Below are 55,900 nucleotides of genomic sequence, written 5' to 3'. Positions count from 1 at the left end.
CTGTGTTGGTGGGTGTAATTCGGGTGCTGGAAGGTGTAGTCGCGTTGGGTCTGGCGGGCGGTGCGCACGTTTTCGCTGTAGGCGAAGCGGCGCAGCGCCGGCTGCGGTTGATCGCCGCCGGGCGCCGGATTGTAAAGCACGGGTTCGTCGTCGAGACGACCGTGGATAAACAAGCGGTCGCTGTGGGTCAGCTGATGGCCCTCGGCGCTGTGGCGGAAGGAATAGAAGAAGCCTTCCTCGCGCAGGATCCGTTCGATGAAGTCGTAGTCCGTGTCGCCAGCCTGCACGCAGTACTCACGGGGTTTGCGTTCGAGAGTGACGCGTTGCTCGTAGTCCAGCGTGAGGCCGTGGGGCTTGAGCACGGCGTGGGCGATTTGCGGGGCAGTGAGGGTCTGGAAGATGCGCCAGTCGGACGACAGCTTGAGCCGGGCCAGGCGCGGCTCGACCATGGCTTGGTAGCGGGTGCGCCGCAAGCCGGTGTCGCCCTGCACGAAGGACGACACTGCGCCATGAACAAAGCGCACCGGCGTCTGGCCATGCCAGAGGGTCAGCAACCCGGGGCGATCGAGGACCTGGCCGAAGTCGATGGCGGGGTTGGGGCTGGACAGCTCCAAAGCAAGCAGAAAGGTTTCGGACAAACCTTCCGTAAGAGTGAATTCGACGACATCGAAGGCGTCGGGGGCTTCGCCACCGAGGACGTCAAAGGTGAAGCGCAGATGGGATTGGCTGGGCATGACGAGCTTCCTGCTATTGTTTCCCACCGACCGCGAATCGGTGGACAGTTCAAAGGGGGAGCGTCAGCGCTCAATGGGTTCAGAATTTCAAAGCAAACTGAGCACTGCGATGGCTGTCCTGAAGAGACGCCCGAATCCTGCCGCCATCCCCACGCTCAGGAAATAGGAAATATCCCAAGTCACGGATTGAAATCTCCGGAGCTACTTGGGTATACGCACCGGTCAGTTGAGTGTCAGGGCCGATGCTGCTCATCCCTGTGCCGATTTGGTGTCAGACGCGTGCCTTTTTTTGCGCGACTGCGTCGAATGTCGGCAAATGATCTTTACTCATCGGGCACTCTATCCGGAAACCCCCATGGCCTTTGTCCAAAACAATCTGATCCACCTTATCGCTGCGCTCTGGTTCGCCATCTGTTGGGGCGGCTACACCCGCTACGCCACCTGGAAGGGCAGGGACACCGCGTGCCTGGCCAGTGTGTTGCACCTGTACCGTGAAGACTGGATGCGCCGGATGTTGTTGCGTGACAACCGCATCGCCGACGCCAGCGTGATCGGCAATCTGGAGCGCAACGCGTCATTCTTTGCCTCCAGCACGCTGATTATCCTGGCCGGTATTCTCACGGTGCTCGGCGCCTCCGACCGGGCGTTGTCGCTTCTGGCTGATATTCCGATGGTTCAGCAGGCGTCCCAAGGCATGTCGGAAATCAAGCTGCTGTGCCTGGCAACCGTGTTTGTGTATGCGTTTTTTACTTTCAGTTGGTGCATGCGCCAATACAACTTCGCTGCGGTGCTGGTGGGTTCTGCGCCGATGATCGGTGAGCGGCATGTCAGTGAGATGGAGCGCAAGGCCTTTGCCTCGCGTGCCGCGCGAGTCATTTCGATGGCGGCCAACCAGTTCAACTTTGGCCTGCGTTCTTATTACTTCGGCATGGCGATGCTGGCCTGGTTTATCAGCCCCTGGCTATTCATGTTGGTCAGCAGTGGTGTGGTGCTGGTGTTGTACCGTCGTGAATTTCATTCCGACGTTCTCGATGTCATGGTCTATACCCCTACAGAAGCGCCCCTGCCGGAGGCGAACAAAGAGGCGGCCTGATGAGTACTCCATTCTGGTGTGTGTTCATCAGTGCAGTATTGATTTTTATCGCCCGCGTGCCGGTGACATCGGCAATGAAAGCACAGGGTTACGATAATCATTTGCCACGGCGCCAACAGTTGCAACTTGACGGTTTGGGCGCTCGCGCGGTGGCGGCACATCAGAATAGTTTCGAAGCCTTTATTGTTTTTTCGGTGGGCGTGCTCATGGCCCATGCCACACAAACCCAAGGCTACCTGATCGATACGCTGGCGATCATCTTCGTTATTTGCCGGGTGATTTACTTGCTGCTCTATTGGGCCGATCTGGCCTGGCAACGAAGCCTGGTGTGGTTTATCGGCTTGCTCTGTTCTTTATTGCTGATGCTCAGCCCGACCTTCCGCCAGCTGCTGGCCTGAAACTAAAAAGCCCGAACGCAAGTTCGGGCTTTTCAGGGATGTACCGTGCGGTACAGAACAGCTTATGGCTTTGGCTGTTCGGTCGGCGCGGTCGCAGGGGCAACCGGCACTGCTTCCTTGGCGCTCTCTTGCGCGCGCTTTTGTTCCGCTTCAGCGCTATCTTTGGCAGCTTCGGCGTTTTCTTTCGCAGCTTCGTTCATCTTATCCTGAGCTTCGCCCATTTTTTCCTGGGCTTGCTCGGCATGTTTTTGTGCGTCCTGGGCTTTGTCCTCGCTGGCTTTATCGCAAGCGGCGAGACCCAGGGCGGCGGCCAGCATCAGAGTATAAGCTAAGGTTTTACGCATGAGGTGTTTCTCCTTGTTGAAGATCTAGTGACCTTAAGATCGTCCCTTCACAGATTAAGTTCCTTGTCTGTGAAAGATATATAAGCCTCGGATCCATATCGACTTTTTCTGGCGTTTATGCTGTTGCTCGGCGCCTTTGACCGGAGCTGTTGCGGATGAGTGAAACTCCACTAATGGCCATGGCCAAACGATTTCTTTCAGCCCTTTGCCATTGTCAGCTTCTAAACATGCGCGTGCACCACGCCGATGCCGAGGGCATGACGTTGGTATTGCCTTATTCACCGCGCATTATTGGCAATCCACTGTCCGGCGTTATACACGGTGGCGCGATCACCACCTTGATGGACACCACCTGTGGCATGGCGACCCTCTGTGCATTGCCGGCCTTTGAAGTCTGCCCGACACTGGACCTGCGCATCGACTATATGCAGCCCGGCCAGCCAGACAAGGACGTGTTCGGCTACGCGCAGTGCTACCGGGTCACCCGCGACGTGATCTTCACTCGCGGCTTCGCCTACCAGGATGACCCGCAGCAACCGATTGCGCAGGTGGTGGGTACTTTCATGCGCCTGGGTAAAGGCATCAAGGGCAGCCACGGCTTTGCCGGCAGTATCAGGGGGGAAGGGCAATGATCGACGATGGCCTTCGCGAACAACTGCGCCTGGCGCATCAGAACGGCGACTACGCGCCTTTGCTGGCGCTGATCCCTTATGCCGGGTTGATCGGCATCGAGTGCACCCGTGAGGGCGATGGGCTGTTGTTTCGCCTGCCAGCCAGTCAGGACAACATTGGCAACCCTTTGTTGCCAGCGATTCATGGTGGCGTCATCGCCGGCTTCATGGAGTTGGCCGCAGCACTTCACCTGATGATTTTTACCGGCAGTGGCACGGTGCCGAAGATCATCGATTTTTCCATTGATTACCTCAGGGCCGGGCTGCACCGCGACACCTTTGCCCAATGCCAGCTGTGGCGCCAGGGTCGGCGGGTGACCAACCTTGCGATCACGGCCTGGCAAAGCAGCCCGCAAGAGCCGATTGCCACCGCCCGTGCGCATTTCAAGATCGAAGAAACACCTGCCCCTTGAAATCATCTGCCAAGCCCCCATCTCAAGGTCATCCCGTCGCACGCTAACCAAGCGACCACTGCCATCTGATTGGAGTTTGATGAACATGAGTGCGGAGACTCAAAAAGAAACCCTGGGCTTCCAGACCGAGGTGAAGCAGCTGCTGCACCTGATGATCCATTCGCTGTATTCGAACAAGGAAATTTTCCTTCGCGAGTTGATCTCCAACGCCTCCGATGCCGTTGACAAGCTGCGCTTCGAGGCCCTGGCCAAGCCTGAACTGCTCGAGGGCGGCGCCGAGCTGAAAATTCTCGTCAGCTTCGACAAGGCCGCCAATACCGTCTCCCTCGAGGACAACGGTATCGGCATGAGCCGCGAAGACGTCATTACCCACCTGGGCACCATCGCCAAGTCCGGCACCGCCGACTTCATGAAGAACCTCACCGGTGACCAGAAGAAAGACTCGAACCTGATCGGCCAGTTCGGTGTCGGCTTCTACTCGGCCTTTATCGTTGCCGACAAGGTTGATGTGTTCAGCCGCCGCGCCGGCCAATCTGCTGCTGAAGGCGTACACTGGTCGTCGAAGGGCGAGGGCAATTTTGAAGTCGCCACCCTCGACAAGCCCGAACGCGGTACCCGTATCGTCCTGCACCTGAAAAAGGGCGACGAAGAGTTCGCCGATGGCTGGCGCCTGCGCAACATCATCAAGAAGTACTCCGACCACATTGCCCTGCCGATCGAGTTGCCCAAAGAGCAAGCCGCCGCCGAAGGCGAAGAAGCACCGGCTCTGGAGTGGGAAACCGTCAACCGTGCCAGCGCGCTGTGGACCCGTCCGCGTACCGAGATCAAGGACGAGGAATACCAGGAGTTCTACAAGCATATCGCCCATGACTTCGAGAACCCGCTGAGCTGGAGCCACAACAAGGTCGAAGGCAAGCTGGAGTACAGTTCGATGCTGTACGTTCCGGGTCGTGCACCGTTCGACCTGTACCACCGTGAAGCCCCGCGCGGCCTGAAGCTTTATGTGCAGCGCGTGTTCGTGATGGACCAGGCAGAATCCTTCCTGCCGTTGTACCTGCGCTTCATCAAGGGTGTGGTTGACTCCAACGACCTGTCCCTGAACGTTTCGCGTGAAATCCTGCAGAAAGACCCGATCATCGACTCAATGAAGTCGGCGCTGACCAAGCGCGTATTGGACATGCTGGAAAAGCTGGCGAAGAACGAGCCTGAGCAATACAAGGGCTTCTGGAAGAACTTTGGCCAGGTCATGAAAGAAGGCCCGGCTGAAGATTTCGCCAACAAAGAGAAAATCGCCGGCCTGCTGCGTTTCGCTTCCACCAGCGACGAGAGTGGCGAGCAAAGCGTTGCCCTGGCTGACTACCTGGCTCGCGCCAAGGAAGGCCAGGACAAGATCTACTTCCTCACCGGTGAGTCGTACGCGCAGGTCAAGAACAGCCCGCACCTGGAAGTCTTCCGCAAGAAAGGCATCGAAGTGTTGCTGCTGACCGACCGTATCGACGAGTGGCTGATGAGCTACCTGAGCGATTTCGACGGCAAGGGCTTTGTCGATGTGGCACGAGGTGACCTGGACCTGGGCAAGCTGGACTCCGAAGAGGACAAGAAGGCCCAGGAAGAAGTCGCCAAAGACAAGGAAGGCCTGGTCGAGCGCCTGAAAGCCGCGCTGGGCGACGCTGTCAGCGAAGTGCGCGTATCGCACCGCCTGACCGATTCGCCGGCGATCCTGGCGATCGGCGAGCAGGACCTGGGGCTGCAAATGCGCCAGATTCTCGAAGCCAGCGGGCAGAAGGTGCCGGACTCCAAGCCGATCTTCGAATTCAACCCGAGCCACCCGCTGATCGAGAAACTCGATCACGAGCAGAGCGAAGACCGTTTCGCCGACTTCTCGCATATTCTCTTCGATCAAGCGGCACTGGCCGCCGGTGACAGTTTGAAGGATCCGGCCGCCTACGTGCGCCGCCTGAACAAGTTGCTGGTTGAGTTGTCCGTTTAACTTGTCGCAGAAAAAGCCCGCTTCGGCGGGTTTTTTCATTCTCGCAGGAGCGTGTAATGAGCAATATCACGATCGAGTCGCTGGCCTACCAGATCGATGGCAAGCCTTACGAGAGCCGCCTGGTGTTCGACGCCGATGTTAAGTCGGCCCAGCCCGGGCTGTTGATGGCCCCGAACTGGATGGGCATCAGCGCGGGTGCCGAGCGTATTGCCAAGGCGGTCGCGGCCGAAGGGTATGTGGTCCTGATCGCGGACCTGTACGGTCAGGCGGTTCGTCCCGGCAATGGCGATGAGGCGGGTGCGGCGATGATGCCGTTGAAGAACGACCGGGCTGAGCTGCGCAAGCGCATGCAAGCAGCACTTGAGCAGTTGCAGGGGCAGGGCAAGGCCGCGGTGGATACTGCTCGCCTGGCCAGCTTCGGTTTCTGCTTTGGCGGCTGCTGCTCGCTGGAGCTGGCTCGCACCGGCGCGCCGTTGAAGGCCGCGGTTTCGTTCCATGGCACGCTGGACACCCCGAATCCGGCCGATGCGCACAACATTCAGGGAGCGGTGCTGGTGCTGCATGGCGCTGATGACCCATTGGTGCCCAAGGAGCAACTGCCAGCCTTCGAGGCCGAGATGAACGCCGCGAAGATTGACTGGCAGCTGCTCAGCTATGGCGGCGCGGTGCATTCGTTCACCGACCCGGAGGCCAATATGCCTGGCAAGATGATGTACAACGCCAAGGTGTCTGCGCGGGCGTTCCGCTCGATGCATAACCTGTTGGCGGAAGTGTTCAAGCCTGGGGCCTGACTTCAGACGGCGGCGATCCCATTCGCGGATAAATCCGCTTCCACATAAAGTCACTCAACATCTGAGAAGCGTGCATATGTGGGAGCGGATTTATCCGCGAATGGGGCCGCCACCGCTATCGAGGCAACTCGATCCGCTCCACTTCCCCGGCCACCACCGGCCAATCCCCCGCCGCCCAGCGCTCCCGCGCCCGCTCGATCAACGCCGGGTCGCTGGCCACAAAATTCCAGTTCATCCGCCTCGGCCCATCCAGCGGCGCCCCGCCAAAGATAACCAGATGCGCATCACTGTCCGCTTCAAGGGTCGGCGTCTCGCCTTCGGCCAGCACCACCAGGCTTTGCGAAGGCAGCGCTTCTCCATCCAGCGTCACTTCCCCCTCAAGCACATAGATCGCCCGCTCAGCATGCTCCGCAGGCACCAGTAGGCGGGTTGCCATTTGCATCTTCACCTCGGCATACAGAGTGGGTGACAACACCGGCACCGGGGATTCAAGGCAAAAGCCTGAACCGGCGATCATGCGCAGGCTGACGCCCATCGCCTCGCTGACGGGTAGGCTGCTCGCGGGGTGATGGCTGTAGTGACCAGCGCCCTGTTCATGCTCCTTGGGCGACGCCAGCCACACTTGCAGCCCATGCAAGGTCGAGCCCGATGCCTTGAGCGCTTCAGGCGTGCGCTCGATATGCGCTACCCCCGCGCCGGCAGTCATCCAGCTGACATCACCTGGCAACACCTGCTGATCCGAGCCGAGGCTGTCCTTGTGCTGAATTTGCCCGGCGAACAGGTACGTGAGGGTGGATAGCCCGATATGCGGGTGTTGGCGGATTTCCATGCCGGTGCCGGCGGCATAGGTGGTCTCAAGCATATGGTCGAAAAACACGAATGGCCCGACGCTGCGGCATCTGGCCGAAGGCAGGGGGCGCAGGATGGGCTGGCCTTCGACATCCTCGGCACGCGGCTGGATAACCAGGGGTGAACTCATTGGGGGCTCCTCGCCGATAACGATAGTTGTTGAGGATAACCTGAGGCGCCGCGCCAAGCAGGATTGTCATCAACCTGTCATGCCGGTGTCATAGCCTCGCGCGATCTAACCCCAGGAGCGCAACATGTACCGTAACCGTTTGAGTGCGCTGGCCGCCTTGATGATGATCAGTGGCCTGGCCGGCGCCCAAGTACAGGTCCAAGGGCCGATTGAATATGACCTGTTTGACACGTCCTACAAGGATTTCCAGCCGGGTGAGCGGGTGCTGACGCGCTCCAATCAAACGATTCAGAAAACCGACGTGGTGCCGGCCAAACTGGGCAGCAAGTTCGGAATGCGCTACGAGCTGACCGGCAAGGTGGCCGACGATACGCCACTCACCCTGCTCTATCTGACGCCAGGTGTGCAGACGCCGGACGGCGCGCGTCATGACAAGTTCGTTGTCACTCAGAAGCTGGTGCCGGGTGCGCCACAAGACGTGATGGCCTATGAGTTCACCGAGCCCCATGAGGTGGTGAAAGGGGAGTGGGACTTCATGGTGTTCCAGGGCGACCGGTTACTGGCGCGCCAGCGGTTCACCGTGCAATAGAACAACACGCCACAAACAAAAACGCCCCGAACCAGTCGGGGCGTTTTCATGAGGCGGGGTTAAGTCTTACTTGCCCTGCCAGCGCTTCAGAACCAGGGTGGCATTGGTGCCGCCGAAGCCGAAGCTGTTGCTCATGACGGTGTCGATCTTCGCGTTCTCTTGCGTCTTGAGCAGGATCGGCATGTCGGCAACCGCTGGATCGACTTCGTCGATGTTGGCGGAGCCCGCGATGAAGTTGCCTTCCATCATCAGCATGCAGTAGATCGCTTCGTGAACGCCGGCGGCGCCCAGGGAGTGACCCGACAGGCTCTTGGTGGAGCTGATGGCCGGAGCCTTGTCGCCGAAGACTTCGCGAACGCCCTTGATTTCAGCCACGTCGCCGACCGGAGTCGAAGTGCCGTGGGTGTTCAGGTAGTCGATCGGGGTGTCGACGGTGGACATAGCCATCTGCATGCAGCGGATCGCGCCTTCGCCGCTTGGGGCGACCATGTCATAGCCGTCGGAGGTCGCGCCGTAGCCGACGATCTCCGCGTAGATTTTTGCGCCACGGGCCAGAGCGTGTTCCAGCTCTTCGACCACGACCATGCCGCCACCGCCGGCGATGACGAAACCGTCACGCTTGGCGTCGTAGGCGCGGGAGGCCTTTTCCGGCGTGTCGTTGTACTGGCTTGACAGCGCGCCCATGGCGTCGAACAGGAACGATTGGCTCCAGTGCTCTTCTTCACCGCCACCGGCGAAGACGATGTCTTGCTTGCCCATCTGGATCTGCTCCATCGCGGAGCCGATGCAGTGAGCGCTGGTGGCGCAGGCCGAGGCGATGGAGTAGTTCAGGCCCTTGATCTTGAACGGGGTTGCCAGGCAGGCCGAAACGGTGCTGCTCATGGTACGGGTCACGCGGTACGGGCCGACGCGCTTGACGCCTTTTTCGCGCAGGATGTCCAGCGCTTCCATCTGGTTGAGCGTCGAGGCGCCGCCGGAGCCTGCGATCAGGCCGGTGCGCGGGTTGGACACCTGCTCTTCGGTGAGGCCCGAATCCTTGATCGCGTCCTGCATCGCCAGGTAGGCGTAGGCAGCGGCGTGGCCAACGAAGCGGAAGACCTTGCGGTCGATCAGTTCTTCAAGGTTGAGGTCAATGGAGCCGGAAACCTGGCTGCGCAGACCCATTTCGGCATATTCCGGGTTGAAGCGGATGCCAGGGCGGTTTGCACGCAGGTTAGCGGAGACGGTCTCTTTGTCATTGCCCAGGCACGAAACAATGCCCAGACCAGTGATAACGACGCGGCGCATGCGGATAACCCTTAGAAGTTGTCAGTGGAGGTGAAAACGCCGACACGAAGGCCATCGGCGGTGTAGATCTCGCGACCGTCGACGCTGACCGAGCCATCGGCGATGGCCATGTTCAGCTTGCCCTTGAGGACGCGCTTGATGTGAATGTTATAGGTGACCTTCCTGGCGGTCGGCAGGACCTGGCCGAAGAATTTCACTTCGCCCGAACCCAGCGCCCGGCCACGGCCCGGCAGACCTTGCCAGCCCAGGAAGAAGCCGACCAGCTGCCACATGGCATCGAGGCCCAGGCAGCCTGGCATCACCGGGTCGCCTTCGAAGTGGCAGGCGAAAAACCACAGGTCCGGGGTGATATCCAGCTCGGCGACCAACTCACCCTTGCCGTACTTGCCACCCTCATCGCTGATATGAGTGATCCGATCGACCATCAGCATGTTGGGTGCGGGCAGCTGCGCGTTACCTGGGCCGAACAGCTCACCGCGACTGCAGCGCAGCAGGTCTTCCCGAGTAAAGGCGTTTTGTTTGGTCATGCGAGCTCCTCAATAATCTCGTGCGGCAGGGGGCAAATCTTCCCGACCGACCCTCAAGCCCAAGGCTTGGGGTGGCAGCCTACACATAGACTATTGCGTTGTAGTGAAAGTCACAGCACAGCGAACGAAGATGTACACTTGTGCACTGAAAATTTTATCAAGGCCGTTTCCAAGGCCTTAAGACTGCCGCACTTTAGCATTTATCGCCAGTCGAGACTGCTTCAACGGGCAGCCAGCGTTGCAGAATCTGCTGAAGATCCGTCCTTTTGAACGGCTTTGCCAGGTAATCGTTCATCCCGGCTGCCAGGCACGCTTCCCGGTCGCCCTGCAAGGCGTTGGCGGTCAGGGCGATAATCGGCACGGCCTGTCTGCCTGCCAGGGCACGAATTTGCCGGGTGGCCTCATAGCCGTCAACGAAGGGTAGACGGCAATCCATCAATATGGCCGCGAAGACTTCATCCCTTGCCATTTGAATGGCTTGGGCACCGTCCCCGGCCAGCTCGACCGCAAAGCCAAGGCTGCGCAGCATGGCCTCGATCACGGTCTGGTTCACCGGGTTGTCTTCGACCAGCAATACCCGTCGTCCCTGACCTTCGCCCGCACCCGCGTTGGCTGCCTGCGTGGGCGCCAGGGCAGGCTCGCGGCTGAGCGCCAAGGGCAGCTCCAGGGTGAACATCGACCCCAGGCCTTCTTCGCTTTGCGCCCGCAGGGAGCCGCCCATGCGTTCGGCCAGGGTGCGGGCAATCGAGAGACCCAGGCCGGTGCCGCCATAGCGGCGGGAAATCGAGCTGTCGGCTTGCGCAAAGGCCACGAACATCATTTCCAGGCGCTGCGGACTGATGCCGATGCCGGTATCGCTGACCACGCAGGTAAACCACAGTGTGTTCGCATCCAATGGCTGCCAGCTGGGCTCGATGCGCACGCTGCCGGCTTCGGTGAACTTCAGGGCGTTGCCGATCAGGTTGACCAGGATCTGGCGGATTCGGGTCGGGTCGCCTTCGACCTGTAACTGGGCTAAATCGTCGGGGATCGGCAGTTCCAGGCTCAAGCCACGTTGGATCGCGCTGTGCTGGAAGGTCTGGGCGCAATTATTGAGCAGCTCCGCCAGGTTGAACTCGATGTGTTCAAGCTCCAGCGCCGCGCGCTCGATGCGCGAGAAGTCGAGGATATCGTTGATGACCTTGAGCAGGTGCTCGGTCGATTCGGTGGCCAGCGCCGCGTACTCGGTCTGCTCGTCGGTCAACGAGGTGGTTTCCAGCAATTGCAGCATGCCCAGCACGCCGTTCATGGGGGTGCGCAATTCATGGCTCATCATCGCCAGGAATTCGGATTTGGCATTGTTGGCGCGCTCGGCTTCTTCGCGGGTCTGAATCAGCTGGGCCATGGCCTGGTGCTGCTCGCGGCTGGCCTGGTCCAGGCCAGCCGCGAGGTTGTTGATGTGCTGCGCCAGGTCGCCCAGCTCGGCATCCTCGGCCACTGGCAGGGGCATATTGAAGTTGCCGTCCTGTATGGCCTTGACCGCGCGGCCCATGTCACTGATCGGTTGGGACAGGCTGCGCGCCAGACGCCGGGCCAGCACAAAGGTGAACAACAAGGCGAACAGCGCCAGCACGCCGGCCTTGAACAGGATTTCCTGCTGGCGCTGGCTGAAGCCATCGTTGGACAGGCCGACAATCACCCGGCCCAGGTAATCTTCGCTGGTGTTGGGCGCCAGTTTGGCGCTGTCCTGCAAGAAGTCCTTCTCCAGGGGGATTCGCTGCAAGCGAATCGGCGCCTGGAACACTTCCACCTGCTGGGCGCGCTTGCTGAGTTCGCCGGGTTGTTCGACGTACACCAGAATATGGTTGTTGCTGTCCTGGACTTCGAGGAAGCGCACATGCGGAATCGCCAGGGTTGCCCGCATCACGCTTTCGAGTACATCGTTGTTGCCAGAAATCACACCGTATTCGGAGGCCGGGGCCAATTGGTTGGCGATCAGCTGGCCGGTGTGCTGCAACTCCTGGCGCAGGTCCTGGATCCGGACGAAGGTAAAGAAGCTGATCAACAGCACGGTCAGCAACAAGGCGGGGCCAAGGCTGATCAGTTGGGTGCGGGTCTGGATATTCCAGTTCAGGCGCACGTTCATGGCGTGTTGGCTCCTTCTGCCAGGTCGGTGGCGAGGGAAGCATCATCGATCGGCTCCAGGCCCAGCGAGCGGGCAACCTGGCGGTTGCTGGTGACCTTGAAGTGATCGGGGTAGTGCGCGCGTGGCCAGCTGGCCGGTGGGCGGTCGAGCAGCTCGTCGAGCACGGCCAGCCAGTCGGCCTGATCGCTGTAGCTGCTGAGCAGGCTGCCGGCCTTGACGAAGGCAGCATTCGGGCCGATCAAGGGGATCTGCCGGGCATACGCGCTGAGCAGAATGTTTTTTACCGTTTTGGAGTTGTACAGGTCCGGGTCGTCCAGCCCGAGCAGCACATCGCTCTGCTTGAGTACCGTGCGCAACGGTCGGCCGTCGCTGGTATTGGGCCAGGCCTGGGCGACGATCTCCAGCCTCATGGGGCCGGCAGCCTGACGCAGTTCGTCAAGCAAGAAGGCGCTGTGCTGGTCGTACAGCACGCCTACCTGCTGCGCCTGCGGCATGACTCGGCGGATCAGTTGCAGCTGGCGCGACAGCGGCGGGTCGCTCCAGAGCAGGCTCAGGCGTGCCGGGTGCTGGCTGCCCAGTTGCTGCTGGGCCTGGATTCGGCTGATACGCAGCACCAGCGTCGGCGGACCTTGCTTGCCCTGCAAACGCCAGTCCAGGCTGGCGGGATCGAGCAGGATCAGGCGCGTATCGGCACCGATCCGGTCGACGCCGGGCAGTTTTTGCAGCGCTACAAAACGCACGTTATCGTGTGGCCGACGCTGCGCCAGTTCACCGGTGAAAGCTTGTATGCCAGCGCTGTCGTGCTGCCCGGTCAACAGAATCTCGGCCGCCTGCAACGGCGCCAGCAACAGCAGGCACAGCATCAGCAGCCCTGTATGGATCGCCTTGTGGCAGCGGCGCGCGAACCTGTTCCGGCAGCGGCTCACGTCAGAACTCCAACTGGGCACTGAAGTACATCACGTGGCGGGAGTCGTAGCGGTTGTCGACCAGGGTAGTCGGCTCGTCGTCGAGGCGTTGCTGGAGCATCCCTGCCAACTCCAGGCTGGCCTTGTTCAGCGGGATACGCTTGGCCACCCGCAGGTCGACGCGCTCAAAACGGTACTGGTTGAGCGCGTCATCGCCATAGTAGAACAGGGCGCTGGACCAGCCCGCTCCCCAATCGCGCATCCAGCCTGCCGAGCCGCTGTTGCGAGCGCTGTAGGACTCGTCCGCCGAGTTACTGGCCTGGGCATTGATGTAGGCGTAGCTCAATCGCAATCGGTCGCGGCTGTCCAGCTTCCAGTCGAACTGCACCTCGCTGCCGGTAAAGCGCGCGCTGTTGCCGTTGCTGGGGATGTATTTGATGTTGAGCAGCGGCTCGCTGATCATGCTGGTGATTTCATCATGAAACAGCTTGAGGTCCACGTTCAGGCCGAAATCAGCGAAGTATCCGTTGTAGCCCAGCTCCCGCGAGCGCATCCGCTCCTGGTCCAGATTGCCCGGGCTGCGGGTTTTGACGGCGTATTCGGCGACGCTCTGGCCGTAGGCGGTGGGGGTCAGGTTGCTGACCCGATAACTGCCGTTGACATTGTTCTCGAACATGTCGGGTGAGCGGATGGCTTCGGAATACACGGCCCGCAGGCCATGGCGCGGGTTGATCAGGTAATTGACCGCCAGCCTCGGCGTCATTGAACTGCTGGTCAGGCGCGACTTTTCGAAGGTACTGCCGCCCTGGAGAATCCAGTGCTCGCTGGCGCGCCACTCCAGGTGGCCGAACAGGCGCAGCGTGGTGTCATCGATCTTGCCATTGAAGAAGGTTTGCGAATCGGTGCGGTCGTAGCGGTAATTGAGGCCGCTGACCAACCGCAGGCTGTCGGACAGGCTGAGGGTGTCCTGCAGCTCCAGGTCGTAGCGCGATTCACGAATGCTCTGGTCGATATCGCCGCAGACGGTGCGCGTTGCACCGTTGCGCAGTTGATTCAATACCTGCAGGGCCAGCGCCCGCTCCTGGGCGGTGCCGGCCGGGATGCCGGCACTGAGGTTGCGGGCGAACTGCTCGGTAAATACCGGGTTCAGTTGCCAGAGCTGGGCCAGTTGCGGGCTGAACGACACCTCGGCATCGCAGACCCGCCAGACCTGCTGGGTGTCCCAGTGTTGCGCCGAGCCCTGCACGTAGAGGCTGTGGTCCGGGTTCAGGTCAAGGTTCCAGCGCAGCGAGGCGGAATAGTTCTTGGCCGTGACGTCGGAGTTGTCGCCCGCTGCGGTGATATTGCTGAACACTGGCTTGTAGGTATACGGCCGTTGGTTGGTGCCTTCCTTGGCCGACACTTGCCACTCCAGGCTCTGGCCGGCCACCAGCTCATGGCTGGCCGCCAGGCTGAAACGGTTCAAGCGGCGGCTGTCGCGGTAGTCCTGGCCGAGGCTGTTGCTGTCGAAGCCATCGTCCTGCTGGCCGGAAAGCGACAGCCGCACGTCTGTGCCGTCGCTGCCGAAGCCTTCGCTGGCGTACCAATCGTTGATCCCGCGCTGGCCGCGAGTCACCTTCAGGCGGGTGCCGTGGCTGTCGGCCGGCGCACGGGTGAGGATGTTGACCACCGCCATCAGCGCGTTGGCGCCATAGCTGACGGTGTTGGGGCCACGGAAGACTTCGATGCGTTCGATGTCCTCGAGCGCCACCGGAATGTCGCTCCAGTTGACCGTGGAAAGCCCCGGGCGATAAACCGAGCGGCCGTCGATCAGCACCTGCATGCGGCGCGCATCCCGCGCGCTGCTGCCGTGGTAGTTGACGGTGGGCTGGTTGCCGCTGGCGTAGCCGACCATCATCCCTGGCACCAGGCGCAACAGCTCGGCAATGTCGCGGGCGCCGCTGGCGCGGATCAGTTCGTTGTCCAGCACGGTCATGCTGCCCGGCACCGCGGCAGGGGATTGCTTGAGGCGGGTAGCGGTCAGTACCTCGGGCAGCGGCTGATTGTCGACGAACAGGTCGTCGGCCACTGCCTGGCCGCCGACCAGGACCGTCAGTAAAAACAGGGGGCGATGGACTGCATGGCCAAAGTACACGGGACTGCCTTGTTCACTTGTGCAAGGCGCGCATGTTAACTGAGTGGCGCAACATTTCCAGCCATCGACCGGTCAATCGCAAAACGACGCTGGCCGACACAGTAGCGCTCCGTATAATGCAACCATCGCCATTTTTTTGGTTTTAACGGATTGGATATGACTGAACAGCAGCCTGTTGCAGTTCTGGGAGGCGGTAGTTTCGGCACCGCCGTGGCGAACCTCCTGGCCGAAAACGGCCTTGGCGTGCGGCAATGGATGCGCGACCCCGAGCAGGCCGAGGCCATGCGCACAGCGCGGGAAAATCCACGCTACCTCAAGGGCATCAAACTGCACGCCGCGGTCGAACCGGTCACCGACCTGCTCGCGACCTTGAGCGAGTGCGAGCTGATTTTCGTCGCCTTGCCCTCCAGCGCCCTGCGCGCGGTGCTGGTACCGCATGCCGAGTTGCTCGGCGGCAAACTTTTGGTCAGCCTGACCAAGGGCATCGAGGCGCAGACCTTCAAGCTGATGAGCCAGATTCTTGAAGAGATCGCCCCACAAGCCCGTATTGGCGTGCTTTCCGGGCCGAATCTGGCCCGTGAAATCGCCGAGCATGCGCTGACCGCCACCGTGGTCGCCAGTGAAGACGAAGAACTCTGCCAGCGGGTCCAGGCGGCCTTGCACGGCCGTACGTTCCGGGTCTATGCCAGCGCCGACCGCTTTGGTGTCGAGTTGGGCGGAGCGCTGAAAAACGTCTACGCGATCATGGCCGGCATGGCGGTTGCCCTGGGCATGGGCGAAAACACCAAGAGCATGCTGATCACCCGGGCCCTGGCGGAAATGACCCGCTTTGCCGTGAGCCAGGGCGCCAACCCGATGACCTTCCTTGGGCTGGCCGGAGTCGGCGACTTGATCGTCACCTGTTCGTCGCCCAAAAGCCGTAATTACCAGGTCGGCCATGCGCTGGGCCAAGGCTTGAGCCTGGAAGAAGCGGTCACCCGCCTCGGCGAAGTCGCCGAGGGCGTCAATACCCTCAAGGTACTCAAGACCCGTGCCGAGGAGCTTCAAGTCTACATGCCCCTGGTGGCGGGCTTGCATGCGATTCTGTTCGAGGGCCGTACGCTGAACGAGGTCATCGAGCTGCTGATGCGGGCCGAGCCCAAGACCGATGTCGATTTCATTTCAACCACCGGTTTCAACTGAGCGAATACAGGAGCGGTACATGAACGAATCCCCGAATCAGGCACAGCGTGAATCCATTCTGCTGCGTGTGCTCTGGATGCTGGTTTTCCTGGTGGTCTGGCAATTGGCCGAGCTGTTGCTGGCGGGCCTGGTGCTGGTGCAGCTGATTTACCGCCTGATCTACGGCGCACCGAACGCCAGCCTGATGAACTTTGGCGACAGCCTGAGCCAGTTCCTGGCTCAGATCGGCCGCTTCGCCAGCTTCCACAGCGATCAGAAACCCTGGCCGTTCGCCGACTGGCCAATCCCACGGGCACCGGAAGGTGAGGCCGCCCACGCCATACCGCCAGCACCGCATCCGGTGCGCGACGAAGAGCCAAAGCTGTGAAGCTCTGGGTGCTGCGCCACGGCGAGGCAGAGCCGCAAGTGCGCAGCGATGCCGAGCGCGAGCTGACGGCCCATGGTCGCGAGCAGGTCGTGCGCAGTGCCGGCCACCTGCTGGGGCAGCCGTTGCAGGCGATTCTGGTCAGCCCTTATGTTCGCGCCCAGCAGACGGCGGAGCTGGTGCGCCAATCCCTGGGCCTGGAACAAGCGTTGCAGACCGTGCCGTGGCTGAGGCCCGACACCCGGCCGGAGCAGGTGCTGACCGAATTGAGCAAGCTGGGGCTGGAGTCGGCGTTGCTGATCAGTCATCAGCCGCTGGTCAGCACGTTGCTCAGCCTGCTTGAAGAAGGCCACCACCAGGCCACGCGAAGCATGGGCACGGCCAGTCTGGCCGAACTCGAGGGCGATGTATCAGTGGCCGGGTTGATGACCTTGCACAGCCTGCGCCATCCCTGAGATGCTCGGGGCAGAACCCACCATAAGGATCTGCCCCATGAGCTTCTGGCGTACCGCTCCCGATATCGATCAGCTCAACAGCATGCGCAACAACACCATCCTCGAAGTGCTTGATATCCGTTTCGAGCGCGCTGATGAGCAGTCCCTGACGGCCAGCATGGTCGTCGACCCGCGCACCCATCAACCCTTTGGCCTGTTGCACGGCGGTGCGTCGGTGGTCCTGGCGGAGTCGGTTGGCTCAATGGCCAGTCACCTGTGCGTCGACACGAACAAATTCTATTGCGTGGGCCTTGAGGTCAATGCCAACCACCTGCGGGGAGTGCGCAGCGGGCGGGTGACGGCGGTGGCAACACCGGTGCACATCGGTCGGACCACCCACGTCTGGGACATTCGCCTGAGCAACGCTGAAGGCAAGCCAACCTGTATCTCGCGCCTGACCATGGCGGTAGTGCCGGTCGGCGAAAACCCTCCGGCACGTTGAACCCAAGCGTCCAGCGCAGGCTCTGGCCTGCGCCACACCTGTCATTTATGACAGTTGTGGCGTGGCTTGGCACCTTGTTAGCGTGACACCGGGTCTCACGTACTTGGAAGCCGCAGATGGAAGAGTCGAGCAAGGAATTGGCCTGTTCAGGTAGGTGGTACAAGCTGATCAATGAGGCCATGGTGGGGCAACCACTGACCTTTCCGGAGTTTCAGGTCTTGCGCGATGCGGCCGATACTCGGCTCGATACGTTGATTCGCCGTTATCACGGTCGCCGGGAGTTTGGCTTGGTGCAGGAGTCGGTGAAGCTGGCGGCGCAGACCTTGCAAGCGAGCTGCCTGAGCTTGCGGGTTGCGACGATCAGTCCGCGCGAGCGCCAGGACATCAAGGACGCCTTCGACTATCAACTGGTCTATCTGCAGGCCTGTCTGAACCGTTGCTTTGACCAGGTCTAGGCCTTTGTGTCCTAAGTGTCATGATCGATGGCAGTTACGATCATTGCCCAGTCGGCCTGGCATGCGGACAATCGCGCTACTGTGTTCTTGAGTGTGCGGTCATGTCGCAACCGATCTTTTTTGCCCATGCCAACGGTTTCCCTTCCGGGACCTACGGCAAACTGTTTGCCGCGCTGGGTCCGGATTACACGGTCAGCCATTTGCCGCAACACGGGCACGACCCGCGCTTTCCTGTCGATGACAACTGGCTGAACCTGGTCGACGAGCTCATTCACCACCTCGAGCAACAACCGCAACCGGTCTGGGGCGTAGGGCATTCGTTCGGCGGTGTGCTGCACCTGCATGCGGCGCTGCGCTGCCCACAGTACTACCGTGGCCTGGTCATGCTCGATTCGCCCTTGCTGACCCGTACCGACCAATGGGTCATCCGCGCGGCCAAGCGCCTGGGCTTCATCGATCGGCTGACGCCGGCAGGGCGCACCCTGGGGCGACGCGAAGCCTTCAGCGATCTGCAGAGTGCTCGTGACTACTTTGCCGGCAAACGCCTGTTCAGCCGCTTCGACCCCGATTGCCTCGAGGCGTATCTGCAACATGGATTGCGCGAGGAGGCCGGCGGGCTGCGCCTGAGCTTTAATGCAGCCACCGAGATCAATATTTACCGCAGTGTTCCCCACCAGAGCCCTGGGCGCTTGCGCCAGTTGCAACTGCCGCTGGCGCTGGTGGGCGGCACGCACAGTGAGGTTGTCATGCGCCACCACGCCAGCGCGGCTCGCCGGCTGCCCTTCGGGGAATTCCACCGCATGCAGGGCGGGCACATGTTCCCGCTGGAGCGTCCGCACGACACCGCACGGCTACTGACCAGCCTGTTCGAGCGCTGGCAGGCGCGGCCGGGGTGCCGCCCATGAATGCCCATGTCGAAGAAGTTCGCCTGCGCCTGCCGCATATCGAGTTGGCGGCCCACTTGTTCGGGCCAGCCGACGGCCACCCGGTCATCGCACTGCACGGCTGGCTGGACAACGCCAACAGCTTTGCCCGACTGGCGCCAAAACTGCGCGGGTTGCGCATTGTTGCCCTGGACCTGGCGGGGCATGGTTTTTCCGATCACCGTCCCCGCGGCGCCGGCTACGCCCTGTGGGACTATGTCCATGATGTGCTGTGGGTGGCTGAACAATTGGGATGGCAGCGCTTTTCGCTGCTGGGCCACTCGCTGGGGGCGATCATTTCGGTGCTGCTGGCTGGCGCCTTGCCCGAGCGGGTCGAGCGCCTGGCGTTGATCGATGGGGTGATCCCACCGACTTTTGGCCCGGATGATGCGGCCGAACGAATGGGCACGGCCCTGCTTGCGCAGATGCGCCAGTTCGACAAGCGCAAGCCGGTCTACGCCACGCTCGATCAAGCGGTCGAAGCGCGGATGAAGGGCGCGGTCGCGGTCAGCCGTGAAGCTGCCGAGCTGCTGGCCGAGCGCGGGTTGATGCCGGTGCCTGGCGGCTACACCTGGCGCAGCGACAGCCGCCTGACCCTGTCGTCGCCGGTGCGCCTGAGCGAAGCCCAGGCGTTGAGCTTCGTTCAACGCGTTGCCTGTCCAGCTCGGCTGGTCGTTGCCGAAGGTGGCATGCTGGCACGCCACACGGCGTTGCTGGAGGGTCTACCCTTTAGCCGGGAACAGCTGCCTGGCGAGCACCACCTGCACCTGAATGACGAATCCGGGGCGAGCCTTGTTGCAGACTGTTTCAATCGCTTCTTTGCCATTCCTTGACTTGCGGCGGTCAACTGCCGAGGCTTGGCGGGATGATAGGGAGAGCTTAATGATTGATTCACACACACCGGGCACGGCGGACAACGCGAATGCCTGAGTTGAAAAAAACCTGCTTACTGGCCTTTTCAGGCCTTTTGTTTTTCCTGCCTCTGGCGCATGCCGATGATCAGCTGAGCCTGCCGGGGTTACCGGTGCCGCAGGATGCCAAGGTCATTGACCAGAGCCCGGCCGCCGAAAAAGAGCGTATCTATCCACTGGCACCGCTGCGCCGGATCAGTGGCCAACTGCGCATGGACGGCATCACCCGCCATGGTGAGGTCAGCTCGCTGACCTACCAGCTGCCACCGGAGCGCAAGGCGCTGGATGAGTTCACCGCCGCGCGCGAGGCCTTGCAGGCCGAAGGTGCTTACTTGCTGTTCTGGTGCCAGGCTCGCGACTGCGGCGACAGCAGCCTGTGGGCCAACGAGATTTTCAAGAACGCTCGCCTGTTCGGCTCGGACAAGGACCAGGCCTTCCTGCTGCTGCGCAAGGCGCCGCCGCAACAAGACACGCTGGTCGCCCTCTACAGCATCACCCGGGGCAAGGGCACGGCCTTGTTGCATGCCGAACAGTTTGTCGCCGCCGAACCACTCGGTGATCTGCTGCCGACACCGGGTACGGTGTTGCGTGAGCTGCGTGACACCGGCGAGCTGGACTACCCTTCGCTGGTCGGTGCGCCACAGCCGGCCTGGGTCGAGCTGCTGGCACGCAGCCTCAATCTGGACAGCACCTTGCGCGCTTCGTTGGCCGGGGCTGAAGCCGAGGCCTGGCGCCAGGCGCTGATCGCCAGCGGCGTGCGCGAATCCCGGCTGGAAGCCGGCAAGCAGGATGTGAAAGGGCTGCATATCGAGTGGATTCGTTGAGACCGCTATGATCAATAACGATCGTCTGTTGGTGCAAATCCTGCTGCTGGCCCTGCTCGGGGCCGGTGTGTGGGTGATGGCGCCGTTTATCTCCGCGTTGCTCTGGGGCGCGATCCTGGCCTTTGCCAGCTGGCCGCTGATGCGGCTGCTGACGCGCTGGCTGGGCGGGCGGGAAACACTCGCGGCAGCGCTGTTGACCACGCTATGGATTTTGCTGGTCGCCTTGCCGCTGGTGTGGCTGGGGTTCAACCTGGCGGATCACGTCCGTGACGCCACTGCCTTTATTCGTGATGTTCGGGTCGATGGCCTGCCTGATGCGCCCCACTGGCTGGGCGGCATTCCGTTGGTGGGCGAGCGGCTGCTGGTCATCTGGAACACCATCGATGAGCAGGGCGCGGCCTTGCTGGCCAACATCAAGCCGTATCTGGGGCAGGTCGGTAACTGGCTGCTGGCCCGTAGCGCGCAGATCGGCGGTGGCATCCTCGAGTTGATCCTGAGCCTGGTGTTCGTGTTCTTCTTCTATCGCGATGGTCCACGGTTGGCGGCCTTTACCCAGCGGTTGCTGGAGCGGCTGATCGGTGAGCGCGCAGAGTATTACCTGGGACTGGTGGCAGGGACCGTGCAGCGGGTGGTCAACGGTGTGATCGGCACGGCGGCGGCACAGGCGGTACTGGCTCTGATCGGCTTTTTGATCGCCGGAGTCCCGGGCGCCCTGGTGCTGGGCATCGTCACCTTCCTGCTCAGCCTGATCCCCATGGGGCCGCCGCTGGTGTGGATTCCGGCCACGGCGTGGCTGGCCTGGAAGGGAGACTACGGGACGGCGATATTCCTGGGCATCTGGGGCACCTTTATCATCAGCGGCGTCGATAACGTGCTCAAGCCCTACCTGATCAGCCGCGGCGGCAACCTGCCGCTGGTGATTGTGCTGCTGGGGGTGTTTGGCGGGTTATTGGCATTTGGGTTCATCGGCTTGTTTATTGGGCCGACGTTGTTGGCGGTGGCCTACAGCCTGTTGCTGGACTGGTCGAAGAGCACTGTTCGTTCGTAGGTGTCGAATCCATTGCCTGTGCTGACCTCATCGCGATGTAGGAGCGGCGGTCCGGCGTCCCGGCCTGGCCGCGATGGGCTGCGAAGCGGCCCCTGCTATTCCAAAACCGACGGCACTCGCAAGTGGTGTCGGGGAGGTCACTGGCTTCAGGGGCCGCTGCGCGGCCCATCGCGGCCAGGTCCGCTCCTACAAACTGTGGGAGCCGATTACCGTTTCAGGCGCGGGGCAGGCGCACCATGGGCCAGCACAATGGCCAGCAACGACACGCCGAACAAGCGGGCGAACAGCGTATCGGCGCCGCGCATCAGCCGATGTCCCGGGCGTCGAACAGGTAGCCTTCACCGCGAATGGTCTTGATCAGGTTCGGCGACTTGGGGTCATCACCCAGTTTCTGGCGCAGGCGCGACACCAGCAGGTCAATGCTGCGATCAAAAGCCTCGATGGAGCGCCCGCGGGCGGCATCCAGAAATTGCTCGCGGCTGAGTACCCGGCGCGGACGCTCCAGAAACACCCACAGCAAACGGAATTCAGCGTTGGACAAAGGCACCACCAGACCATCGGCGGACGTCAGTTGGCGCAGCACGCTGTTGAGCCGCCATTGGTCGAAGCGCACGTTGCCACGCTGTTCACTGCGGTCGTCGCGCACCCGGCGCAGGATGCTCTGGATCCGCGCCACCAACTCGCGCGGCTCGAACGGTTTGGCCATGTAGTCATCAGCGCCCAGTTCCAGGCCGATGATGCGGTCGGTGGGCTCGCAGCGTGCGGTCAACATCAGGATCGGAATGCTCGATTCGCTGCGCAGCCAGCGGCACAGCGACAGGCCGTCTTCGCCCGGCAGCATCAGGTCCAGCACCACCAGGTCGTAACTGTCTTCGCTCAGTGCCTGGCGCATGCCGGTGCCATCGCTGACGCCGGCGGCGAAGATGTCGAAGCGGGCCAGGTAGTCGATCAGTAGCTCGCGAATCGGGACATCGTCATCGACGATCAGGCCAGAAGGGTGGGGCGGCTGTTTGTCGGCGGCATGTCGTTCGTGTACCGACCTCGATACAAAGCCTTTGCTTTGCACCGGCCCGCCGCCATCTGGCGGGCGAGCGGCCGGTTCACTGCAGGCTGATCAAGGCCTTTTCAAGGGCTTTGAGCACGGCGAGGTGGCGCGAGTTGACGTTGAATTTCTTGCGGATATTGCAGAAGTGAAAATTGATGGTCGACTCGGTACAGCCGCAAATCACCGCAATCTCCGCCGAGGTTTTGCCCAATGCACTCCAGCGCAGGGCGGTGAGCTCTTTGGCCGTCAGGCAAACCTGCGGGTCCGCAGTGGGGGCTTCAGCGAATCGACTGTAGGGGGTAGAGGAGGCTTTGTTACGTGGTGAGTAGGGGGGGTGCATGGTGAACTCTCCCGTCATTGGGCACACAGGGACCTGCCGACTGCTCAGGGAGATACAACCCAAAGTCGAAGTCGGTGATGGTCCGCAAAGAGGTGGCGACGGGGGAAGTTATATCCTGCCTGAGGCCCGCCGCCACCTGTCAGAAATGACAGGTATACAGCGCTAGCGCCCCTGGTTTTCCGATTTTTCCCTTTATTTATCATAAGGATGCGTTGATGTTCTGAATTAGAGTTTTCTTTTCTATGCCCCTGCGCCACCGCGATCTCCCGCCCTACAAGCAAGGCTGACAACCCCAATCTCACAGGCCATGGCACGTTGCAACAAATGTGGGAGCGGATTTATCCGCGATGCGCCGCGCGGGCGGCGCTCGATTTCGGCAACGCCGGAAAACCCAAGGCAAGCCCTTGGAAGCCTTGATACGGTCCTCAGGCAACCCTCTTCATTCTGATGGGGGAGCCTGCCAGCAGATCGCATGAGACGTGTGAGGTGTCTGCCCTGGTTTTTCCATTGCTCTTGAGATCGAGCGCCGCCCGCGCGGCGCTTCGCGGATAAATCCGCTCCCACATTTGTTGCAACGTGCCATGGCCTGTGAATTTGGAGTTGCCAGCCTTTTTTCTTCCGCGTCGCCGACGCAACCTCCAGAGCGTGCACTCTTTACGCATTCTTTATGCATCCCGCCACGCTCCCCTCTCGTCCCTTTACACCCCGTTTGCTGACAATTCTTCCAAGCGGCACATGCCGTATCACGGAGATTTCCCATGAGCATTCTGGACGGGGTGTCGTTGCTGCTGGCAACGGGGCTGTTCGTTTATCTATTGGCGGCGCTGTTGCGCGCGGATCGGAGTCAGGGCGGCCATGCACAGTGATGACTACGCATTGATCCTGGCCTTTTTCGCGCTGGTGCTGCTGCCCGCGCCCTGGCTTGGACGCTTTTACTACAAGGTGATGGAAGGTCAGCGCACCTGGCTCAGCCCGCTGCTCGGGCCGCTGGAACGCGGCTGCTATCGAATCGCTGGCGTCGATGCACACAGCGAGCAGAGCTGGCAGCGTTATACCTGCGCGCTACTGGCTTTCAACCTGGCGGGCTTTGTACTGTTGTTCGCGGTGCTGCTGTTACAGGGCAATCTGCCGCTTAACCCGCAACACCTGCCGGGGCAGGAATGGAGCCTGGCCTTCAACACGGCGGTCAGCTTCGTCACCAACACCAACTGGCAGGCCTACAGCGGTGAAACCTCGCTGAGCTACCTCAGCCAGATGGTCGGCCTGACCGTGCAGAATTTTGTCAGCGCCGCCACCGGCCTGTCCGTGCTGGTCGCCTTGTGCCGGGGCATTTCGCGCCGCTCGACCAGTACCCTGGGCAACTTCTGGGTCGACATGACCCGCGCCACCTTGTACGGGCTGTTGCCACTGTGCGTGGTGCTGGCGCTGGTGCTGGTCTGGCAGGGTGTTCCGCAAACCTTCAGCGACTACGTGCAGGCCACCACCTTGCAAGGCGTGGATCAGGTTATCCCGCTGGGGCCGGCGGCCAGCCAGATCGCGATCAAGCAGCTGGGCACCAACGGCGGGGGCTTTTTCGGGGTCAACTCCGCACACCCGTTCGAGAACCCCACCGCCCTCAGCAATCTGTTCGAGCTGGCCTCGATCATTCTGATTCCGGTGGCCCTGGTGTTCACTTTCGGCCATTACGTCAAGGACCTGCGCCAGAGCCGGGCGATCATCGCCTGCATGCTGGCCCTGTTTCTGATCGGCGGCGGTACTTCCCTGTGGGCCGAATCCCAGCCTAACCCCGCGCTGAACGCGGCAACCGTCGAGCAGACCGCGCCATTGGAAGGCAAGGAAAGCCGCTTCGGGACCACCGCGTCGGTGCTTTGGTCGGTCACGACCACGGCGGCTTCGAACGGCTCGGTCAACGCCATGCATGACAGCCTCAACCCCCTGAGCGGCCTGGTGGCGATGGTCAACATGATGCTCGGCGAGGTGATCTTCGGCGGCGTCGGCGCGGGCCTCTACGGGATGCTGTTGAACGTGTTGATCGCCGTGTTCCTGGCCGGGCTGATGATCGGGCGCACGCCTGAATACCTGGGCAAGAAGCTGCAGGCGCGTGAAGTTCAATGGTTGGTCGCAACCTTATTGGTCATGCCGCTGGGCGTGCTGGTGCTCGGCGCGGTTGCCGCGAGCCTGCCAGGCCCGGCGGGTGCTGTCAGTAACCCCGGTGCCCATGGTTTCAGCCAACTGCTGTACGCCTACACCTCGGCCAGTGCCAACAACGGCTCAGCGTTTGCGGGCTTCGGTGCCAACACCACCTTCCACAACCTGATGCTGGGACTGGGCATGTTGATCGGCCGCTTCGGTTACATCCTGCCGGTGCTCGCGCTGGCCGGCAGCCTTGCACTCAAACGTCGCGCCGCAAGCGGGTTGGACAGTTTTCCTACCCATGGACCGCTGTTTGTTGCGCTGCTCACCGTCACGATTTTGTTGGTCGGTGGCCTGACCTTTTTGCCGACCCTGGCCCTGGGGCCGATTGCCGAACACCTGAGCCTGGGGTTCTGAGGAGCGAATCATGAACATGCCGATTCCTGTAGTGAAACCCGCCGAGGCCGCGCCCGCGAGCAAAGCCACGGCTTTCTCGGCGCTGTGGCGGCCGGCGCTGGTCCAGGGCTTCGTCAAGCTCGATCCGCGCCAGTTGAAGCGCTCGCCGGTCATGCTGGTGGTCGCCTTGACGGCAGTCTTCACCACCCTGTTGTGCCTGCTGCCGGACCCGGCCGTCGCCACTGGCGTGGCCGTGCAGATCGCCGTCTGGCTGTGGTTCACCGTGTTGTTCGCCAACTTTGCCGAAGCATTGGCCGAAGGGCGCGGCAAGGCCCGCGCCGACAGCCTCAAGGCCGGCAGCCAAGGGCTGATGGCGCGTCTGCGAGGTATCGATGGCCGGTTTGAAGAGGTCCCGGCAAGCCGCTTGCGCAAGGGCGATGTGGTGCGGGTCGAGGCCGGCGAGATGATCCCGGGCGACGGCGAAGTCATTGAAGGCATCGCCGCCGTCAACGAAGCGGCAATTACCGGTGAGTCAGCGCCGGTGATTCGCGAGTCGGGCGGTGATCGTTCTGCCGTCACCGGCAATACCCGGCTGGTTTCGGACTGGCTGCTGGTGCGTATCAGCGCCAACCCCGGTGAATCGACCCTGGACCGGATGATTGCACTGGTCGAAGGCGCCAGGCGCCAGAAAACCCCGAACGAGATTGCCCTCGACATCCTGTTGATCGGCCTGACCCTGATTTTCCTGGTGGTCGTGGTGACCTTGCAGCCCTTCGCCCATTTTGCCGGTGGCAGCCTGCCGCTGGTGTTTCTGGTGGCGCTGCTGGTGACGCTGATCCCCACCACCATCGGTGGCCTGCTGTCGGCCATCGGGATCGCCGGCATGGACCGGCTGGTGCGCCTGAATGTGATCGCCAAGTCCGGCCGCGCGGTGGAGGCAGCGGGGGATGTGCAAGTGCTGCTGCTGGACAAGACCGGCACCATCACCTTCGGCAACCGCCGCTGCAGCGCCCTGCACGCTGCCCCGGGCATCACCGCCCGGGAGCTGGCCGAGGCGGCGCTGCTGGCTTCCCTGGCCGACGATACGGCCGAGGGCAAGTCCATCGTTGACTTCATTCGCTTGCAACACAGTGTCAGCGAACCGTCGGCAGAGGGGCTGGTGCCGGTGGCGTTCAGCGCCCAGACCCGCTTGTCGGGCGTCGATGCCGGCGCTCGGCGCTACCGCAAGGGCGCCGTGGATTCGGTGCTGGCCTTTGTTGGCTTTGAACGGCTGGAGATGCCCGCGGCGCTGGCGCGAGAAGTCGACAGGATCGCGCAAAGCGGCGGCACGCCCTTGCTGGTGTGTATGGACCAGCGGTTGCTGGGCGCCATTCATTTGAAGGACGTGGTCAAGCCGGGCATCCGCGAGCGCTTTGAGCAATTGCGCTTGCTGGGTATTCGTACCGTGATGGTCACTGGCGACAACCCGCTGACCGCCGCCGCCATCGCCGCCGAAGCCGGTGTGGACGATGTACTGGCCGAAGCCACGCCACAGAAAAAACTCGAGCGCATTCGCCAGGAACAGGAGGCAGGGCGCCTGGTTGCGATGTGCGGCGACGGTGCCAACGATGCCCCGGCGCTGGCCCAGGCCGACGTTGGCATGGCGATGAACGATGGCACCCAGGCCGCCCGGGAAGCCGCCAACATGGTCGACCTGGACAGTGACCCGACCAAGTTGCTGGACGTGGTGCAAGTCGGCAAGGAATTGCTGGTGACCCGCGGTGCCTTGACCACCTTTTCCATCGCCAACGACGTGGCCAAGTACTTTGCTGTGCTGCCGGCCTTGTTTGCCTCGATCTACCCGCAACTGGGCGTGCTCAACATCATGCAGCTGGCCAGCCCGCAAAGCGCGATCCTCTCGGCCATTGTCTTCAATGCCCTGATCATCGTGGTGCTGATCCCGCTGGCCTTGCGCGGCGTGCGGGTGCAGGCCGCCAGTGCCGCGCAACTGTTGCGGCGCAATCTGCTGATCTATGGGGTGGGTGGGATCGTCGTGCCGTTTCTGGGGATCAAGCTGATCGACCTGCTGCTCAACGCCTTGAACCTGGTGTAACTGCCTTGCGCCACAGATCAGTGTGGCGCGTTCTGAATAGAGGATCCGCTGATGTCTGCATTCATACGCCCGGCCCTGAGCCTTTTGCTGTTGATGACATTGATTACTGGCGTGGCTTACCCGCTGCTGGTGACGGCTGTGGCCCATGTTGCCTTCCCTGGGCAGGCCGGAGGCAGCTTGCTGCGCGATGCCGACGGCAAGGTCCGTGGCTCGTTGCTGATCGCCCAGGAGTTCAAGGGCCCGGAGTGGTTCCACCCGCGTCCCTCGGCGGGGGATTTCGCTACCTTGTCGAGCAGTGCCAGCAACCTGGCGTCGAGCAACCCGGCGCTGGCCAAGCGCATCATCGAGGCCGCCAATCAGCTCTATGTGCCCGGGCAAGGGCCAGTGCCGCTGGCCTTGCTGACCACCTCCGGCAGCGGCCTGGACCCGCATTTGCCGCCCGCGGCGATCGACTATCAACTGGCCCGGGTGGCCGCCGCCCGATCCGTTGCGGTAACGGACTTGCAACCCCTGATCGAGCAGTCCACTCTGCACCCCTTGATCGGTCCGCCGGTGGTCAACGTCCTGGCCTTGAACAACGCCTTGGCCCGCCTGGCGGCACCCACCCCGTAATGTCGAGAGTGCTGCATGAGTGATTCTGACCGCGCCGACGCCCTGTTGGCGCAACTCCCCCGTAACGGTCGTGGCCGTCTCAAGGTGTTTCTCGGTGCAGCGCCGGGGGTGGGTAAAACCTACGCCATGCTGCAGGCCGCCCATGCGCAGCAACGTCAAGGCGTGCAGGTGCTGGCGGCCGTGGTTGAAACCCACGGCCGCAGCGAAACCGAAGTGCTGCTGGCGGGCCTGACGCAGTGCTCGCTGGTGCGCCGTGACTACCGTGGCATGACCCTCGAGGAGATGGACCTGGACGCGGTGCTGGCGGCCAAACCGCAACTGGCACTGGTGGACGAGCTGGCCCACAGTAACGTGCCGGGCAGTCGCCACGCCAAACGCTGGCAGGATGTGCAGGAACTGATCGCGGCCGGGGTCGACGTCTACACCACGATCAATGTCCAGCACCTGGAAAGCCTCAATGACCAGGTGCGCGGCATCACTGGCGTGCAGGTGCGCGAGACCTTGCCCGACTGGGTGCTGCAAGAGGCCTTCGAGCTGGTGTTGATCGACCTGCCGCCCCGTGAACTGCTCGAGCGTTTGCGCGAGGGCAAGGTCTATGTGCCCGAGCAGGCGCGGGCCGCCATCGATGCGTTTTTCAGCCCGACCAACCTGACCGCCTTGCGCGAGCTGGCGATGCAGACGGCGGCAGCGCAGGTCGATGCCGACCTGGCCCAGGGCTATCGCCGGATGGGCCAGTCCGCGCCGGCCGTGCGCGGGCGGATGCTGGTCGGAATCGACGCTGACGCCCAGGCCGAACGGCTGGTGCGGCACGCCAGCCGGGTGGCGCAGCGGCGGCATCTGCCCTGGAGCCTGGTGCATGTCGATCACGGCGCGGTGCGTGATGAAACGTCACGCCAGTATCTGCAAGGCGCCCAGCAACTGGCTGAGCGCCTGGGCGGTGAAGTGGTGGTGCTGCGCGCCGGTGAAGTGGCACGCACGCTGATCCAGCATGCCGCCGAACGCCGTGCCAGTCTGCTGCTGGTCGGTCAGTCCCGCGACCGCTGGCGGCGGCGCTGGTTGGGGGCCGGGGTGGCCACTCGGCTGTTGCGCGACAGCCACGGCCTGGAAATCAACGTGCTGGATCGCGACCCCGGCCCCCAGGCAGCGCGCCCGGCGCTAAGCCGGGAGGGGCATTGGCGTGATTACCTGCTGGCGCTGGTCGCGACCGTCGGTGCCAGCGCGCTGGCGTGGGGTGTGTCCAGTGTGCTGGCGTTGCCGAACATCTCGCTGGTGTTTCTTGCCGCCGTGTTGCTGGTGGCCGTGCGCAGCAGCCTGGGGCCCGCGCTGGTCTGTGCGGTGTCGTCGTTCCTGGCGTACGACTTTCTATTTATCCCGCCGAGCTTCTCCTTGAGCATCCAGCGTGAGGAGGATGTGCTGACCCTGGTGTTCTTTCTACTGATGGCAGCGCTCACCGGCAACCTGGCGGCGCGCCAGCGACGTCAACTGCAAGCGCTGCGAGAGACCCAGGCGCAGACCCGCGAGCTGCTCGACCTGTCGCGCAAGCTGACCGCCGCCACCGACCGACAGGCGGTGCTCAGTGCCGCGATGCAGCATCTGGAAGGCTGGAAAAACCTGAAGCTTTGCCTTCTGGAACCCGATGGCAGCCAGGGCTGGAAGACCGCAGACAGCACCCCGCTTTCCCTCAGCGAGAATGAGCGCGCCGCTGCCAGTTGGGCCTGGCAACATGACCAGGCGGCGGGCCACGGCACGGCGACCTTGCCCAGCGGGCAATGGTGGTGGTGGCCGCTGTCGCTGGAGGAGGGGCCGTTGGCCTTGCTCGGCGCCTGTCCTGATGGCGGCCAATCGATCAGTGCCGAACAACGGCGGCGGCTGACGGCCCTGGGCCAGCCGCTGGCCCAGGCGCTGGCGCGAGCGCGCTTGACCGAAGAGCTGGAAGCGGCGCGCCTGCACGGCGAAACCGAGCAGCTGCGCAGCGCCTTGCTGGCGTCGGTATCGCATGACTTGCGCACGCCATTGACCAGCATGCGCGGCGGCATCGACAGCCTGTTGGCGCTGGGCGAGGCGATCAGCCGCGAGGATCGCCAGGAGTTGCTCGAAGGCACCCGTGATGAAGCCGAACGGCTGGATCGCTACATCCAGAACCTGCTCGACATGACCCGCCTGGGCCATGGTGCGCTCAAGCTTTCGCGGGACTGGGTGGCGCCTGAGGACATTGTGTCCAGCGCCCGCCAGCGCCTGCGGGTATTGCTGGCGCCGCTGCAAGTGCATGTCGACATCGCTGCGCAGCTGCCGCTTTTGCATGTGCATCCCGCGTTGATCGAGCAGGCGCTGGTCAATGTGCTGGAAAACGCCGTGCGCTTTTCCCCGGCAAACGGGCGGCTGGAATTGGGCGTGAGGGTCAAAGATGAGCAGATTCAGTTTTCCGTCAGCGATCAGGGCCCCGGCATCGCGCCCCAGGATCGCGACAAGATCTTCGACATGTTCTACACCGCTGCCCGTGGCGATCGCGGTGGGCAGGGCACCGGGCTTGGCCTGGCGATCTGCCAGGGTATGATTGGCGCTCATGGCGGCCATATCGAGGTGGCCGAGGGAATCGAGGGCGCGGGCACCTGCATCACCCTTTGTCTGCCACTGCCTGCCCAACCCGCGCCTGAGAGTGAAGCCTGACCATGAGCCAGACTGCGACTATTCTCGTCATCGACGACGAACCGCAAATTCGCAAGTTTCTGCGTATCAGCCTGGTCTCCCAGGGCTACAAGGTGATTGAGGCGGCCACCGGTAGCGAAGGGTTGGCGCAGGCGGCGCTGGCGCGTCCTGATTTGTTGGTGCTGGACCTGGGCTTGCCGGACATGGACGGCCAGCACGTGTTGCAGCAGGTCCGCGAATGGTCGCAGCTGCCGGTGTTGGTCTTGTCGGTGCGCGCCAGCGAAGCGCAGAAGGTCCAGGCACTGGATGGCGGCGCCAACGACTATGTGACCAAGCCCTTCGGTATTCAGGAGTTTCTCGCCCGGGTGCGGGCGTTGTTGCGACAAGCCCCGCAGGGGCAAGCGCAGCCAGCGTTATTCAGCCTTGGCGGGTTGACCATCGACCTTGCGCTGCGGCGGGTGACCCTGGGCGGCAGCGAGGTGGCCTTGACCCGCAAGGAATACGCGGTGCTGTCGCAGCTGGCGCTGTACCCGGGACGGGTCATCACCCAGCAACACTTGCTCAAGGACATCTGGGGGCCGACCCATCTTCACGACACCCACTATTTGCGCATCGTCATCGGCCACTTGCGCCAGAAACTTCAGGACGATCCCGCGGCGCCACGCTTTATCCTGACCGAGCCCGGGGTTGGCTATCGCTTGTGTGACGCGCTGGAAGGGTAGGCGTCACCCAGCTTGTCCATGGCTGTGCGTTTGTGGCGGCTGATGGTTTTTTCGCTGCGATTGAGTTTTCGGGCGATGTCCCGGCCGGACAACCCTTGGCCGATCAGGCGCATGACCTCCTGCTCGCGGGGCGACAACTCGGCCTGTTCCCATTTCAGCGGCCGGGCATCGGTCTCCAGCACGCGAGCAAAGCCCTCGCTCAGGTAAAAGCGGCCCCGCGCCACGCTGCACATGGCCTGTGCCAGCGTTTCCAGTCGCGCGTGTTTATCGAACAATCCCTGTACGCCGAGCTTGTGCAGGGCGCGCAAGGTGGACGGGGTGTTGAGCATGGTCATAACCACTATCGCCATGTTCGGGTAGCGTCTTCGCAGCCAGCCGACCATCGCCAGGCCATCCGGCTGTTGGCCGCGGGGCATGCAGAAGTCGGTGAGTAATAGATCGCAGGGTTGGATCGCGAGTTGTCGATGCAGCTCATCGGTACTGTGGACCTTGGCGACAACTTCGAACGCAGGGGCCGTCTGTTGGTTGAGCAACTGACCGGCGGCCCACGCCATGGCAGGGTGGTCATCGGCGATGACGAGGGTGTGGCGCATGAGGAATGAACCTGCGACGGCGGGTAATCACGCCGCCAAGAATGTAAGTGCGCGCCGATTCTAGGGGCAGGTCATGTCGTAAGATGTCGGTCGAGAGGTGCCGCCGCGTAGGAAAATTCAACAAGCAGGGTGTTAATTCTGCACTGTTACCGCTATCGCCGTTCATTCTCATAGTTGTCCAGGGTGTCCCGGGCAATTTCCCTGCCCAGTGCTATCAGCTCCGGCGCCTTGTAGAACTCGAAGAACCGACACACGCGCTTGGGCACGTTGATCAACACATCCGGCGGGTAGCCAGCGATCTTGTACTGCGCCAGTGAGGTTTGCATCACCTCGAAGCTCTGGTTGATCAAGTCCAGCAGCGAGGCAGGCCCGACGTTGTCGATGATGACGGAACCGGTGGCCGAGCTGGGTGCGCCTTCGGTCTCCGGTGCCGCCGCCGGCTGTTGCGCGCTGGGGTCGGCGGCGTCCAGCCAGGGATTGCTGCCAAGAACCGCGGCGCTGGGTCTGAGGGCCTCCTGTTCCAGGCGCAGCAGCGCCTCGGCCGGCTTGCGTTTGAACGGCATGTGCGAGCCCAGCGAGTTGATCAGGCTGTTGAAGCGCGCCTTGAAGGCCGCCGGGCGCTCGATCACCGGCAGTTGGTAATGTTTCTGGTTGGTGGAGTTGAGGTTGACGGCAATGATCAGATCGCAGTGGCTGGAGACCACCGGCACGATCGGCAAGGGGTTGAGGATACCGCCATCGACCAACATGCGATTGCCTTGCATGACTGGGGTAAACAGGCTGGGAATCGCCGCCGAGGCGCGCATGGCCTGATGCAGGCAGCCTTCCTGGAACCAGATTTCCTGCTGGTTGGTAAGGTCGGTGGCTACCGCGGTGTAGGGAATACGCAAGTCTTCGATGTTCAGCTCGCCGACAATCTTGCGGATCTGCCCGAAGACTTTATCGCCACGCATGGCCCCCAGGCGAAAGCTCACGTCTACCAGGCGCAGCACATCGAGGTAGTCCAGGCTTTCGATCCACTGGCGGTACTCGTCCAGCTTGCCGGCCGCATAGATGCCGCCGACCACCGCGCCCATGGAACAGCCGGCAATACAGCCAATGTCATAACCGCGGCGTTCGATTTCTTCAATGACACCGATGTGGGCATAGCCACGAGCGCCTCCCGACCCCAAAACCAATGCGACGCGTTTCTTCATGATCGGGCTCCTGGTGGAGTTCACAAGGCAGTGTGCTAACAATGCACCCAATGCACGCCAGCCTACAATCACCGTTGGCGATGCTTCGTTCTCCAGACGCGCTACGCTACCCTTGTCAGTAGCGAGCCCGGGCACTTTTTGTCGATGTTGCCGTCTGATTTCGCATCAATCCTGACGTATGAGGTGTCACCCATGAAAGCCTGGATCTGTTTGCCGTTGATGGCCCTGGCGTTGGCCGGTTGCGCGGGCAAGACTGCCTACCGCGACAGCTGTGGCAACCAGCTGGACGCGGCCTGGCGAGAGCTGGACATCGCCAAGGCGGAAGGCTTTGCCGGCACTGTGAGTTATTCCAAGGCGCTGTCACTGCTGACCGGCGCCAAGACCCAGCAGCAATTCGAGGGCTTCGAGGGCTGTACCAGGAAGGCCGAGAAAGCACGGTTCTACATTCGTGAGTCACGCGCCGGGCGGTGACCGTTTCCTGAAGGGGGTTTTTCGATGTCCGCACTGGTCGATCATGTCGTTGCACGGGTCATCACCGCCCAGGTTCGCCTGTTGGCCTGCCAGGCCCGCCTGGCGGCGCAGACCGACAGCGAAGCCCTGCATGATCTGCGCACCAGTGTGCGGCGCTTGCGCAGCCTGTTGCGCCCGCTGCGCGAGCGCCCGGGTATCGAGCAACTGGAAGCTGCGGCCAAGGCCGTGGGCGATCTGACCACGCCGCTGCGGGACAAAGAGGTGTTGGCCGCGCAACTGTTGAAGATGGGGCAGGTGGAGCCGGCGCAGCGCCGGCTCGGAGAAATGGCCGGGGTGTTTCCTGCTGTGGCCGCCAGTGCCGAACTGCAGCAACTGCTGAACGTGCTGGATGCTTTTCCCGGGTTCCTGCGCGTCGCCCAGCGCCAACGGTTGCTGCGCAAGCTGCACCCACGGCTGGAGAAGCGCCTGGCCAAACAGTGGAAGCAGTTGGTGGCGGCCCTGCAAGACCCGGCCCATGACCGTCATCGCTTGCGCCTGCTGATCAAGCGGGTGCGCTATGCCGCGGAGGCCTACCCGCAGCTGGACCGGGCGACGCCGGCGCTGACCCGCAGTCTGAAGCGCGCCCAAGCGGCGTTGGGCGACTGGCACGACCACTTCCAGTGGTTGTTGCAGGCCGATACCGAGGCCGACCTCTCGCCCTGCATTGCCCGCTGGTCGGCCGCCATGCACAACGCCGAGGAGCGTGCCGACGGCGTGCTCGAGAAGCTGCTGGACGCCTGCCAGGCCGCTAAATTGGCATAAACACGCGCTGTACTCCACACGCTGGCTGGTTACTATCACGGCACCTATTACGTGCCGAGGTTCCCATGCCGTTATCCCAGCTCTTGGCTGCCGTGCGTGCCAACCCCCAGGCGGTCAGCATTCCCAATCAATGGTCACAAGGCCGTGCCTGCTTTGGCGGGTTGATGGCCGCGCTGCTGTACGAAGCCATGTGCGCCAGGGTCAGCGCCGAGCGTCCGGTACGGTCGCTGGCGATCACCTTCGTGGCCCCCGCCGAGCCGCAAGTGCCGATCAGCTTTGAGGTGGACGTCCTGCGTGAAGGCAAGGCGGTGGTTTCGCTGCTGGGGCGCGCGGTGCAGAAGGGGGCCGTGGTGACCTTGATTCAGGGCAGCTTTGGGGCGTTCCGCGACTCGGCTATTGATGTGCCCAGCCTGCCGGCTGTCGAAATGAAGTCGTTAGAGGAATCGGATGAACTGCACTACGTCGAGGGCATGACGCCGGAATACATTCGATTCCTGGCGATGCGCTGGGGCGTGGGCGCGCTGCCGTTCACCAACACGCCGTCGCGCCAGATGGGCGGCTGGATGCGGCTTCGCGGGGATGTGCAGAAAGAGCCGGCTACCGAAGCGCACCTGCTGGCGCTGGTAGACGCCTGGCCGCCAGCGGTGTTGCCGTACTTGAGCCGGCCTGCAGCGGGCAGCACCCTGACCTGGACCATCGAGTTCGTCCAGCCCATGCCGGCGTTCAGCACCCATGACTGGGTGCGCTATTGCGCCGAAGTCGAGCATGCCCGCGATGGCTACGGCCATACCGCCGCCGGGGTGTGGACCGCCGAGGGCAAACTGCTGGCCCTCAGCCGGCAGACGGTGACCGTATTCGCTTAATGTCGCCGATGGCGCTCGCGCCAGGCTCGCCACCAGCCCCCGCTCAAGACGAAGCGGGGGAAGGTGATGAACTGCTCGACCAAGAGTCGTTTCAGCGCGTCGTGGCGATCACTGAAGGGCTCCGGTTGCTCGGCTTCCAGCCGGTGGCCCTGGCGTTGCAGGCCAAGGGCGGCGAACAGGCCGATGATGCCGACGGCAAAGGAGGCGAAATCCAGGCCGAAAATCCCGGACAGAATCAACAGCGCCGCGAGAATGAACAGTGGCACGGCGATCAGATGCAACACCAGGTTGGTCGGGTTGCGATGGTTGTGGTGATAGCCCCGCCATTGCCAGGAGGGGAGGTTGGGCAAGCGTTTCATTTGGGGGCTCCTTGGGCGGTGGTGGGTCTCCGTCGCGGCGGTCCCGCACACCCAAAGCATAGCGCGGCCCCAAAGGTCAGGCGAATCGCGCCTGCCGTGCGGCCGCTCACTCAATTGTTGATCGGGCTCAAGCAATGCTCGGCAAATTGAAGAAGGCGCGGGCGCAGGCGCTGCTGTGGACGGCCAGGGTTTCGATGCTTTCGCCTCGGTGCAGGGCCACTTCGCGCAGTACCTCGGGCAGGTAGGCCGGCTCATTGCGGCCGTTTTTCGGCTTGGGGCGCAAGCTGCGCGGCAGCAGGTAGGGCGCGTCGCTCTCGAGCATCAGGCGGCCCTGAGGGATATTGCGCACCAGCGGGTGCAGGTGGGTGCCCCGGCGTTCATCGCAGATCCAGCCGGTGATACCGATATGCAGGTCCTGGTCCAGGTAGCCGAACAGCGCGGCTTTCTCACCGGTAAAACAATGCACCACGGCGGCAGGCAGGCGATCCCGGTAGTCCCGGAGAATCTCCAGCAAGCGCACGCTGGCGTCGCGCTCATGCAGGAACACCGGCATTTGCAGCTCGACCGCCAGCGCCAGATGCTCTTCCAGGACCTTTTCCTGTTGCGGGCGGGGCGAGAAATCGCGATTGAAATCCAGCCCGCACTCACCCACTGCCTGCACGCCGCGCTCAGCCAGCAGGGCACGCAGGCGCCGGGCGGTATCGGCGTTCCAATCGCTGGCACTGTGGGGGTGAACGCCGGCGGTGGCGAACAACCGCTGGCCACTTTCATCCAGCTGGCGGCACAACTCCAGGGACTGTTCGCTACCTTCGACACTGGTGCCGGTCAGGATCATCTGGCACACCCCAGCGCTGTAGGCACGCTCCAGTACCGCGTCCAGTTGCGAGGCAAAACTTGCGTGGGTCAGATTGACGCCAATGTCGATGAGTTGCATGTTGCCACCTCGGTGCCACATCGTTTTCAGGGCCGAAAAGCTTACCAGAGCTGAATAAAAATAAATAAAACCAAGAACTTCAAAGGGTTGTGACTGTCTGCTGCGGTGAATTATAGCGTTGGTGTCTTTTCCGGGAGAGTGGATGACGCGATCCTCCTTGCTGATTGTGCTGTGCCTGGGGCTGCTCGCGTCGTGGCCGGCGGCCGCGCGCCTGTCAGGTCCACAGGAGGTGGTGCAGACCAGCAAGGCCCGGGACCTGGCCGAGATTCGCAGCAGTCGGGTGCTGCGCGTCCTGGTCAACCAGAGCCGCAACAGCTCCGGTGAAGTGCAGGGTGAATCCATCGGTGTCGAATACCACCGCCTGCGCGCCTTCGAGCAATACCTCAACGGCCGCGCCCGTGACGGACATGAAATCCAGCTGAAAATCATCCCCAGGGCCAAGGATCAATTGCTCGGCGCCTTGCAGCGTGGCGAGGGCGATCTGGTGGCGCCGGGAGAACTGATCGACCTGGCGCCGACCCATGCCGTCAGCGCCAGTGGTGCCATGGGTGGCGACGTGCGGCTGATGCTGGTCGGGCGCAAGGGCGAACGCCGTTACACCGGTATCGAGCAGCTGTCCGGCAAAACGCTGGCCTTGCCCACCGGCAGTGCGGCCAGCGATTCGGTGCATGACATCAACCAGAAGCTGGCGCTGCGCAAGCGCTCGCCGATCAAGATTGAATGGGTTGACCCAAGCCTGGCCGTTGAAGACGTGCTGGAGATGGTGCAGGCCGGGATCTTTCACCTGACCGTGGTCGAGCAGCCGATAGCCGAGCGCTGGGCCAAAGTGATGCCCAAACTGCGCCTTGACCCTCAGGTACACATCAGCCCGCCCGAACAGATGCACTGGTACGTGCGCCGCGACGCCTCGATGCTGCTGGCCAGCGTCGACCGCTTCCTCAAGGGCTACCGTGTGCCGGCGGACCAGGATGCCGCCTTTGTGCGGGTGTATCGCCGGCTTTACCGCGTTCATTACCCCCTGGCCCACGCCGACCGCCAGCGCCTGGAAAAACTGCGCCCGGTGTTGCAGCGCCACGCCATCGCGCAAAATCTTGACTGGCTGAACCTGGCCGCGCTGGCGTTCAAGGAGTCCTCGCTCAACCCCCAGGCGCGCGGCAGCGGCGGTGCCACGGGCCTGCTGCAAATCACCCCGGCGGCGGCGCAGCGAGTGGGAGTTGGTAATATCAATCAAGTCGATAGCAACGTCCAGGCCGGTGCCCGTTACCTGTCGATGATCCGGCGCACGTTTTTTGCCGGCAACCAGTTCAATGAACGCGAACGCATGGCCTTTGTGTTGGCGGCCTACAACATGGGCCCGGAGCGGGTGCAGGGCATGCGCGCCGAAGCGCGGCGGCGCGGCCTGAACCCCAACCAGTGGTTCTTCCAGGTCGAGCGTATCGCCATGGAACAAGTGGGGATGTCGGTCGTCAGCTATGTTAGTAGCGTCAACAAATACTACTTGGCCTTCGACCGTGAACGGGAATCGCTGGAACCGGCGGGGCGCAAGGTTGCCTCACGGAAATAATCGAATTTGTTAATCTGTAAGTGCTGATATTTGCGATTTTAATATTTGTAAATATGATTAGGATCGTGGCCATCCCACACCTCTCCAGCAAAGGACTTCACGATGAACACCCAACTCCACAAAGTACTGAGCACCCGTGCAGGCTTCGGGTTGACCGTATTGCGCATTCCGGTCGGTATCATCTTCGTCGCCCACGGCGCCCAGAAGCTGTTCGGCCTGTTCGGCGGCCACGGGTTGGCCGGCACCGCCCAGTGGATGGAAAGCATCGGTCTGGCACCGGGCACTCTGATGGCGGCGATGTCCGGCGGTGCCGAATTCTTTGGTGGCCTGGCGCTGATCATCGGTCTGCTGGTCCGGCCTGCGGCGGTGGCACTGGCGGCGACACTGCTGGTAGCGATCTTCGCGGTGCACATCAACAACGGCCTGTTCATGGCCAACAACGGTTATGAATTTGCCCTGGCCCTGTTGGGCGGCACCATCGCGGTCCTGTTTGAAGGGGCGGGCAAGCTTTCGGTGGATGCGGCGATTACCCAGCCCTGATCCAGGCTTCAAAAGCTTCGCGGATAAATCCGCTCCCACAATGACCTAATGTGGGAGCGGATTTATCCGCGAATGAATGCACCGCGATTTTTCTTACATGAGCAATTGACATCCCCCGATGCGCTTCTTAGGATGCTCTGCATGCGCCGATTTAAACAGCTACTTGCGGGGCGCCGGAGGACTTCAATGGCCCCGAAATACCGCTAAAGCGCTGGTTCGGTGACGCCTCCCACCTGCCCGGCGGGAACAGGAGGCGGAGAAAAATCATCATGAGTTGTCCGCGTACGAGTGTCTGTCTGGCGCCCTTGACCCATAGCCCGGCTTCACGCATCCCCCGAATTCTCCTCGGTGGTCACCACCAACCTACCTTGCTGCGTCACCTCGATGGCTGGCCCCGGCGCAAGGGCAAGGCCACGGCATTTCTTGTCCAGTTCGTCGACGAAGTCGCGGCCCTGGCCCAGTACGCCGATGATCGCTTCGACCTCGCCGTGGTCCAGGCCCCTTCCAGCGCCACCGCCGATGAAGTGATCCGCCAGCTCACCCGCATCGCCCGCCAAGGGTTGATCACCCTGCGCTAGTCCTGCCGGACGATGCAGCCACGCGCAGAACCACAACAATGAGCAGGTCGCCCGCAGCCCACGGCTGCGGGCTCGATCTGCTCATCATTATGGAGATTCCCCATGTCTGTCATTGCCATCACCGGCGCCGGTTCCGGCATCGGCGCTGCCCTCAAACACCAACTCCAGGCCCAAGGGCACAGCGTGATCGCGATCGATCGCGCCAACGCCGAGGTGCTGGCCGATCTGTCCACCCCGGCCGGGCGCGCGCTTGCGGTCGAGCAAACGCTGGAGCGCTGCGGCGGGGTGCTCGATGGCCTGGTTTGCTGCGCCGGGGTCGGCGTCGGTACCAGCAGCGGGGGCCTGATGGTTGCGGTCAATTACTTTGGCGTCACTCAGGTGCTTGACGGCTTGCTGCCGGCCTTGGCCAAAGGCCAGTCGCCGTCGGCGGTGGTCGTCGGGTCCGTGGCCTCGGTACAACCGGGCGCTGACAGTTCGACCATGGTTCAGGCCATGCTGGCCGGTGACGAGCAAGTCGCCAGGGCAGACGCCGATGCAGCGGCCCCGCACATGGCGTATGCCAGCTCCAAATTCGCGGTCACCCTTCATGTTCGCCGCCAGGTAGAGACCTGGGCGGAGCAGGGGGTGCGTTTGAACGTGGTTGCGCCAGGCGCCGTGGAGACACCGTTGTTCCAGGCCTCCAAGGACGACCCGGTCTACGGCGAATCCACCCGCAAGTTTGTTGCGCCGCTGGGGCGTGGCAGCCAGCCGGATGAATTGGCGGCGGTGATTGTCTTCTTGTTGTCCGAGCAGGCCAGCTTCATGCACGGCAGCGTGGTATTTGCCGATGGCGGGATGGATGCGCGGATGCGGCCGGATCGGTTCTGAGGCTTTAGGGCTTATTCGCGGATAAATCCGCTCCCACAACAGCCCTTTCACATAACGTGAGAGAAATTTGTGGGAGCGGATTTATCCGCGAATTGAGGGAATCGACCGCTGCGATATATACACCGCCACCAACAACCCCATCGGCACCAGCAAACTCAAGCTCACCAGCGCCAGCGCATACCTCAACGACTCCTCGCCAAACCCCGGCACCAGCCAATCACTGAGCAGCCCGGTCACCAGCGGCCCCAACCCGGCGCCACACAATGTAGAAAACACCGTTTGCAGCGCCACCGCCGTGGCCCGCTGCCAAGGGTTGACCAGCTGGGTCAGCAGGTTGTACGACGCGCCAATCCACCACATCCCGAAGAACCCGGCCAGGGCGCCCCAGAGCATCGCAGAGGGGACCGGCACACCGCCGACCTCGAACAGGACACCCGCCGGCCAGAGCAGATAAGCCAGCAGGCATCCCAGCCCCAGTGCATGCCCGAGCAGCGGCACGCGCAGCAGCCAGAGGCGCTGACCATTGCCCAGCCGATCGCTCAGCCAGCCACTGACCAGCCCACCCAACGCTGCACTGCAACCACCGACCACGCCGGCCAGGATCCCGGCGTGCTGCAAGGGCAGGTCATGAGAGCGCATCAGAAAACTGGTGTTCCACATCGAAAGGGCAAAGGCGCTGAAGGTGGCCAGGGCATTGGCCAGCATCAGCAGCAGGTAAGGGCGGTTGCGCATCAGGCTGAGCGCGGCCTGGGTCAGTGATTCGATCGGCGAGGGCGTGCCCACGGCAATGTCCCAGCGACCGCGTGCCGGTTCGCGGCCAAACAGGTGCAGGCCCAGGGTCACCAGCAATACCGGTGCGGTGATCGCCAGAAAGCCGCTGCGCCAGCCGTACTGTTCGACGATCCAGGCGCCGACGCTCAGGCCCAGCACCGCCGACAAGGTCGGGGCGCCGGTGAAGCAACTGATGGCCAGCGAGCGATTGCGCGGCGGGTAGAGGTCGGCGATCAACGACAGCGAAGCCGGGGTCACGGGCGCTTCGGCCACCGCCGTCAGCATGCGCGCCAGCACCAGCACGGCAAAGCCGCTGGCGACCCCGCTGAGCAAGGTCGCCAGCGCCCACAGCAGCATGCTCACCAGCAACAACCGTACCCGCGACCGGCTGTCGGCCAAGCGCCCGGCCGGCAGCCCGGCGAAGGCATAGACCAGCGCGAACGCCAGGCCCGAGATCAGCCCCATCTGCGCGTCGCTGGCGGCGAACTCGCGTTTGATCGGCTCGATCATCACCGACATGATCTGCCGGCCCAGAAATGTTCCGGCGTAACCCAGCATGATCAGCAGCAGCAGGCGGTGGGCATTCGTGCCCAGCCGGGTATCACGTTCGCAGGCAGGCACGGTCATCGATGGTTTCCCGGGTTTCAGGCTTTGGCCTGGCGTTGTTTGAGCAAGGTCAGGGCGGTGTCTTCGATCATGTCTTCCTGGCCGCCGACCATGCCGCGACGACCCATCTCGACCAGGATTTCCCGGGCCGATACGCCGTACTTTTTCTCCGCGCGCTTGGCGAACAGCAGGAATGAGCCATACACCCCGGCATAACCCATGGTCAGTGCGTCGCGGTCGCTGCGGATCGGGAAGTCCATGATCGGCACCACCAGGTCTTCAGCGACATCTTGAATGCCGAAGACGTCGACGCCGGTCTCGATGCCCATGCGCGCGCAGACCGCCACCAGCACTTCCATCGGCGTGTTGCCGGCGCCGGCGCCCAAACCTGCGCACGCCGCGTCGATGCGGGTGGCGCCGGCTTCGATGGCGGCGATCGAGTTGGCAACGCCCATGGCCAGGTTGTGATGGCCGTGAAAGCCGATCTCGGTGCCCGGTTGCAGCGTGTCACGCAAGGCCTGGACTCGCGCCTTGACGTCGTGAGGCAAGAGGTAGCCGGCCGAGTCGGTGATGTACACGCAGTTGGCGCCGTAGCTTTCCATCAGCCGGCCCTGGGCGGACAAGCCTTCGGGGCTGTTCATGTGCGCCATCATCAGAAAACCGACGGTGTCCATGCCCAGCTTGCGCGCCAGGGAAATGTGCTGCTCGCTGACGTCCGCTTCGGTGCAGTGGGTGGCCACCCGCAGGGTGTGGACGCCCAGCTCCTGCGCCATTTTCAGATGATCGACCGTGCCGATACCCGGCAACAGCAGGGCCGAGACCTTGGCCTGTTTCATCAGCGGGATAACGGTCGACAGGTACTCTTGATCGGTGTGCGCCGGAAACCCATAGTTGACGGAACTGCCGCCCAGGCCATCGCCGTGGGTCACTTCGATCAGCGGTACGCCAGCCGCATCCAGCCCCTGGGCGATGGAGGTCATCTGCTCGAGACTGATCTGGTGGCGCTTGGGGTGCATGCCGTCGCGCAGGCACATGTCATGCACGGTGATTTTCTTGCCTTTGAGGTCCATGGCCCGCTCCTTAAACGTCGGTCTGCTTGAGAAGTTCTTCGGCGAACATCTGCGCCGTGCGCGCGGCGGCGGCGGTCATGATGTCCAGGTTGCCGGCGTATTTGGGCAGGTAGTCGCCCAGGCCTTCGACCTCCATGAAAATCGACACCCGGTTGCCGTCGAACACCGGACCGTTGACCAGCTTGTAGCCGGGCACGTACTGCTGCACTTGTTCGATCATGGCGAGGATCGAGGCGGTAATGGCCGCTTCATCCGGCGCGGTTTCGGTCAGGCAGTGCACGGTGTCACGCATGATCAGCGGCGGCTCGGCCGGGTTGATGACAATGATCGCCTTGCCCTTTTTCGCACCGCCCACCTGCTCCACGGCGGCGGCGGTGGTGCGAGTGAATTCGTCGATGTTCTTGCGCGTGCCGGGGCCGACGGATTTTGAGGCCGCGGTGGCGATGATCTCGGCGTACTCCACCGGCTGCACCTGCGAGACGGCGGCCACCAGCGGAATGGTCGCCTGACCGCCGCAGGTGACCATATTGACGTTCAGGGCGCCGGCCTTGAGGTTGGCGGCCAGGTTGACCGGCGGTACGCAGTAGGGGCCAATGGCCGCCGGGGTCAAGTCGATCATCAGCACACCCAACTCATTGAGCTTGCGGCTGTTTTCGGCATGCACATAGGCAGAGGTGGCGTCGAAGGCGATGCGGATATCGTCGGCCTTGATATGCGGCAACAGGCCGTCCACGCCCTCGGCGGTGGTCTTGAGCCCCATCGCTTCGGCGCGCTTGAGGCCGTCCGATTCAGGGTCGATGCCGACCATCCAGACCGGTTCCAGCACCTCGCTGCGTTGCAGTTTGTACAACAGGTCGGTGCCGATATTGCCTGGCCCGATCAGGGCACAGCGGATCTTTTTGCTCATGGGATGCTCCGTCGCGTCAGGTCAGTCGATAAAGCGCAGGCTGGCGGCGCCCAGGCCACTGATGGTCATTTCGATGTGATCGCCCGGGCCGACCGGCACCAGCGGCGCCAGGGCACCGGAGAGAATCACCTCGCCACGGCGCAGGGGAATGCCCAGGCGGCCGAGGGTGTTGGCCAGCCAGGCGACCGCTTCGCAGGGGTGGCCCTGCACCGCGCTGCCAAAGCCATGGCCGGCCGGTTGGCCGTTGAGCTGCATGTTCAGCTCGACGCTGGCCAGGTCCAGGCTGCGCGGGTCGACGCGCTGCTCACCGAGCACGAACACGCCGCACGAGGCGTTGTCGGCGACGGTGTCCTGGATCGCGATCTTCCAGTCCTGGATGCGTGAGTCGACGATCTCGAAACAGCAGGTCACCGACTCGGTGGCGGCCAGTACATCATCGGCGGTGACGCCGGGGCCGATCAGGTCGGCGGCCAGGATAAAGGCGATCTCGCCCTCGGCCCGTGGCTGGATCATCGGCTGCTCGCGCAGGCTTACGGCACTGCCATTGGCCACTTGCATACGGTCGGTGAGAAAGCCGAAGTCGGGCTGGTGGACATTGAGCATGTCCTGCACGGCCTTGCTGGTGACGCCGATTTTCTTGCCGATCACCTGCTCGCCGAGGGCTTCACGGCGCTTCAAAAATTGCAGCGAGATGCGATAGGCCTCCTCGACGGTCAAATCCAGGCGCGAGGTCAGCGGGGTGACCGGGGTGCGCGATTGCAGCGCGTGGTAGAGCTCATCGCCCAGGGCGACGATCAGGTCTTGGTCGAGCATACGAAGATTTCCTTGGTTAGCCGGGCCAGACGCTGGAGTCAGCGCCGCCGTCGATCTCGAGGATCTTGCCGGTGACCCAGCTCGACGCCGGGGTGGCCAGGTAAAGCGCGGCGATGGCGATGTCTTCGACCTCACCCAGGCGCGCCAGCGGCGTGTTTTTCTCCATCGCCTCGCGCATGCTCGCCGGCATGACTCTGTTCAGCGCATCGGTCAGAATCGGCCCGGGCGCGATGCCGTTGACGCGCACCAATGGCGCGAAATCCTGGGACAGCAGCCGGGTCATGTGGCTCAGTGCAGCCTTGGCCGCACCGTAGGCGCTGAACTGCTTTTGCACGTAGCGGGCGGCGCCGGAGGTGATGTTGATGATGTTGCCGCCACCGGCCTGTTGCATGTGCGGCACGCACAGCTGGGTCAGGTGATAGGCGCTGGTGACGTTGAAGGCCAGGGTTTGCTGGAAGGCCTCGAAGGGCAGTTCGAGCGGGTTGTTGGGGCCAGCGCCCCCGGCGTTGTTGACCAGGTGGGTGATTTTGCCGAAGGCTTCGTGCGCGGCGGCCACCAGGGCCTCGCGCTGCTCGGCGTCGTTGACGTCACAGCGCACGGCAATGGCCTGGCCGCCGTCGGCGCGGATCTGCGCCGCGACCTGTTCCACGTCCGCCAGGGTCCGGGCGGCGCACACTACCTGCGCCCCAGCCTGGGCGTAGGCCAGGGCAATGGCGCGACCGATGCCTCGACCGGCACCGGTAACGATGGCGACGCGGTCATGCAGGGTAAAGCGATCGAGCAGATTCATACAGGCTCCTTGCGAGAGTGCCAAAGGGAAGTGTCAACCGAGCCTGGCCGCGAGCTGCGGGGCCGGGGCCCACAGATCGGGCAGGCCGGGGTCGGAAATCTGGATCAGGCGCTTGAGCAGGATTTTCAGGGCCTGGGCGTCGCCGATCCCGAGCTTCTCGGTCACCTGTTGCTCGACGGCCTTGGCCAGCGCGATCTGCTCAAGGGAAACCTCGCGCCCGGCGGCGGTGAGCACAAAGCGTTGCTCGCCCGAGCGCTCTTCGATGGCGATGTAGCCCTGTTTCTCCAGGAACAGCAACATCGACTGCGAGACTTCCTTGCCGGTGTAGGCGACATAATTGTTGATCTCGGTGAGGTTCAGGTTGTCGCGGATGCACAACACCGAGAGCACGAAAAACCCATGTTCATCAATCTTCTGGCTGTGCAGCAGGCGCCGCAGTTCATCCAGCAGTTGGTAGTGGGCGCGGCCCACCAGGTAACCGAGCAGATCTTCGGTGTAGCTGCACTCCGGTGGCGGCTCGGCTGCCAGGCGCGCGCCGTTGTGCGGCTTGCGCGCGGCGAGTGCATATTGGCCGCTCTGGAACGCCAGCGGCGCGCGCTCGCTCTTGTCGAAGGCCAGCACCTCGCCGACGAAAATCACATGGTCGCCGCCTTCGTACATGGATGCCGTGCGGCACTGGAAGCGCGCCGTGCAGTCGTGCAGCAAGGGGATGTCGTTGATGCCGCTGTCCAGGTCGACCCCGGCGAACTTGTCTTCGCCGCGCGAGGCAAAACGGCCCGAGAGGACTTCTTGCTCGTGGGACAGCACGTGCACATTCCAGTGGCGATTTTCGGCAAAGGCGGCCAGGCTCAGCGCCGACTTGGCCAGGCTCCAGAGCACCAGCGGCGGGTTGAGCGACACGGAGTTGAAGCTGTTGGCGGTAATGCCCACCGACTCGCCGTCTGGCGTGCGTGTGGTGATGATGGTGACACCAGTGGTGAAGGTACTCAGCGCACTGCGGAACGCCTGCGGGTTGAAGCTGCCTGGAGCAGTCATGGTCTGCCTCGTGAATCGGGTCTGTCGTGATAGCCAGTATCGGCAGCTACGAGCCTTCACTCATCGTCTTTATGGAGTAGGAGCCGGGCGGTCCGGCATCCCGGCAAGCCCAGCCCAATGGCTGGTCCGTTCAGACGATGAGGGGCGAGAAAGGGCTCGGCTAATCTGCTTTTTCCCTAAAAAGCACAACAGCCGCCCAGCGGCGAAAAGGATCGCCCCCATGAACGCTCGCCTGCAGTCCGTGGCCCAGCTTGAAACCGTGCTGGCCGCCCAACGTGTTGCCACCGATCATCAGGGCTTGGTCAGCCTCGAGGTACGCCAGCGCCGCCTGCAAGCGGCGATCGATTTGCTGGTCGATTACAGCCAGCCGCTGGCCGAAGCCATGGACCGTGATTTTGGCGGTCGGCATCCGGGCTTCGGTCTGATGCAAGACGTACTCGGTTCGCTGACCTCACTCAAGTACGCGCGCGATCATCTGGCCGAATGGTTGCCGGATTCGCCGCGTCAACCCTTCGCGCCTTATGACCAACTGGGTGCCAAAGCCTGGGTGCGCTACCAGCCCAAAGGCAGCATCGGCATCCTAGGCACCTGGAATGCGCCGCTGTTTACCTTGTTCAGCCCGCTGGCCTCGGCCTTTGCGGCCGGCAACCGGGCGGTGCTCAAGCCCTCTGAAGTCAGCAGCCACACCGCCGAGGTACTGGCAGCGGCCATTGCCGAGCGCTTCGACCCACTGGAGCTGGCGGTCATTACCGGTGGTGCGGACGTGGCCCAGGGCTTTGCCAGCCAAGCCTTCGATCACCTGGTGTTCACCGGCAGCACGGCGGTGGGCAAGGTCATCATGCGCTGCGCTGCCGAGCACCTGGTGCCGGTGACGCTGGAACTGGGCGGCAAATCGCCGGCCATTCTGGGGAGCTCGCTGGATATGGCAGAAGCGGCGCGGCGCCTGGCGATAGCCAAGGGCACCAACGGCGGGCAAATCTGCATCTCTCCGGATCTGCTCTACGTGCCGCAGGATCAGCAACAGGCTTTCATTGCCGCATTCAGCGCGGCGTGGAGCGAACTGTGGCCCAATGCCGAAGGCAATCCGGACCTTGTCTCAGTGATCAACGACCGGCATCTGCAGCGCATCGACGCACTGCTCGATGATGCGGCAGAGCAGGGCGCGCGGATCATTCATTGTCCGGCTGAAGCGCCCCAGCGCCATAGCCGCAAGCGGCCGTTGAGCCTGGTGATCGACCCGCCCGCGCAATCGCGAATCATGCAGGAAGAAATCTTTGGCCCGGCGCTGGTGCTGCTCAGTTACCGCGACATCGAACAGGTAGTGGCCCATATCAATGCCGGTGAGCGGCCGTTGGCGTTGTACTACTTTGGCGATGATCTGCAGGAGCAGGCTTATGTGCTGGATCACACCCTGTCGGGTGGGGTGACGCTGAACGATGCGTTGATGCATGCGGCCATGGAAGATGCGCCATTTGGTGGCGTCGGGGCGTCGGGGATGGGTCATTACCATGGTCGCGAAGGCTTTATCGAGTTCAGCCATGCCCGCACGGTGTTCCAGAGCCCGGCGCATGATCCGCGTCGTGAGTGGGGGGTGTTGCCGCCGTATGGCGAGCATTTTGTTGCGGCGATGCAAAGCCAGGTCAGCCGCTGATTTGTGTTGAAGGCAAAAAGCTTCGCGGATAAATCCGCTCCCACATGTGGGAGCGGATTTATCCGCGAATAGGTTTACCACAATGCCCGTGCTAGTCCGCTTTGACGATGATCAACCCCCGCCACCTTTCCATAATCCTCCCCACTGCGCGCATTCCAGCCGCGCTGCCTTTGGAGGACGCCACGGTGGCAGCCACTCGCGAGAAAACCCGCCTAGAGACCGACCTGATCGAGCGCGCGCGCGCCCTGATACCGAGCCTCAAGGCCCGGGCCGCGCAAGCCGATCTTGCGTTGAAGATTCCCGACGAAACCATCGCAGATATGCAGGAAGCCGGTCTGTTCCGGGCGCTGCAACCCGAGCGCTTCGGCGGCTTCGAGGTGGACCTGCGGACCTTCTTCGAGATCCAGATGACCCTCGCCGAGGGCTGTATGTCCACCGCCTGGATCTATGGCGTGATGGGCGTGCACCCATGGCAGCTGGCGCGCTACCCGGAGCAGGCCCAGCAGGATGTCTGGGGCCAGGACAGTTCGACCCTGGTGTCATCGACCTACATGCCGGTGGCCAAGGTCACGCCGGTCGAAGGTGGCTACCGCGTCAGCGGTCGCTGGGGTTTCTCCAGCGGTAGCGAGCATTGCCAATGGTGCCTGCTCGGCGGCGTGATACCGGCTGATGAAAACGGCCAGGGCGCCGAACACGGGACTTTCCTGTTGCCGCGCAGCGACTACCGCATCGAGCGTAATTGGGAGGTATTGGGCCTGCGCGGTACCGGCAGCCACGACATTGTCGTCGAAGATGTATTCGTGCCGGCCCATCGGGTCCAGCGCACCAACAACACCGCCATCGAGGCGACGCCGGGCCGCCAGATCAATACCAATCCGCTGTATGCCATTCCTTTCGCTCAGGTGTTTTCCCGCGCGGTGTCCACCTCGGCGATCGGTGCGCTGCAAGCGGCCATCAATGAGTTCAGCGACAACGCAGCCCGGCACATCGGCAAGCACGGCGCCAAGACCGCCGAAGACCCGGTGGCCCAGGACGCTGTGGCCGATGCCGTGCTGACGTTGGACATGCTCAAGCTGGTGCTCGAGCGCAACTACGACGCTCTGCTCGACACCGCTACGCAAGGCGCTTTCCCCGACGTCAAGACGCGTCTGCTGTACCGCTACCAGTCGGCTTATGTCACCAACATTTGCGCCGAAAAGGTCAACACCTTGCTGCGCTGCATGGCCGCCTCCGGCTTGTACAACAGCAATCCGGTCGCGCGCCTGTTCCGCGATCTGCATCAGGCGCGCGGGCATATCGCCAACAACGTGGCGGCCTACGGCCGGTCGTTCGGCGCGGTACAACTGGGGCTGCCCAACCCCGATCCGTACGTATAAGCCGCTGCCCGCCACCTAGGTCGGCGGGCGACTTTTTCTGAGCCAAGCGAGCCTGGATATGCACGATAACAACAATGAATACGCAGCCGTTTTTGATGTGGTAGTGGTCGGGTCCGGCGCCGGCGCCATGACTTCGGCGCTGGTCGCCGCTGACCAAGGGCTGACGGTGCTGGTGGTCGAAAAGGCTGCCCAGTACGGCGGCACTTCGGCGCTTTCCGGCGGCGGCATCTGGATTCCCAACAACCATTACTTCAAGGCCATCGGCGGCAACGACAGCCTGGACAAGGCCCGCGCCTATCTCAAGGCGGCGATCGGCGATCAGGTTGACCCCGCGCGGCTGGAGGCCTACCTCGCCGAAGCGCCGAAGATGATCCGCTATCTGGAAGACAAGTCCCGGGTACGTTATGCCGTCGCCGACAAATACCCCGATTACTACCCGCACCTGCCCGGCGCCTTGCCCGGCGGGCGAACCCTTGACCCGGAACTGTTCGACCTGAGCCAACTGGGTGACGAACTGCCCGGCCTGCGCGAAGCCGCGCCGGGCAACATGCTGATGGGCAAGATCGCCTGGACCGCCCGGCATGCCCACAAGGCCATGGCCAGGACGCGCGGCTGGCGCTTGCTGGTGATGTGGCTGATGCTGCGCTACAAGCTTGACGTGTCGTGGCGGCGCAAGACCAATAGCACGCGCGACCGCCGCACCGCGTTGGGTAACGCATTGATCGCAAGCCTGCGCGCTTCGTTGCTGGACCGCAACGTGGGGATGTGGCTGAACACCGATTTCAACGAGCTGATCGAAGAGGGCGGCCGGGTGATCGGCCTGCGCGTCACTCAAGACGGACAATCGCTGGCGATTCGTGCGCGCAAGGGCGTGATCCTCGGTTCCGGCGGCTTCGAGCAGAATCAGCGCCTGCGCGAGAAGTATTTGCCGCAGCCTTCCCAGGTCGCCTGGAGCGCCACACCGCCCGGCGCCAACACCGGGGCGGCCCTTGAGGCTGCGCAGCAACTGGGCGCCGCCACTGATCTGATGGACTGGGCCTGGTGGGCGCCAACCCTGCAGATCCCGGGCGAGGACAAATCCCGCGGGGTCTTCGCCGAGCGCGCGTTCCCTGGCGCCATGGTGGTCAACGGCCGAGGCCAGCGCTTTGTCAACGAAGCGGCGCCGTATCTGGAATTCGTCGACGCCATGTATCGCGACAACCAGCAAAGTGGCGGCGCCAGCGTGCCGTGCTGGGTGATCTTCGACAGCAAGTTCCGCTTCAACTATGCGATGGGCCCGCTGATGCCGGCGCAGATCATGCCCGACAGCCGCCTGCGCAAGGCCTGGCTCGGCTCCCTGTACTGGAAGGCTGAGACCCTGGATGAGTTGGCCGGGCAGATCGGCGTTGATGCGGGCAACCTTGCCCAGACCGTCGAGCGGATGAACCACTACGCGGTGACTGGCGTGGACGAGGAATTCGGCCGTGGCGGCAATATTTTCGACCGCTACTACGGCGACTCCAATATCCAGCCCAACCCCTGCCTGGCACCCGTTGCCAAAGGGCCGTTCTATGCCATGCGCATGAACGCCGGTGACATCGGCACCAAGGGTGGGTTGTTGACCAACGCCAAGGCCCAGGTACTGCGCAACAGCGGCGAGCCCATCAAAGGCTTGTACGCCATTGGCAACGCCTCGGCTTCGGTGATGGGCAGCACCTACCCGGGTGCCGGCGCCACGCTCGGCCCGGCCATGACCTTCGGTTACATCGCCGCCCGCCACTTGGCCGGCGTCGCCTGAGGAGACTGATATGAGTGCACGATTGAACGACAAGGTCGCCGTGATCACCGGCGGTGCCAGTGGCGTCGGTGAGGCCACGGTACGCCGCTTCGTTGCCGAAGGCGCGCGGGTGGTGTTTACCGATCTCAATGTCCAGGCCGGCGAGCAACTGGCCGAGGAACTGTCCGGCAAGGCGCTGTTCATGGCCCAGGATGTCAGCCAGCCCGAGGGCTGGGAGCAACTGGCCGAGCTGATCAAGGCACGCTTTCAGCGCCTTGATGTGCTGGTCAACAACGCCGGGATCTTGCTCAAAGGCTCGGTCGAGGACGCGAGCCTGGCCGATTGGCAACGGCTGATGCGCGTCAATGCCGAGAGCGTATTTCTGGGCTGCCAGACCGCGCTGGCGTTGATGAAAATCGGCGCAGGCGGCTCGATCATCAACATGTCGTCAGTGGCCGCCATCGCTGCCAAGCACGACTACCTGGCCTACAGCGCCAGCAAGGGGGCGGTGGCGGCGTTGACCCGCAGCGTGGCCGCGCACTGCCGTCTGAACAAATACCGCATTCGCTGCAACTCGGTGCACCCCGACGGCATCCTCACGGCCATGACCCGCGCCACCTACCCGCAAGGCGTAGACCCGGCGCGCCTGACCATCGACCACGATCCAATGAACCGTTCCTGCCTGCCCTCCGATGTCGCCGATGCGATCCTGTACCTGGCCTCGGACGAAGCGCGGGCGGTGAACGGCATCGAGCTGCGCGTGGACAGCGGACAGTTCGTCATGAGTATCTGACCATGAGCGCTCCTGACTACATCACCTTGCAGGTCGCCGCTGTCGTGGCTGAAACCCACGACAGCTGCTCGCTGGTGTTTAACGTGCCAGCAGCGTTGGCAGCGTGCTTCGACTATCGACCTGGCCAGTTTCTGACCTTGCGTGTGCCCCATGCTGACGGCTGGCTGCCACGTTGTTACTCGCTCTCAAGCTCGCCCGCCGAAGACGAACCGTTACGCGTCACCATCAAGCGGGTCGCCGACGGGCGTGGTTCAAACTGGCTGTGCGATCAGTTGCGCCAAGGCGACAGCGTGCAGGTACTGCCACCGGCCGGGGTCTTTACGCCCCGCGAACTGGATCGGGATTTTCTGTTGTTTGCAGGCGGCAGCGGCATCACCCCGGTGCTGTCGATCCTGCGTACTGCCTTGCGCCGTGGTCGCGGGCGGATTCGGCTGATCTATGCCAACCGTGACGAGCAGTCGGTGATCTTTCGTGAGCGCTTGCGCGAGTTGGCTGCCGCGCACCCGCAACGGCTGCAGGTGGTGCACTGGCTCGACAGCGTGCAGGGCTATCCGGTGCCTGAACAACTGGCGGCCTTTGCCCAGGGCTTCGAGCAGGCCGAGGCGTTTATCTGCGGCCCGGGGCCGTTCATGGACGCCAGCGTCACGGCCCTGAACCAGGCCGGTCTGCCGCGCACGGCCGTGCATGTGGAGCGCTTTGTGTCGTTGCCGGGGGAGGGTGATCTGGCACCCGTGCCTGAAAGCACCTCGACAGTCGCCACCCGATTGACCGTCGAACTGGACGGCGAAACCCGCGAGATCGACTGCGCCCCTGGCGAGCTGCTGCTCAGCGCCATGCGCCGCGACGGCCTGCAGCCACCGCATTCCTGCCTGGTGGGCTCCTGCGCTACGTGCATGTGCACCCTGGTGTCCGGCGAGGTGGAGCTGCTGGCCAACCAGGCACTGGACGCCCAGGAACTGCGTGAAGGCTGGACCCTGGCCTGCCAGGCCGTGGCCAGCAGCAGCCATGTGCACCTGCGTTTTCCCGATTGATGCTGGAGAGAGCTTTGATGAGCACTGACGCCTACCCGAACACCATCGGCCGCCTGCTGTTCGCGGCAGCCCACCAACATGCCGGGCGCACCGCCCTTGAAGGCGAAGGGCAGTTGATCGACTACGCCCAGCTGCCCCACCGGGTGCTGGCCGTTACACGCAGCCTGATGGCCATGGGCATCAATCCCGGCGACCGGGTGGCGATCTGGGCACCGAACCGCATCGAGTGGGTGCTGTTGGCCCTCGGCCTGCAATGCGCCGGCGCGGTGCTGGTACCGCTCAATACCCGCATGAAGGGTACCGAAGCGGCCGACATCCTCGCGCGCAGTGGCGCTCGAGTGTTGTTCATGCAGGGCCTGTTCCTGGGCAACGACTACCGCGCCATGCTCGCCCCACACCGACCGGCCAGCCTTGAGCACATGGTGCAGCTGGACGCTCCCGAATTCGAAGGCTTCCTGGCCGCCGGCGCCGAAGTGAGCGAGGAAGCGGCCCGCGAGCGGGCCTTGCAGGTCAAGCCCGACGATCTGTGCGACTTGCTCTTCACTTCCGGCACCACCGGCAAGCCGAAGGGCGTGATGTGCGCCCACGCCCAGAGCCTGCGCGCATTCACCGAATACGGCCGAATCATCGGCCTGCGCCCTGGTGATCGCTACCTGATCGTCAACCCGTTCTTCCATGCCTTTGGCTACAAGGCCGGCTGGCTGACCTGCCTGCTCGCCGGGGCGACCATCCTGCCCCACGCGGTGTTCGACGCCGAACAGATTTTCGAGCGTCTGGCCGCCGAGCGCATCACCGTCATGCCAGGGCCACCGACCTTGTACCTGTCGCTGCTGGACCACCCCAAGCTGGCCGAGAGCGATCTCTCCAGCTTGCGGGTGGCCGTCACCGGCTCATCGTCCATCCCACCGATCTTGATCGAACGTATCCGCCGCGACCTCGGATGCGCGGTGGTCACCACCGCCTATGGCCTGACCGAATGCGGTGGGCTGGCGACTATCTGTGATCCCAACGACTCACCTGAAATCATTGCCGGCACCAGCGGCAAGCCGATTCCGGGCACTGAAGTCAGCATTCAGGATGAACAGGGGCGGGTGTTGGGCAAGGGAGAAACCGGCGAAATCTGCCTGCGCGGTTTTCATGTGATGCAGGGCTACTTCAACAACCCCGAAGCCAGCGCCGAAACCCTCGATGCCGAAGGCTGGTTGCACACCGGCGACGTCGGCAGCCTGGATGCGGCGGGCAACCTGCGCATTACCGACCGGCTCAAGGACATGTTTATCGTGGGCGGTTTCAACTGCTACCCGGCTGAAATCGAAGCGGCCCTGAGTGCTCACCCGGCTATCGCCCAGGTCGCCGTGATCGGCTTGCCCGATGCGCGCATGGGCGAGGTGGGCTGCGCCTGCGTGGTGGTCCGCCCCGGCCACAGGCTCGTCGCTGCCGAGCTGATCGCGTGGAGTCGTGAGCGCATGGCCAACTACAAGGTGCCGCGGCAAGTGGTGTTTTACGAAAGCCTGCCGACCAATGCCTCGAACAAGGTCGACAAGCTGGCGTTGCGCCGGGAGCAGGGTGAGCGGCACGCCCCCACTCAGTAGCCTTCGAGGCCAACGCAACTCTGCTGTAGGAGCCGAGCTTGCTCGCGATGCAGACGCCGCGGTGGTCCTGACGCACCGCGGCGTCTGCATCGCGAGCAAGCTCGGCTCCCACAAGGTCAAAAGCCCGCTGCTCAATATCGGCGTGAATGGAGATCGGTGTGGGAGCAAGGCTTGCCCGCGATGGCACCACCTCGGGTTCAGCATTTTCCGCGAACAGCTGCGTCTACACTGCCGGGATTTCTGTCGACTGCACTGACGTCATCGCGAGCAAGCTTGGCTCCCACACCCATCGCATTCCACATCCAGTCTATTTGGCTGAGGCCTATGAATTGAGGCTCACTCAAGGCTAAACCGCGTCCGAGCCATCCATCAGCGCTTCAGTCAATGCCAGCGCCGCTTCAATGGCATGCAACGTCGCCCAATGCAGCCCTTTCTCTGATTGCGGCGTCAACCCGCACACCTGATTGGCGGTCGCATATGCCGCTTGCAGATACAGCGAAACATGCACCAGCACATCCTCCGCCAGCACTCCGCCGCGCGCACTGAACATCGGCAAATCACAGGCCCCAAAATGCCCGAACGGCTTTTCAGCCGTCTTGCGAATGGTGCCGGGGACGAACAGCCCCACAGCCTCCTTGGGCGGCATCACCACATCGTCTGCACCACTCAACAACGCCTCGATCAAAGTCCGGGCCGCATCAACAGCCCACACCGTGGACCAGTGCAGACCGGTGTCGAGCATGGGCGTGACATTGTAGATGCGGGTGGCGGTTTCAAAGGCGGTTTGCAGATGGCGGGATATGTGGATCAGCGCGTCTTCGGCGATGATGCCGCTGTTTACTTGGAAAAGTGATTCGTGGGCGTTGTGGCAGGAACAGAAGGGGGATTGGGCGGTTTGAAGAATGGTGCCGGGACGTGAGGGTGTTGAGTTTGTGGCGAACTTCATAAGGTGCAACTCCTAGAATGTATGGAGGCTCCTTGGTCTGGGACGAGCTGCTAAACCCGGTCGCTGCATCTGCAGCGACCGAGAAAGCCTAAGGAGAAGGCTTCCAGGGGACAAGCTCACGAGAGGCGACAAGCTGCGTAGGATATTTCTGGAAAGATGATTGGGGCTAGAGAATTTCAAACCTGCTTGGTAAGAAATTACGCCTCCACTTCGTAGGAAAACTTTCTATCTCACTGAGTGCTCCAGCCTTCGATGCCAATGCAGAGCTGATGTAGGAGCGGACCTGGCCGCGATGGGCTGCGCAGCGGCCCCGGCGATTCCATAACCACCACAACCGCAAGCTACATCACAGATATGACTGGCCTCCGGGGCCGCTGCGCGGCCCATC

The 55,900-nt window shown here is 62.9% G+C and carries 56 protein-coding genes (1 of these 56 cut by a window edge); 35 read left to right on the top strand and 21 right to left on the bottom strand.

The features are described 5' to 3' along the window. A protein-coding gene (locus tag GUY40_RS20895) for a type VI secretion system Vgr family protein (protein ID WP_166570812.1) crosses the window boundary here: on the bottom strand, positions 1-734 show its start. Its footprint begins 1,351 nt before the window's first position; the window shows 734 of its 2,085 coding nt (coding positions 1-734); it begins with the start codon at positions 732-734; its stop codon lies beyond the left edge, outside the window. Between the two features lie 355 nt (positions 735-1,089). On the opposite strand from GUY40_RS20895, the gene GUY40_RS20890 reads away from it, so the two are divergent. Both GUY40_RS20890 and GUY40_RS20885 read left to right on the top strand, forming a co-directional pair. Next, positions 1,090-1,827 (top strand): DUF599 domain-containing protein, encoded by a 738-nt coding sequence (locus GUY40_RS20890; RefSeq protein WP_166570811.1) that lies wholly within the window; start codon positions 1,090-1,092, stop codon positions 1,825-1,827. Beyond that, positions 1,827-2,225 carry an MAPEG family protein gene (locus GUY40_RS20885; protein WP_166570810.1) on the top strand — a complete coding sequence of 133 codons (399 nt, stop codon included), beginning with the start codon at positions 1,827-1,829 and terminating at the stop codon, positions 2,223-2,225. Before GUY40_RS20890 ends, GUY40_RS20885 begins: the two co-directional genes overlap by 1 nt. Positions 2,226-2,287: 62 nt before the next feature. Here the strand turns inward: GUY40_RS20885 and GUY40_RS20880 are convergent, their stop codons facing one another. After that, positions 2,288-2,569: a hypothetical protein gene (locus tag GUY40_RS20880; RefSeq protein WP_166570809.1), complete on the bottom strand. Its 282-nt coding sequence runs from the start codon at positions 2,567-2,569 to the stop codon at positions 2,288-2,290. 155 nt (positions 2,570-2,724) lie between these two features. On the opposite strand from GUY40_RS20880, the gene GUY40_RS20875 reads away from it, so the two are divergent. The 4 genes from GUY40_RS20875 to GUY40_RS20860 all read left to right on the top strand — a co-directional run bounded on the left by GUY40_RS20875 (position 2,725) and on the right by GUY40_RS20860 (position 6,434). Next, a complete protein-coding gene (locus GUY40_RS20875) occupies positions 2,725-3,201 on the top strand; it encodes a PaaI family thioesterase (RefSeq protein WP_166570808.1) in 477 nt (158 codons plus the stop codon). Continuing rightward, a complete protein-coding gene (locus GUY40_RS20870; protein WP_178117909.1) occupies positions 3,198-3,653 on the top strand; it encodes a PaaI family thioesterase in 456 nt (151 codons plus the stop codon). The genes GUY40_RS20875 and GUY40_RS20870 overlap by 4 nt, the downstream gene beginning before the upstream one ends. Before the next feature lie 85 nt (positions 3,654-3,738). Further along, the gene (gene htpG, locus GUY40_RS20865; RefSeq protein ID WP_166570807.1) at positions 3,739-5,643 is read left to right on the top strand and encodes a molecular chaperone HtpG; all 1,905 of its coding nucleotides are present in this window, start codon (positions 3,739-3,741) and stop codon (positions 5,641-5,643) included. A gap of 56 nt (positions 5,644-5,699) precedes the next feature. Continuing rightward, a complete protein-coding gene (locus GUY40_RS20860) occupies positions 5,700-6,434 on the top strand; it encodes a dienelactone hydrolase family protein (RefSeq protein ID WP_166570806.1) in 735 nt (244 codons plus the stop codon). Positions 6,435-6,549: 115 nt separating this feature from the next. Here the strand turns inward: GUY40_RS20860 and GUY40_RS20855 are convergent, their stop codons facing one another. Continuing rightward, entirely contained in the window at positions 6,550-7,413 is an 864-nt protein-coding gene (locus tag GUY40_RS20855) for a pirin family protein (RefSeq protein ID WP_166570805.1), read from the bottom strand. A 124-nt stretch (positions 7,414-7,537) separates the two neighbouring features. Here GUY40_RS20855 and GUY40_RS20850 point away from each other — a divergent pair, with 124 nt between their 5' ends. Continuing rightward, a complete protein-coding gene (locus GUY40_RS20850; RefSeq protein ID WP_166570804.1) occupies positions 7,538-8,002 on the top strand; it encodes a DUF3859 domain-containing protein in 465 nt (154 codons plus the stop codon). Between the two features lie 66 nt (positions 8,003-8,068). On the opposite strand, the gene fabB is transcribed toward GUY40_RS20850, so the two are convergent. The 5 genes from fabB to GUY40_RS20825 form a co-directional block, all read right to left on the bottom strand. Further along, entirely contained in the window at positions 8,069-9,289 is a 1,221-nt protein-coding gene (fabB, locus tag GUY40_RS20845; protein WP_166570803.1) for a beta-ketoacyl-ACP synthase I, read from the bottom strand. An 11-nt stretch (positions 9,290-9,300) separates the two neighbouring features. Then, the gene (fabA, locus tag GUY40_RS20840; protein WP_166570802.1) at positions 9,301-9,816 is read right to left on the bottom strand and encodes a 3-hydroxyacyl-[acyl-carrier-protein] dehydratase FabA; all 516 of its coding nucleotides are present in this window, start codon (positions 9,814-9,816) and stop codon (positions 9,301-9,303) included. A gap of 193 nt (positions 9,817-10,009) precedes the next feature. Then, entirely contained in the window at positions 10,010-11,941 is a 1,932-nt protein-coding gene (locus GUY40_RS20835; protein WP_166570801.1) for an ATP-binding protein, read from the bottom strand. After that, positions 11,938-12,804: an ABC transporter substrate-binding protein gene (locus tag GUY40_RS20830; protein WP_166570815.1), complete on the bottom strand. Its 867-nt coding sequence runs from the start codon at positions 12,802-12,804 to the stop codon at positions 11,938-11,940. Before GUY40_RS20830 ends, GUY40_RS20835 begins: the two co-directional genes overlap by 4 nt. A gap of 64 nt (positions 12,805-12,868) precedes the next feature. Further along, positions 12,869-14,950: a TonB-dependent siderophore receptor gene (locus GUY40_RS20825; protein WP_178117912.1), complete on the bottom strand. Its 2,082-nt coding sequence runs from the start codon at positions 14,948-14,950 to the stop codon at positions 12,869-12,871. Between the two features lie 186 nt (positions 14,951-15,136). Between GUY40_RS20825 and GUY40_RS20820 the strand changes: the two genes are divergently transcribed. The 9 genes from GUY40_RS20820 to GUY40_RS20780 all read left to right on the top strand — a co-directional run bounded on the left by GUY40_RS20820 (position 15,137) and on the right by GUY40_RS20780 (position 21,623). Then, positions 15,137-16,162, top strand: a complete 1,026-nt coding sequence (locus tag GUY40_RS20820) for an NAD(P)H-dependent glycerol-3-phosphate dehydrogenase (RefSeq protein ID WP_166570799.1) — start codon at positions 15,137-15,139, stop codon at positions 16,160-16,162. Positions 16,163-16,181: 19 nt separating this feature from the next. Beyond that, positions 16,182-16,529 (top strand): DUF4389 domain-containing protein, encoded by a 348-nt coding sequence (locus GUY40_RS20815; RefSeq protein WP_166570798.1) that lies wholly within the window; start codon positions 16,182-16,184, stop codon positions 16,527-16,529. Then, entirely contained in the window at positions 16,526-16,981 is a 456-nt protein-coding gene (sixA, locus tag GUY40_RS20810; protein WP_166570797.1) for a phosphohistidine phosphatase SixA, read from the top strand. The genes GUY40_RS20815 and sixA overlap by 4 nt, the downstream gene beginning before the upstream one ends. Before the next feature lie 37 nt (positions 16,982-17,018). Beyond that, a complete protein-coding gene (locus GUY40_RS20805; protein ID WP_166570796.1) occupies positions 17,019-17,462 on the top strand; it encodes a hotdog fold thioesterase in 444 nt (147 codons plus the stop codon). A 116-nt stretch (positions 17,463-17,578) separates the two neighbouring features. Next, the gene (locus GUY40_RS20800) at positions 17,579-17,917 is read left to right on the top strand and encodes a hypothetical protein (protein WP_166570795.1); all 339 of its coding nucleotides are present in this window, start codon (positions 17,579-17,581) and stop codon (positions 17,915-17,917) included. Between the two features lie 101 nt (positions 17,918-18,018). Continuing rightward, a complete protein-coding gene (locus GUY40_RS20795; protein ID WP_166570794.1) occupies positions 18,019-18,822 on the top strand; it encodes an alpha/beta fold hydrolase in 804 nt (267 codons plus the stop codon). Then, entirely contained in the window at positions 18,819-19,673 is an 855-nt protein-coding gene (locus tag GUY40_RS20790) for an alpha/beta fold hydrolase (RefSeq protein ID WP_166570793.1), read from the top strand. Before GUY40_RS20795 ends, GUY40_RS20790 begins: the two co-directional genes overlap by 4 nt. Positions 19,674-19,762: 89 nt before the next feature. After that, entirely contained in the window at positions 19,763-20,575 is an 813-nt protein-coding gene (locus GUY40_RS20785; protein ID WP_166570792.1) for a DUF4892 domain-containing protein, read from the top strand. Between the two features lie 7 nt (positions 20,576-20,582). Next, positions 20,583-21,623 (top strand): AI-2E family transporter, encoded by a 1,041-nt coding sequence (locus GUY40_RS20780; protein ID WP_166570791.1) that lies wholly within the window; start codon positions 20,583-20,585, stop codon positions 21,621-21,623. A gap of 304 nt (positions 21,624-21,927) precedes the next feature. Here GUY40_RS20780 and GUY40_RS20775 read toward each other — a convergent pair whose 3' ends face one another. Further along, on the bottom strand, positions 21,928-22,611 hold the full coding sequence (locus tag GUY40_RS20775; protein WP_178117910.1) for a response regulator: 684 nt from the start codon (positions 22,609-22,611) through the stop codon (positions 21,928-21,930). Positions 22,612-22,723: 112 nt separating this feature from the next. Beyond that, a complete protein-coding gene (locus tag GUY40_RS20770) occupies positions 22,724-23,008 on the bottom strand; it encodes a LuxR family transcriptional regulator (RefSeq protein ID WP_166570789.1) in 285 nt (94 codons plus the stop codon). Between the two features lie 758 nt (positions 23,009-23,766). Here GUY40_RS20770 and kdpF point away from each other — a divergent pair. The 6 genes from kdpF to GUY40_RS20740 are packed head-to-tail and all read left to right on the top strand — an operon-like array spanning position 23,767 to position 31,609. Beyond that, a complete protein-coding gene (gene kdpF, locus GUY40_RS20765; RefSeq protein ID WP_166570788.1) occupies positions 23,767-23,874 on the top strand; it encodes a K(+)-transporting ATPase subunit F in 108 nt (35 codons plus the stop codon). After that, complete coding sequence (gene kdpA, locus GUY40_RS20760; protein ID WP_166570787.1) at positions 23,864-25,558, top strand: potassium-transporting ATPase subunit KdpA; 1,695 nt, start codon at positions 23,864-23,866, stop codon at positions 25,556-25,558. Before kdpF ends, kdpA begins: the two co-directional genes overlap by 11 nt. 10 nt (positions 25,559-25,568) lie before the next feature. Then, on the top strand, positions 25,569-27,629 hold the full coding sequence (gene kdpB / locus GUY40_RS20755) for a potassium-transporting ATPase subunit KdpB (RefSeq protein ID WP_166570786.1): 2,061 nt from the start codon (positions 25,569-25,571) through the stop codon (positions 27,627-27,629). Positions 27,630-27,680: 51 nt separating this feature from the next. Next, a complete protein-coding gene (gene kdpC / locus GUY40_RS20750) occupies positions 27,681-28,241 on the top strand; it encodes a potassium-transporting ATPase subunit KdpC (RefSeq protein WP_166570785.1) in 561 nt (186 codons plus the stop codon). A 15-nt stretch (positions 28,242-28,256) separates the two neighbouring features. Next, complete coding sequence (locus tag GUY40_RS20745) at positions 28,257-30,908, top strand: sensor histidine kinase KdpD (RefSeq protein WP_166570784.1); 2,652 nt, start codon at positions 28,257-28,259, stop codon at positions 30,906-30,908. A gap of 2 nt (positions 30,909-30,910) precedes the next feature. Continuing rightward, positions 30,911-31,609, top strand: coding sequence for a response regulator (locus tag GUY40_RS20740; protein WP_166570783.1), 699 nt, complete (start codon positions 30,911-30,913; stop codon positions 31,607-31,609). On the opposite strand, the gene GUY40_RS20735 is transcribed toward GUY40_RS20740, so the two are convergent. Next, a complete protein-coding gene (locus tag GUY40_RS20735; protein WP_166570782.1) occupies positions 31,579-32,202 on the bottom strand; it encodes a response regulator transcription factor in 624 nt (207 codons plus the stop codon). The genes GUY40_RS20740 and GUY40_RS20735 overlap by 31 nt on opposite strands. A 152-nt stretch (positions 32,203-32,354) precedes the next feature. Beyond that, positions 32,355-33,398 (bottom strand): patatin-like phospholipase family protein, encoded by a 1,044-nt coding sequence (locus GUY40_RS20730; protein WP_166570781.1) that lies wholly within the window; start codon positions 33,396-33,398, stop codon positions 32,355-32,357. A gap of 192 nt (positions 33,399-33,590) precedes the next feature. Here GUY40_RS20730 and GUY40_RS20725 point away from each other — a divergent pair, with 192 nt between their 5' ends. From GUY40_RS20725 to GUY40_RS20715, 3 genes are all read left to right on the top strand, one after another. After that, positions 33,591-33,869, top strand: coding sequence for a hypothetical protein (locus GUY40_RS20725; protein WP_166570780.1), 279 nt, complete (start codon positions 33,591-33,593; stop codon positions 33,867-33,869). A gap of 24 nt (positions 33,870-33,893) precedes the next feature. Continuing rightward, positions 33,894-34,670 carry a CHAD domain-containing protein gene (locus GUY40_RS20720; RefSeq protein ID WP_166570779.1) on the top strand — a complete coding sequence of 259 codons (777 nt, stop codon included), beginning with the start codon at positions 33,894-33,896 and terminating at the stop codon, positions 34,668-34,670. 65 nt (positions 34,671-34,735) lie between these two features. After that, positions 34,736-35,533 carry an acyl-CoA thioesterase II gene (locus GUY40_RS20715; RefSeq protein WP_166570778.1) on the top strand — a complete coding sequence of 266 codons (798 nt, stop codon included), beginning with the start codon at positions 34,736-34,738 and terminating at the stop codon, positions 35,531-35,533. On the opposite strand, the gene GUY40_RS20710 is transcribed toward GUY40_RS20715, so the two are convergent. Next, positions 35,530-35,892 (bottom strand): Mpo1-like protein, encoded by a 363-nt coding sequence (locus GUY40_RS20710; RefSeq protein ID WP_166570777.1) that lies wholly within the window; start codon positions 35,890-35,892, stop codon positions 35,530-35,532. The two genes, GUY40_RS20715 and GUY40_RS20710, sit on opposite strands and share 4 nt — an antisense overlap. A 127-nt stretch (positions 35,893-36,019) precedes the next feature. Then, on the bottom strand, positions 36,020-36,826 hold the full coding sequence (locus tag GUY40_RS20705; protein WP_166570776.1) for a TatD family hydrolase: 807 nt from the start codon (positions 36,824-36,826) through the stop codon (positions 36,020-36,022). 142 nt (positions 36,827-36,968) lie between these two features. Between GUY40_RS20705 and GUY40_RS20700 the strand changes: the two genes are divergently transcribed. The 4 genes from GUY40_RS20700 (at position 36,969) to GUY40_RS20685 (ending at position 40,375) form a co-directional block, all read left to right on the top strand. Further along, positions 36,969-38,390 carry a transglycosylase SLT domain-containing protein gene (locus tag GUY40_RS20700; protein ID WP_166570775.1) on the top strand — a complete coding sequence of 474 codons (1,422 nt, stop codon included), beginning with the start codon at positions 36,969-36,971 and terminating at the stop codon, positions 38,388-38,390. A gap of 102 nt (positions 38,391-38,492) precedes the next feature. After that, entirely contained in the window at positions 38,493-38,930 is a 438-nt protein-coding gene (locus GUY40_RS20695) for a DoxX family protein (protein ID WP_166570774.1), read from the top strand. 269 nt (positions 38,931-39,199) lie between these two features. Next, positions 39,200-39,508, top strand: a complete 309-nt coding sequence (locus tag GUY40_RS20690) for a hypothetical protein (RefSeq protein ID WP_166570773.1) — start codon at positions 39,200-39,202, stop codon at positions 39,506-39,508. A 102-nt stretch (positions 39,509-39,610) separates the two neighbouring features. After that, complete coding sequence (locus GUY40_RS20685) at positions 39,611-40,375, top strand: SDR family oxidoreductase (protein WP_166570772.1); 765 nt, start codon at positions 39,611-39,613, stop codon at positions 40,373-40,375. Positions 40,376-40,456: 81 nt separating this feature from the next. Here GUY40_RS20685 and GUY40_RS20680 read toward each other — a convergent pair whose 3' ends face one another. The 6 genes from GUY40_RS20680 to GUY40_RS20655 are packed head-to-tail and all read right to left on the bottom strand — an operon-like array spanning position 40,457 to position 46,367. Beyond that, entirely contained in the window at positions 40,457-41,773 is a 1,317-nt protein-coding gene (locus GUY40_RS20680; RefSeq protein WP_166570771.1) for an MFS transporter, read from the bottom strand. Between the two features lie 17 nt (positions 41,774-41,790). Beyond that, entirely contained in the window at positions 41,791-42,822 is a 1,032-nt protein-coding gene (gene dmpG / locus GUY40_RS20675) for a 4-hydroxy-2-oxovalerate aldolase (protein WP_166570770.1), read from the bottom strand. Positions 42,823-42,832: 10 nt separating this feature from the next. Beyond that, complete coding sequence (locus GUY40_RS20670) at positions 42,833-43,729, bottom strand: acetaldehyde dehydrogenase (acetylating) (protein WP_166570769.1); 897 nt, start codon at positions 43,727-43,729, stop codon at positions 42,833-42,835. A gap of 21 nt (positions 43,730-43,750) precedes the next feature. Beyond that, on the bottom strand, positions 43,751-44,542 hold the full coding sequence (locus GUY40_RS20665; RefSeq protein ID WP_166570768.1) for a fumarylacetoacetate hydrolase family protein: 792 nt from the start codon (positions 44,540-44,542) through the stop codon (positions 43,751-43,753). Positions 44,543-44,558: 16 nt separating this feature from the next. Then, the gene (locus tag GUY40_RS20660; protein ID WP_166570767.1) at positions 44,559-45,332 is read right to left on the bottom strand and encodes a glucose 1-dehydrogenase; all 774 of its coding nucleotides are present in this window, start codon (positions 45,330-45,332) and stop codon (positions 44,559-44,561) included. Positions 45,333-45,365: 33 nt separating this feature from the next. Continuing rightward, a complete protein-coding gene (locus tag GUY40_RS20655) occupies positions 45,366-46,367 on the bottom strand; it encodes a flavin reductase (protein WP_166570766.1) in 1,002 nt (333 codons plus the stop codon). A 220-nt stretch (positions 46,368-46,587) separates the two neighbouring features. On the opposite strand from GUY40_RS20655, the gene GUY40_RS20650 reads away from it, so the two are divergent. The 6 genes from GUY40_RS20650 to GUY40_RS20625 all read left to right on the top strand — a co-directional run bounded on the left by GUY40_RS20650 (position 46,588) and on the right by GUY40_RS20625 (position 54,566). Then, positions 46,588-48,018 (top strand): coniferyl aldehyde dehydrogenase, encoded by a 1,431-nt coding sequence (locus GUY40_RS20650; RefSeq protein WP_166570765.1) that lies wholly within the window; start codon positions 46,588-46,590, stop codon positions 48,016-48,018. A gap of 185 nt (positions 48,019-48,203) precedes the next feature. Further along, the gene (locus GUY40_RS20645; protein ID WP_166570764.1) at positions 48,204-49,394 is read left to right on the top strand and encodes an acyl-CoA dehydrogenase family protein; all 1,191 of its coding nucleotides are present in this window, start codon (positions 48,204-48,206) and stop codon (positions 49,392-49,394) included. Between the two features lie 58 nt (positions 49,395-49,452). Continuing rightward, positions 49,453-51,171 carry an FAD-binding protein gene (locus GUY40_RS20640; RefSeq protein WP_166570763.1) on the top strand — a complete coding sequence of 573 codons (1,719 nt, stop codon included), beginning with the start codon at positions 49,453-49,455 and terminating at the stop codon, positions 51,169-51,171. Between the two features lie 10 nt (positions 51,172-51,181). Continuing rightward, positions 51,182-51,943 carry a glucose 1-dehydrogenase gene (locus GUY40_RS20635; protein ID WP_166570762.1) on the top strand — a complete coding sequence of 254 codons (762 nt, stop codon included), beginning with the start codon at positions 51,182-51,184 and terminating at the stop codon, positions 51,941-51,943. Between the two features lie 2 nt (positions 51,944-51,945). After that, the gene (locus GUY40_RS20630; protein ID WP_166570761.1) at positions 51,946-52,974 is read left to right on the top strand and encodes a ferredoxin--NADP reductase; all 1,029 of its coding nucleotides are present in this window, start codon (positions 51,946-51,948) and stop codon (positions 52,972-52,974) included. 17 nt (positions 52,975-52,991) lie between these two features. Next, positions 52,992-54,566: a FadD3 family acyl-CoA ligase gene (locus tag GUY40_RS20625; protein WP_256675805.1), complete on the top strand. Its 1,575-nt coding sequence runs from the start codon at positions 52,992-52,994 to the stop codon at positions 54,564-54,566. Between the two features lie 346 nt (positions 54,567-54,912). On the opposite strand, the gene GUY40_RS20620 is transcribed toward GUY40_RS20625, so the two are convergent. Then, positions 54,913-55,512 carry a hypothetical protein gene (locus GUY40_RS20620; protein ID WP_166570759.1) on the bottom strand — a complete coding sequence of 200 codons (600 nt, stop codon included), beginning with the start codon at positions 55,510-55,512 and terminating at the stop codon, positions 54,913-54,915. Between the last annotated feature and the right edge of the window lie 388 nt (positions 55,513-55,900).

The organism is Pseudomonas sp. R5(2019), from assembly GCF_009905435.1.
Lineage (GTDB): Bacteria > Pseudomonadota > Gammaproteobacteria > Pseudomonadales > Pseudomonadaceae > Aquipseudomonas.
This window is presented reverse-complemented; position numbering and strand designations above follow the sequence as displayed.

Coding starts and splice junctions, on each gene's coding strand:
- GUY40_RS20700 (WP_166570775.1), top strand. CDS start 36,969: ATGACGCGATCCTCCTTGCTGATTGTGCTGTGCCTGGGGCTGCTCGCG.
- GUY40_RS20695 (WP_166570774.1), top strand. CDS start 38,493: ATGAACACCCAACTCCACAAAGTACTGAGCACCCGTGCAGGCTTCGGG.
- GUY40_RS20780 (WP_166570791.1), top strand. CDS start 20,583: ATGATCAATAACGATCGTCTGTTGGTGCAAATCCTGCTGCTGGCCCTG.
- GUY40_RS20860 (WP_166570806.1), top strand. CDS start 5,700: ATGAGCAATATCACGATCGAGTCGCTGGCCTACCAGATCGATGGCAAG.
- GUY40_RS20665 (WP_166570768.1), bottom strand. CDS start 44,542: ATGCTCGACCAAGACCTGATCGTCGCCCTGGGCGATGAGCTCTACCAC.
- kdpF (WP_166570788.1), top strand. CDS start 23,767: ATGAGCATTCTGGACGGGGTGTCGTTGCTGCTGGCAACGGGGCTGTTC.
- GUY40_RS20835 (WP_166570801.1), bottom strand. CDS start 11,941: ATGAACGTGCGCCTGAACTGGAATATCCAGACCCGCACCCAACTGATC.
- GUY40_RS20655 (WP_166570766.1), bottom strand. CDS start 46,367: ATGACTGCTCCAGGCAGCTTCAACCCGCAGGCGTTCCGCAGTGCGCTG.
- kdpC (WP_166570785.1), top strand. CDS start 27,681: ATGTCTGCATTCATACGCCCGGCCCTGAGCCTTTTGCTGTTGATGACA.
- fabA (WP_166570802.1), bottom strand. CDS start 9,816: ATGACCAAACAAAACGCCTTTACTCGGGAAGACCTGCTGCGCTGCAGT.
- GUY40_RS20630 (WP_166570761.1), top strand. CDS start 51,946: ATGAGCGCTCCTGACTACATCACCTTGCAGGTCGCCGCTGTCGTGGCT.
- GUY40_RS20795 (WP_166570794.1), top strand. CDS start 18,019: ATGTCGCAACCGATCTTTTTTGCCCATGCCAACGGTTTCCCTTCCGGG.
- htpG (WP_166570807.1), top strand. CDS start 3,739: ATGAGTGCGGAGACTCAAAAAGAAACCCTGGGCTTCCAGACCGAGGTG.
- GUY40_RS20800 (WP_166570795.1), top strand. CDS start 17,579: ATGGAAGAGTCGAGCAAGGAATTGGCCTGTTCAGGTAGGTGGTACAAG.
- GUY40_RS20815 (WP_166570798.1), top strand. CDS start 16,182: ATGAACGAATCCCCGAATCAGGCACAGCGTGAATCCATTCTGCTGCGT.
- kdpA (WP_166570787.1), top strand. CDS start 23,864: ATGCACAGTGATGACTACGCATTGATCCTGGCCTTTTTCGCGCTGGTG.
- GUY40_RS20705 (WP_166570776.1), bottom strand. CDS start 36,826: ATGCAACTCATCGACATTGGCGTCAATCTGACCCACGCAAGTTTTGCC.
- GUY40_RS20830 (WP_166570815.1), bottom strand. CDS start 12,804: ATGCTGTGCCTGCTGTTGCTGGCGCCGTTGCAGGCGGCCGAGATTCTG.
- GUY40_RS20685 (WP_166570772.1), top strand. CDS start 39,611: ATGTCTGTCATTGCCATCACCGGCGCCGGTTCCGGCATCGGCGCTGCC.
- dmpG (WP_166570770.1), bottom strand. CDS start 42,822: ATGGACCTCAAAGGCAAGAAAATCACCGTGCATGACATGTGCCTGCGC.
- GUY40_RS20720 (WP_166570779.1), top strand. CDS start 33,894: ATGTCCGCACTGGTCGATCATGTCGTTGCACGGGTCATCACCGCCCAG.
- fabB (WP_166570803.1), bottom strand. CDS start 9,289: ATGCGCCGCGTCGTTATCACTGGTCTGGGCATTGTTTCGTGCCTGGGC.
- GUY40_RS20820 (WP_166570799.1), top strand. CDS start 15,137: ATGACTGAACAGCAGCCTGTTGCAGTTCTGGGAGGCGGTAGTTTCGGC.
- GUY40_RS20770 (WP_166570789.1), bottom strand. CDS start 23,008: ATGCACCCCCCCTACTCACCACGTAACAAAGCCTCCTCTACCCCCTAC.
- GUY40_RS20680 (WP_166570771.1), bottom strand. CDS start 41,773: ATGACCGTGCCTGCCTGCGAACGTGATACCCGGCTGGGCACGAATGCC.
- GUY40_RS20625 (WP_256675805.1), top strand. CDS start 52,992: ATGAGCACTGACGCCTACCCGAACACCATCGGCCGCCTGCTGTTCGCG.
- GUY40_RS20710 (WP_166570777.1), bottom strand. CDS start 35,892: ATGAAACGCTTGCCCAACCTCCCCTCCTGGCAATGGCGGGGCTATCAC.
- GUY40_RS20745 (WP_166570784.1), top strand. CDS start 28,257: ATGAGTGATTCTGACCGCGCCGACGCCCTGTTGGCGCAACTCCCCCGT.
- GUY40_RS20635 (WP_166570762.1), top strand. CDS start 51,182: ATGAGTGCACGATTGAACGACAAGGTCGCCGTGATCACCGGCGGTGCC.
- GUY40_RS20855 (WP_166570805.1), bottom strand. CDS start 7,413: ATGAGTTCACCCCTGGTTATCCAGCCGCGTGCCGAGGATGTCGAAGGC.
- kdpB (WP_166570786.1), top strand. CDS start 25,569: ATGAACATGCCGATTCCTGTAGTGAAACCCGCCGAGGCCGCGCCCGCG.
- GUY40_RS20885 (WP_166570810.1), top strand. CDS start 1,827: ATGAGTACTCCATTCTGGTGTGTGTTCATCAGTGCAGTATTGATTTTT.
- GUY40_RS20620 (WP_166570759.1), bottom strand. CDS start 55,512: ATGAAGTTCGCCACAAACTCAACACCCTCACGTCCCGGCACCATTCTT.
- GUY40_RS20640 (WP_166570763.1), top strand. CDS start 49,453: ATGCACGATAACAACAATGAATACGCAGCCGTTTTTGATGTGGTAGTG.
- GUY40_RS20870 (WP_178117909.1), top strand. CDS start 3,198: ATGATCGACGATGGCCTTCGCGAACAACTGCGCCTGGCGCATCAGAAC.
- GUY40_RS20890 (WP_166570811.1), top strand. CDS start 1,090: ATGGCCTTTGTCCAAAACAATCTGATCCACCTTATCGCTGCGCTCTGG.
- GUY40_RS20730 (WP_166570781.1), bottom strand. CDS start 33,398: ATGAAGAAACGCGTCGCATTGGTTTTGGGGTCGGGAGGCGCTCGTGGC.
- GUY40_RS20725 (WP_166570780.1), top strand. CDS start 33,591: ATGAAAGCCTGGATCTGTTTGCCGTTGATGGCCCTGGCGTTGGCCGGT.
- GUY40_RS20670 (WP_166570769.1), bottom strand. CDS start 43,729: ATGAGCAAAAAGATCCGCTGTGCCCTGATCGGGCCAGGCAATATCGGC.
- GUY40_RS20735 (WP_166570782.1), bottom strand. CDS start 32,202: ATGCGCCACACCCTCGTCATCGCCGATGACCACCCTGCCATGGCGTGG.
- GUY40_RS20715 (WP_166570778.1), top strand. CDS start 34,736: ATGCCGTTATCCCAGCTCTTGGCTGCCGTGCGTGCCAACCCCCAGGCG.
- GUY40_RS20875 (WP_166570808.1), top strand. CDS start 2,725: ATGAGTGAAACTCCACTAATGGCCATGGCCAAACGATTTCTTTCAGCC.
- GUY40_RS20660 (WP_166570767.1), bottom strand. CDS start 45,332: ATGAATCTGCTCGATCGCTTTACCCTGCATGACCGCGTCGCCATCGTT.
- GUY40_RS20740 (WP_166570783.1), top strand. CDS start 30,911: ATGAGCCAGACTGCGACTATTCTCGTCATCGACGACGAACCGCAAATT.
- GUY40_RS20790 (WP_166570793.1), top strand. CDS start 18,819: ATGAATGCCCATGTCGAAGAAGTTCGCCTGCGCCTGCCGCATATCGAG.
- GUY40_RS20690 (WP_166570773.1), top strand. CDS start 39,200: ATGAGTTGTCCGCGTACGAGTGTCTGTCTGGCGCCCTTGACCCATAGC.
- GUY40_RS20805 (WP_166570796.1), top strand. CDS start 17,019: ATGAGCTTCTGGCGTACCGCTCCCGATATCGATCAGCTCAACAGCATG.
- GUY40_RS20650 (WP_166570765.1), top strand. CDS start 46,588: ATGAACGCTCGCCTGCAGTCCGTGGCCCAGCTTGAAACCGTGCTGGCC.
- GUY40_RS20850 (WP_166570804.1), top strand. CDS start 7,538: ATGTACCGTAACCGTTTGAGTGCGCTGGCCGCCTTGATGATGATCAGT.
- GUY40_RS20880 (WP_166570809.1), bottom strand. CDS start 2,569: ATGCGTAAAACCTTAGCTTATACTCTGATGCTGGCCGCCGCCCTGGGT.
- GUY40_RS20785 (WP_166570792.1), top strand. CDS start 19,763: ATGCCTGAGTTGAAAAAAACCTGCTTACTGGCCTTTTCAGGCCTTTTG.